The following is a 49,681-nucleotide window of genomic DNA, read 5'->3' on the forward strand; positions in this document are numbered from 1 at the left end:
GTCGACGATTTCGGCGGCCTCAGCGTGTTTCAGGTCTACCAACCGATTCTGGTGCTGTTCGTCGTGGCGATGCTCGCCGTCCAGGCGTTGCCGGACGTGCTCACCAGATACCGAGAGATGGGGATTCTCAAGCGGTTACGCACCACTCCGGCATCTCCGAGTCTCCTGCTGATCGCGCAGTTCGTGTTGACCTCCGCCGTCTCGATCATCTGTCTCGCACTGATCGTCGTCGTACCGGGGATCATCTCGGGGCAGTGGCCGCAGCACCCCGTCGGGTTCATCGTCAGTTACTTGCTGACGGGTTGGGCGTTTCTCGGCCTGGGCATGGTGATCGCATCGCTGTTCCGCAACGCGAAAGTCGCTGCGGGATTCGGCACGCTGGTGTTCTTCGTCCTGATGTTCTTCGCCGGATTGTGGGTACCCCGGTCGACGATGCCCGGCTGGTTGCACCTCGCGTCGAACCTCACTCCGTCGGGTGCGGGTACACAAGCGCTCGTAGATACCGCGACGACAGGCTGGCCAGCGATCGGGTACTTCGGCACACTACTGGTGTGGGGCGCAGTGACCACCGCGATCGCGGTCCGGACCTTCAAGTGGGAGTGAACAGCCCGTTCACCACCACTGCGCTGGCGCACGGCCTGTTCCGACGCAACCTCGAGCGTGAACCGCAGGGCCGCTGGAGCGACTGTCGGCACGAGCTGAGCTGGCCAGACACCATCGTGCCCCCGACGGCCGAGGTGTGGACTCTCCGGGTTCTCTATCTCGTCGCGCTTGTCGTCGCCCAACTCGTGCCTGCGTCGTCGACGCAGCATCTGGTGAGTGCGTCGGCGATGATCGCGCTGATGGTCTTCACGGAGATCTGGACTCGCGTCAACATCGGCCCCATGTGGCGGCGTGTGGGAATCTTCGCTGTCACCACCACGCTGATCGCCGTCGCCATCGCCGCGACACCAATCGCAGGCATCGCGTCGTGGGCGGGCTACATGCTCTACGCGTCGTTGTTCACCGGACTCCCGATGGTGTTGGCCATCAGCGTGTCCTGTGTGCTGATGACGGCGACGCAACGCTATGGCTGGGAGAACCTTGCTTACCCGTGGTGGGCGTCGGTGCTCGCGTGGATTCTGAACGTCGTGATCGGTGTTGCCGTCGTGGTCGTGATCGATGCGCGCGAGACGTCGGTTCTCCGTCGCAACCAGCTCACCGAAGACCTACTCGCAGAACGTTCCCGCACCGCACGACTGCAGTCCCAACTCATCGAACAGGCCCGACTCGCAGGCATCCGCGACGAGCGTTCCCGCCTCGCCCGCGAGTTGCACGACACCGTCGCACAGGGATTCGTCGCGGTGGTCACGCAGTTGGAATCCGTCGACGAGGCCGAACTGTCCGACGCCGCACGCGACCGAGTGGACAACGCGAAAATGCTTGCGCGCGAGGGACTCGGCGAAGCGCGACGCGCGGTGAACGCACTCCGACCGCTCACACTGGACGCACAACCACTCCCCACCGCTGTGCAGGATCAGCTCACCGCCTTCGCCAAGCGCAATCACATCACCGCGGTACTGCGGGTCGACGGCGACGCCCACGACCTCGGCGGCAGCGACGACACCATACTGCGCATCCTGCAAGAATCACTGGCGAACATCGCCAAACACGCGGGTGCGCAACACGTTGTGGTGACGCTGACCTACCTCGACGACGCGCTACTTCTCGACATCCGAGACGACGGAGACGGTTTCGACGTCGACGCGGTACGACGATCCACGCACAGCGGCTTCGGGCTGACAGGAATGTCCGAACGCGCACAATTACTCAGCGGGACCGTCGTCGTCGAATCCGATCCCGGTGCAGGTTGCGTTGTCTCCGTGTCGATTCCTACCGAGCGAAGCGACGCGTCGAAAGGAGTATCGCAATGAGCCAGCGTTCAGAACGGATCAGCATCCTCGTCGTCGACGATCATCCGGTGGTGCGCGACGGAATACGCGGGATGCTCGAGCGCGAAGCAGACCTCACCGTCGTCGGCGAGGCGACCAGCGGCGACGAGGCGGTGGCTCGGGTGGCCGCACTGACACCCGACGTCGTGCTGATGGACCTTCGCATGCCGGGCTCCGACGGCGTCGAGGCCATTCGCGCTCTGCGCGCAGCCGATCGTGCCCGGCCCCGCATCCTGGTGTTGACGACGTACGACACCGACACCGACATCCACGCGGCCGTCGACGCGGGAGCCGACGGCTACCTCCTCAAGGCAACCCCGCGCGACGACCTGATCTCAGCGGTGCGTCGTGCGGCAGCGGGCCACAGCGTCCTCGATCCGAGCGTCCCGGGAAGCCTGATGAGCCGCAATCGTGCCGACACCCTCACCGAACGAGAGCGAGAAGTGTTGCACGCCATCGCCGGTGGCGGCACCAACCGTCAGGTCGCTGCCGAACTGATGATCAGCGAGGCGACGGTGAAGACGCATCTGCTGCGGCTCTACCCGAAGCTCGGCGTCGCCGACCGTGCGGCGGCCGTGCGGGTTGCGTTCGAGCGCGGGCTCATCCGGTGACGAAGTAGTCGTCGAGGGTGACCATGGTCAGCTTGCGTTCTCTGATGATCTCCGTGAGTTGCGGATAGATGTGCGTCACCGCAGGGTGATTGGCGTGCCCGATCACCACGGCTTGCTGGCGAAAGTAGGTGCGCGCGTTGGCGGTGATGTCTTGCTCACGAAGTACCCGCTCGTCGCCCAACGTCCCATACCACATGGTCGACGCCGTGTAACCCTGGTCGGCGGCGACGCGGTCGACCGTCGCATTACGGTGCCCGTAGGGCGGACGATAGAACGGAGTGCCGTCGACTCCAAAGGTGTTCTGCAGGAAGCGCTTGTTGCGATTGAGCTGGTCGGCGATCGCGGTCTCCGACAACGAGGTCAGCGACGGATGCGTCCAGGTGTGATTCCCCAGCTGGATCTGACCCGATTCCACCAGCGGCGCAAGCGAACTCCGATGGTCGGTCCAACTCTTGTACACCGGTGACAAAGAACGTGAAGCGCGCACCGGTGTCCTGCGCGAACTTGATGTACGCGTCGACGACGTCCGACCGCACGCCGTCGTCGATGGTCAGCGCGAGATAGTTGCCACGCCCGGGTAGCGCGGTGATCGGGCCCTTGGGGAGCGGCGCCTTGCTGGGCACAACCTGCGCGGGCGCAACGAGGGGCGTGAGCAGCCGCTCGGGCAGGCCCGGCAACCGGAGGTTCGGTGGAAGACCTGGCGCCGCAGCAGCTTTCGAATCAGACAAACCGGATATCGCAGCGACGGTGCCAGCCGCCAGTGCTGCGAGGAAATGGCGGCGGTCCACGTCATCTACTTAACAACAGACCCAGCAGCCACACCAGTCACAAGAACGGCACAGATGGTTCATGGGTGGGTAAAGCCCTGAAGGATCTACCCGCCCATGACGGATGCGACGTTGCCACACTCTGGTGGCTCAGCGCTTACGCGCCTTCTTCGCGGCGCGCTTGTTGAGCTTGCTCCAGAACTTGATCTGCCCGTTGGCCATTCGCGTGTCACGCTTGGTGAACGGCGGCGCGATCATCTCGGCGACAGTGAACGGCATCGTCGAAAATGCCACTGCGCGTGCGTGACTGAACGTCTCGAAGCCCGTCTTGCCGTGGTAGGCGCCCATACCACTGCGGCCGATGCCACCGAAGGGCAGTTCCGCACCGAACATGTGCAGCGCGAAGTCGTTGCCGTTGATCGATCCACTTCGTGTGTTGTCGGCAAGCCGCTTGAAGTTGGCGTTGTCGTCGCCGCACCAGTACATGGTCAGCGGATGGGGATTCGCTGCTATGTGGGTGATCGCCTCGGTCAGGTCGCGGTACGGGTAGACGCTCAGGACCGGGCCGAACACCTCGTCGTCGGCGATCTTCATGCCCGCTTTGACCCCGGTGAGCAGCGTCGGCGGGATCTTGCGACGCTCAGCGGACGGAAGCTGCTCGCCGCCCGGGATCACCTGCCGCTTGGTAGCGCCGAGTTCGACGGCGTCGTCGATCAGTCCGACGATGCGGTCGTAGTTCTTCTGGTTGATCGTCGACGTGTAGTCGGCGTTGTCGTAGATCGTCGGGAAGCTCTTGGTCCAGTGGGCGATGACCTTGTCGGTGAACTCACCGAGCTTTGCCTCGGGAACGAACACGTAGTCGGGACACAGACAGACCTGGCCACCGTTGGCCATGCGGGCCTCTGCCAGCATCTTCGCGGCCTTGCCGATGTCGGCCGAGACGTCGACGACGGCCGGGTTCTTGCCACCCAACTCGAGTGTCACCGGCACGAGATTCTTGGCCGCCTCCTGCGCCACCGACGACCCGACCTCGGGCGAACCGGTGAAGAACAGATGGTCGACAGCGAGCTTCGCGAAGTCGGAGCCCGAGCCGTGCTTGGGCGTGATGACCGCGAGTTCTTCGATGGAGAAATAGTCAGGTGCGTGGCGAGCGATGACCTCGGTGGTGCGTGCGGTGATCGACGACGGCCGCATCAGCACCCGGTTGCCCGCCGCGAACGCCGAGGCCGCGGGCACGAACGTCAACTGCAGCGGGAAATTCCACGGCCCCATGATCCCCACCACGCCGAGCGGGTCATGCCGCACCCGTTGCTTGAACCCGATCAACCCCTGCACCCGCGCCGACGGGGTCTCCTTCATCCATTCCTTGACGCCGCGTCGCTGGTGGGTGATGTCGATGAGGCATCCGGCGACGTCGGCCGTGATGCTCAATTCGGCTGGGCGCGTGCCGAAGTCGGCGGTCAGCGCCGCGCAGATCTCGTCGGAGTTGTCGAGCAGGAGCGACCCGAGCCGCGTGATGCGGTCGATACGCGTGTTGGCGTCCGGAATGCCGTCACGCAGGAACGCGGCCTGCTGGATCTCGAGCAGTTCGGCCAACGAGTGAGCCTCCGACGAGACCCCCTTCTCGATGCGTCGAGCCGCTCCGGTCGTCATGTCCGCAGGCTTGGTCATGGTGGCTCCTTGAGGATCTACGAGTACTCGGGGGCATGGTCGAATGAGACGCCGCCCCGATTGTGTATCACATGCTATGCCGTAGATCACACAAACGCGAGCGTGGGGTGGCGGACATACTCTGAGTGCTTCAGACTGCCGACCGTGCGCTCGAAAGTGTCGACTGGGTCAGCCGAGGCGCTCGATGATCGTGACGTTGGCCGTGCCGCCGCCCTCGCACATGGTCTGTAGGCCGTAGCGGCCGCCGGTGCGCTCCAGTTCGGCCAGCATCGTCGCGAAGAGCTTCGCCCCCGTGGCTCCGAGGGGATGTCCCAACGCGATGGCCCCGCCGTTCGGGTTGACGCGCGCGGGGTCGGCCCCGGTTTCCTTCAGCCAGGCGAGCACAACCGAGGCGAACGCCTCGTTGATCTCGACGACGTCGATGTCGTCGATGCTCAGCCACGACTTGGCCAGCGCGTACTTCGTCGCGGGGATGGGCGCGGACAGCATCATCACGGGATCATCGCCGCGGACCGAGATGTGATGGATGCGAGCGCGCGGGGTCAGACCGTACTCGGCGAGTGCCTTCTCGCTGACCACCAGCGCGGCCGACGCGCCGTCGGAGATTTGCGACGCCACCGCTGCGGTCAGCCGTGAACCGTCGGCCAGCGGGGCCAACCCGGCCATCTTCTCCAACGACGTCTCACGCGGGCATTCGTCGATGACGCAGTCGGCCAGTGCGACAGTCTCGCCGTCGAACCGTCCCTGTGCGATAGCAGCTTTGGCTCGCTGATGCGACTGCAGCGCCCATGCCTCCATGTCCTCACGGCTGATGTCCCACTTCTGCGCCATCAGGTCGGCGCCGACGAACTGTGAGATCTCGGCGTCGCCGAATCGCTCACGCCAGCCGACGGATTCGGCTGTCGGCGTGGTGAATCCGAACTCCTGGCCGGCAATCATGGCCTGCGAGATGGGGATTGCGCTCATGTTCTGCACACCACCGACCACGACGACGTCCTGCGTCCCACTCATCACACCCTGCGCCGCAAAGTGAATGGCCTGCTGGCTCGAACCACACTGACGGTCGACGGTGGTGCCGGGTACCTCCAGCGGCATTCCGGCAGCGAGCCAGGCGGTTCGGGCGATATTGCCCGCCTGCGGACCTATCGCGTCGACACATCCGAAGACGACGTCGTCGACGACCGCCGGGTCGATCCCCGTCCGAGTGACGAGTGCGGAGATGACATGCGCACCCATGTCTGCCGGATGCGTCTTGGCCAGCGAACCGTTGCGCTTGCCGACGGGCGTGCGAATGGCGTCCACGATGTAGGCCTGTGGTGTGCTCATGAGAACTCCTGCTCGATAAAGGTATTCGCGCTCAGGCGCGCTGACTGGAGATGGACACCACTTCGCCTGTGAGATATGTGGTGTAGTCGCTGGCGAGCATCGCGATGGTGGCCGCGACCTCCCAGACCTCGGCCGCACGGCCGTAGGCCTCGCGCTGCGCGAGGTCGTCGAGCAGTTCGTCGCTGGTCACCTTCGCAAGGAAGGGATGCTTGGCAATCGACGGCGCAACTGCATTGATACGCACCCCGTACTCGGCAGCCTCGACGGCCGAACAGCGCGTCAGTGCCATCACTCCGGCCTTGGCCGCGGCGTAATGCGCCTGTCCGCGTTGAGCTCTCCAGCCGAGTACCGACGCATTGTTGACGATCACGCCACCGTGCTCGACGGCACGAAAGTAGCGCAGCGCGGCCCGCGTGGCGCGGAACGTCCCGGTGAGCGTGATGTCGACGACGCGGTCCCACTCCTCGTCCGACATGTCGGCGACGGGTGTCTCGCCACCGAGGCCGGCGTTGTTCACCAACACGTCGATACGTCCGAGCGCGTCTGCGGCACTGGAGATCAGCGAATCAACATTGGCAGTGGACTGCACGTTGCACACCACCTTGCCGACGGTTTGACCGTCGAACTCGGCAGCCAGCTGGTCGGCGGCCTCGCCAAGCCGTCGCTCATGCCAGTCACTGAGCACGACGTCGGCGCCCTCGAGGAGCGCCCGACGCGCCGTCGCGAATCCGATACCCGTGCCGGCCGCTGCGGTCACAACGACTTTGCGCCCCAACAACAATCCGTGTCCGGGCGTCTCCTCCGGAGGTGTGGCCAACGGTGATCTCACACCATCGACCTCACTCGACGTCGTTTGTGTCATCGTGTCCACACCTCTCGTAGTGATTCCACACTCGTGCCTCGTCGTGCTTCATTCATTCTCGTGTCTCGCTGTGCCCAATTCACGCTCGCGCCTCGCGGGGTAGGCCGAGTACGCGCTCGGCAATGATGTTGCGCTGCACCTCGTTCGAGCCGCCGTAGATGGTGTCGGCGCGAGTGAAGAGAAAGAGGCGTTGCCATTCGTCGAGTTCGACGTTCCCCGGATCGTGAATGTCATTGAGGTGGCCCTCTACTGTCTCGCTGGGCCCGATCAACGACGCAGGACCCGCCACCGCCATCGCGAGCTCGCCGAGATCACGATGCCAGTTGGCCCACAACAGCTTTGCCACCGAAGCCGTCCCTGCAGCGGCGGCCGCACCCCACGTGCCCCCGGTTACTGTTGCGTCGTCGTCGAGTGTCCGTTGCGCATTGGCACGCATCGCGCTCAGTCGGATGCGGGCACGAACGAGGCGTGCTGCAATCTCTGGATTCTCGAGAGATCGGTTGGCTCTTGCCATCTCGGTGATTGCGTCGAGTTCGCGCGCGAATCCCACCTGCTGTCCCAGCGTCGAGACGCCGCGCTCGAACTGCAGTAGCCCCATCGCGACCCGCCAACCGTCGCCGGACTCGCCGACGATGAGGGCGGCGTCGGTGGTCGCGTCGTCGAAGAAGACCTCGTTGAACTCCGACGTTCCGGTCAGCTGCTGGATCGGCCGTACCGTGACGCCGGGCTGGTCGACCGGGACCAACAGGAAGCCGAGTCCCTTATGGCGCGAGGAGCCCGCTTCCGTACGCGCCAACACGAACACCCATTGCGCGACGTGCGCCAGGGACGTCCAGATCTTCTGCCCGTTGACATGCCAGCGGGTGCCGTCGTCGGAAAGTCGAGCCGTCGTGGTGACGCCCGCGAGATCGGAGCCTGCCCCTGGCTCGGAATAGCCCTGGGCCCACAGCTCGGTGACGTCGACGATGCCGGGAAGAAAGCGCTGCTTCTGCTCTTCAGTGCCGAACTCGATCAACGTCGGGCCGAGTAGTTCCTCACCGAGGTGATTCACCCTCGCGGGAGCGTTCGCGCGCGCATACTCCTGATGAAAGATGATTCGCTGCTCGAGTGTCGCGCCACGGCCCCCATACCGCGTGGGCCAGCCGAGGCATGTCCACCCGGACGCCGCAAGGTGGCGATCCCACGCCAGACGCTCAGCGAAGAACTCATGCTCACTTCCCGGCCCACCCCGACCCTTGAGCGAGGCGAAGTCGTCGACGAGATTTTGTGCCAACCACCCGCGCACCGCTCGCGTGAACTCTTCGGTCGCGTCGGGCGTGCTTCGCGCCCATTCGCCCAGGTCGACGGCACGATCGGCAAGGTTGATCGACGTCATGACCGCTAGCATAACCTACCAAGCATTTGTTAGGTTATGCCCATGGAGTCGATAGCGACCAACGGCGACGCACAGGCGACGGGAGGAAGCGCCCAGTCGGCGGGAGGGAGCGCACGGTCGACGCCCGCGGCGCTGATCCGCGCGGCGCAGACCTGGCCGGCGCAGCAGGCGATCGTCGACCGTCAGTGGGATAAGGGAGGCGAAGGTGGTGAAAGCGTCGAGCTGACGTACGCGGAGCTGCTCGAGCGTGTCCGCGAGTTCGCCGCAGCGCTTGTCGCGTCGGGGTTCCAGGCCGGCGACAGGGTGGCCATCTGGTCGCCGAACAGCTATCACTGGCCGATCGCCGCACTGGGCGTGCAGTACGCGGGCGGGGTGCTGGTCCCGCTCAACACCCGCTACACGGCAACCGAGGCCATCGACGTGATCGGGAGATCGCAGGTGTCGGCGGTGGTCGCTTCGGGTGAGTTTCTCGGCGTCGACCATGCGGCCGAACTGCTCGGCGCTCATGGCAGCTCGCTGCCTGATCTCGTGGTGCGGGTACCGCTCGACGGGTCTGCACCACCACCAGAGGGCAGCGTCGACTGGTCGGACTTCGTCGCGCGTGCCACAGACGAGACGCGTGCCGAAGCGGACCGTCGAGCAGATGCTGTTGCGCCAGAGGATATCTCCGACATTCTGTTCACCTCGGGGACCACCGGGAAGTCGAAAGGCGTTCTGGCCGAGCACCAGCAGACCATCGCGGGCGCGCGGGCGTGGGGAGCCAACGGACTCCTGAGTCCGTCCGATCGCTACCTGATGGTGAACCCGTACTTCCACACGTTCGGATACAAGGCAGGCATTCTGCCGTCGATTCTCTTCGGGACGACGATGATTCCGCTCGCGATCTACTCCCCAACCGACGCCATGCGGGTCGTCGAATCAGAGGGTGCAACAGTCTTTCCGGGTGCGCCGACCATCTTCCAGACCATCCTCGACGACCCCACGCGCGCAGACCACGACCTGTCGTCGCTTCGCCTGGTGGTGACCGGTGCGGCCATCGTGCCGGTGGTGCTGATCGAGCGTATCCAGCGCGACCTCGGCGTCGACACGGTGATCACCGCCTACGGCCAAACCGAATCCAGCGGATTCATCACCACGTGCACCCCCGATGACGACGACGTCACGGTCGCGACAACGTGCGGCAGAGCCTTCGACGGCATGGAGATCGCGCTGTCGGACCAGGGCGAGGTGCTCACCCGTGGCGCGATGGTCATGCGCGGCTACCTCGACGATCCCGCGGCGACCGAAGCGACCATCGACGCCGACGGGTGGTTACACACCGGCGACGTCGGAGTCATCGACGAGCGCGGGAACCTCCGGATCACCGACCGACTCAAGGACATGTTCATCTGTGGGGGATTCAACGTCTACCCCGCTGAGATCGAGCAGACACTAGCCCGCCTCGACGGGGTCACCGAGACCGCTGTCGTCGGTGTTCCCGACGACCGGCTCGGGGAGGTCGGTCGCGCGTTCGTCACCCTGCACGACGATGCGCACCTCACCGAGGACGACGTACTCTCCTACGCCCGAACACATCTGGCGAACTTCAAGGTGCCGCGGTCCGTGGTGTTCGTCGACGCCTTCCCACGTAACGCGTCGGGCAAGATCCTCAAACGGGAGTTGCGCTGAGCACTCCCGCGGTCAGGCTCCCGGCTGCGTGGCGGCCCACTCGGCGACGCGGCGGGCGCTCTCCTCTTCGGATAGGTCCTCCACGCGGGTCATCACCGACCACCGCACCCCGAATGGGTCGAGGATCGACGCGAACCTGTCGCCCGAGACGAAGGTCGTGAGCGGTTCACGCACAGTCGCCCCTGCCGCCTCGGCCTTGGCCACCACGTCGTCGGCGTCGGCGCAGTAGAACCCGAGCGAATAGCACGCCGCGGGACCGTCGGGTGCAGCGACCAACCCGTACTGCTCGTTGGGTTCGCCGAGTTGAAGGTGGCCGACGCCGAAGTCGAGATCGGCGTGTGCGACCACACCGTCGAACTCGGTCACGTCGACGATCCGCGCACCGAATACGTTGGTGTAGAACTCGATTGCCTGCCCGGCGCACGGTACCGCGATGAACGGGGTGAGACTCGTCAGCCCATGGGGGATGCCGTTGGTGGTATGCGTACCGGTGACGCCGATAGCCGCAGCGGCGGTGGTGTTCTGCTGTGAGGTCATACTTCTCACGCTAAGGAGATCTCGGCGCGGAGGATTGTAGATTTGCGACGACTATCCTGGAACGCATGCCTGTCCGTGGAGCCGACGACACCGGCAGCCCCGACACCCGCGGGGTGCTCTACCCTGCACGCCTGCCCACATTCGAACGCGTCGTCGCCCCGGCCGATCTCACCTCGATCGTCGCCTGGTTCTGGATTCCGCAGTGGGACCTCGCGCCCGGGCGGACCTCGCGGCAGAATCTGCTCCCGTTCCCGGCATGCAACCTCGTCGTCGAACCCGAAGGTGTGACGATCGTGGGGCCGACGACGAAGCGCTCACACCGGGACCTGACCGGATATGGGTGGGCTGTCGGGGCGCTGCTAAGACCGGCCGGCGCTGCGGCGCTCGGCGTCTCGCCACGACCGCTGCGCGACGCAGAGCAGTCGTACCACGCACCCGATCTGTTCGAATCCGTCTCTGCAGCAATGACTGTCGAGCAACCTGATGTCCCCGACGCCGCATCACGCTTCGCGTCGTGGCTACGTGAACACGCGACACCACCCCGAGAGTCGGCGCTGGTCGCGAATGAGATGCAGGACCTGATCGCAGCGGATCGCAGCATCGTCCGCGTCGACGACCTCGCACGCGAGATGTCGATGTCTGTACGTACACTGCAGCGCATCGCCGACCGCCACATCGGCCTCTCCCCGTTGGCGGTCATCCGCCGATACCGATTGCAAGAGGCCGCGGAACGACTGCGCGACGACCTGACGATCACCCTCGCCGACGTCGCCGCCGACCTCGCATACACCGATCAGGCGCACTTCTCGGCCGACTTCCGACAGACCCTCGGCCTGCCGCCGGGCGAATACCGCCGCACCGTCGCCCAATCCGGAACTGACTCATGACAGACGCGACATTGGCCGAGGACATGCTGGCACAGGTCGGTGCCCTCGACCCGGGCTCCCCGACCAGAAGCATCGTCACGCACGGCGCGGTGATCGTGCTCAACGGTGATCGCGCGTGGAAGCTGAAACGGCCAGTCCGGTTGCGCTACTTCGACTTCAGCACGCCGCAGCGTCGTGGACAGGCGCTCGACGCCGAACTCCGCCTCAATCGTCGCTTTGCTCCCGGCATCTACCTCGCCGTGCACACGATCAGCCGGGCAGATGACGGCTTGCTCTCGTTCGACGGCACGGGCGAAATCGTCGACCACGTCTTGGAGATGACACGCTTCGACGACGACGCACTGATGGTCACTCACGCACATCCGGGCGGCCTCGACGACGATCTGCTGCAGCGACTCGCGCTGCGCGTCGTCGAACTACACCAGGGATCTGAGATCAGTGGGGATGCCCGTGGGGCGCAACGATTACAAGAGGTCGTCGACGGAAACCTCGCGAGCATGGCGGCGTTCCCGGAGATCATCGAACCCGTTGTGGCACAGGAACTCACCGACAGGATCACCACCCTCATCACCGAGTATCGCGAACTCCTCGACGATCGAGCACGCGGCGGACGCGTTCGCCACTGTCACGGCGATCTACATCTCGGGAACGTCGCTATCATCGACGGCGAGCCGATTCCGTTCGACTGCTTGGAGTTCGACGCGGAGCTTGCCACCACCGACGTCCTCTACGATCTCGCGTTCCTCGTGATGGACCTGTGGGCGCGCGGGCTACGTCACGAAGCCAACGTCGTCGTCAACACCTACTTCGATCACGCGACGTTCGATGGTGCTATCGACGACGAGCAGGCCTTCTGCCTGCTGCCGGTACTGCTCGCCGTACGCGCCACGGTGCGTGCACACGTCGCGGCAGCCGAGCACGACGTCGACCGTGCGCACGAATACCTCTCGCTTGCACTGGGTTTCACCGAGTCTGCGCGGCCGCGGCTCGTCGCGATCGGCGGCGGTTCCGGTACCGGGAAGTCGACGATAGCGCGGGCGGTCGGAGGCAGCCTCGACCCCGCGCCTGGCGCTCGCATCCTGCGCACGGACGTGTTGCGCAAACGCCTTGCGGGAGTGGGCATCGCGGACAAGCTACCGCGATCGGCCTACACCGACACGGCTCGCGCCGCGGTGTACACCGAGCTGTTCCGCCTTGCCGAAGCAGACATACGCGGCGGAATGAGCGTCATCGCCGACGCCGTGTTCGGTCGAAGCAGTCAGTCGACCGCAACAGCCGATGTCGCCGAGCGCGCGGGCGTCGACTTCACCGGCATCTGGTTGGAACTACCTGAGTCCGAGCGCATTTCGCGGATCGAGCACCGCGGACTCGACGCCTCCGACGCCGACGCCTCGGTCGCGCGCAGGCAAAGTGAGACGCTCGAACGGCCCGACGATCACTGGCGGCGCGTCAAGGCGTCGGGCGGCGTCGAATCCGTGGTCGCCGCGAGCGGGCTGGGGGCTGATCGCGGCTGAGGACCGCGCCTCGACCAAGCCTCAGTCGCGCAGCGGCTTGACCAGTGGGAACAGGATCGTTTCGCGAATGCCCAGGCCGGTGAGCGCCATCAGCAAACGGTCGATGCCCATGCCGGTGCCCGCAGTCGGGGGCATGCCGTACTCCATCGCGGCGAGGAACTCCTCGTCGAGTCGCATGGCCTCGTCGTCGCCGGCAGCAGCGAGACGTGCCTGGTCGACGAAGCGCTCGCGCTGGATGACCGGGTCGACGAGCTCGGAGTAGCCGGTGGCCAGCTCGAAGCCGCGGACGTAGAGGTCCCACTTCTCGACGACGCCCGGCACGCTGCGGTGTGCACGAACGAGCGGCGACGTCTCGACGGGGAAATCGCGCACGAAGACGGGCTGCGAGAGCTTCTCGCCGACCATGTGTTCCCACAGTTCTTCGACGAGCTTCCCGTGACCGTAGCCCTTGTCCTTGGGCACCTCGAGGCCGACGCGGGCAGCGATGGCGAGCAGCTCGTCGACGCTGGTTCCGGGATGCTCCGGCCCGCCGTCGGGAACGATCTGTTGGCCGAGCGCCTCCGAGAGCGACGGGTACATCTCCAATGAGGTCCACTCGCCGGAGAGGTCGTAGGTGGTGCCGTCGGGCATTTCCGGGGTGAGCGTCCCGATCGCGCCGAGTGCCACCTCCTGGACGATCTCGCGGGTCATCGTCGCGGCGTCGTCGTAGGTGCCGTAGGCCTGGTAGGTCTCGAGCATCGCGAATTCGGGCGAGTGGGTGGAGTCGGCGCCCTCGTTGCGGAAGTTGCGGTTGATCTCGAAGACACGCTCGATGCCTCCGACGACCGCGCGCTTGAGGAACAGTTCGGGGGCGATGCGGAGGTAGAGGTCGATGTCGAAAGCGTTGGAGTGTGTCACGAACGGCCGTGCCGCTGCGCCGCCGTGCAGCGTCTGCAGCATCGGGGTCTCGATCTCGAGGAATCCACGGGTGACGAGCGCCTTGCGCAGCTCCGCGATCACCGAGATACGCGTCCGCGCGGTCTGACGTGCCTCGGGACGCATGATGAGGTCGACGTAACGCTGGCGGACGCGCGTCTCCTCGTTCATCTCCTTGTGCGCAACCGGCAACGGCCGCAACGACTTCGACGCCATCGCCCAGTCGTCGGCCATCACCGACAGTTCGCCGGTGCGCGAACTGATGACCTCACCGTGGACGTAGACGATGTCGCCGAGGTCGACGTCGGACTTCCAGCGGGCAAGCGACTCCTCGCCGACCCCGTTGAAACTGATCATGGCCTGGAGCTGGGTACCGTCGCCCTCCTGCAGCGTGGCGAAGCAGAGCTTGCCCTTGTTGCGCAAGAAGATCACGCGCCCGGCGACGCCGACCTGTAGCCCGGTCTCGGTGCCTGCCTCGAGGTCCGGATAGGCGGCGCGGATCTCGGAAAGGCTGTGCGTCCGCCCGATCGACACCGGGTACGCTTGCCCACCCTCGGCGAGGATGCGCTCACGCTTCTCGCGCCGGATGCGAAGTTGCTCGGGCGTCTGGTCGTCGTTTTCCGTGGTCAAGGGGTGATCACTCACACCCGAACCCTATCGGATCTGATTTTCCGGCCGGTGCGGGACCGATGCCGCCGGGCGGCGATCACACCCCGGCGGGAGCCAACACGATGTCGAATCGAACGCGTGACCAGGTACCGGTCACCACCCTGCCGTCGGGTGTTGGTGACCCGGCGGGCTGTTCGACGAAATCGTGCACGAGGGAATCTTTCACTCCGAACACCGAATCGGAGCCCAGCAGGCGATCGCCGCGGACGAAGATGTGCGTCACGAGCGTGCGACATCCCTCGTGCGACACCATGAAGTGCAGGTGAGATGCCCGCATCGGGGAACGCCCAACCGCGGCGAGCATCTCACCGACTGGACCGTCTGCCGGGATCGGATACGGCGTTGGTGTCACGCCCCAGAACCGGTACGAACCATCGGCGCCGGTGAACAGATGCGCGCGACCGGCAACCCGATCGTCGCCGTACTGCACGTCGTAGAAGCCGTCCTCGTCGGCCTCCCACACCTCCACCCGCGCGCCGCTGAGCGGGTTCCCGAGGTGATCGCGCACGGTCCCCTCAACCCAGCACGGTTGACCCGACGCACCGCCCGCGATGTCGCCGCCATCGGGTATCTGGGGTGAGTCATCGACGAAGAACGGCCCGAATACCGTTGCCTCGGTCGCATCGCCGTACGCGGTGTTGTTCACGGCGATTGTCTGCATCGACGCGCCCAACACGTCGGAGAGCAGGATGAACTCCTGGCGACGATCATCGGTGATGTGTCCGGCGCGGGTGAGGAAGTCGATCGCTGTATTCCATTCGGCCTCGGTGAGGCGGGTCTCTCGGATGAATGCGTGTACGTGTTCGACGATGCCGGTCATCAGCTCCCGCAGCCGCGGATTGGCGCAGTCATCGAAGGAAGCCACGACGTCGGCGACGAGTTGCGCTTCGCGGCGCTGCTGCTCGTCGACTGAGTCGACGGCAGGCTCCACGGTGGAGTCGGTGGTACTCATGTGATCGGTGTTCCTTTCCATGCACGGCGAAGCAGCGCCGCGAGGTTGTCGTGGGTCAACTCGACCGGGTTGCCGGCGGGCATGACGTCGAGGATGGCGTAGGTGGCGCGTTCGATTCCGGCTTCGGGCATACCCAGTTCGGCGAGGGAGCGCGGCGCAGCCGTCCGCTGATAGAGGTGGGCCAGTCCGTCGTTGGCTGTGGACGATCCCAGTGCTCTGGCGATGCGGGTGTCCGCGGCATCGTCGGCGGGTGCGTTGAGCGCCACGACGTGTGGCAGCACCACGGCATGGGTCTGCGCGTGGGGCAGGTTGAACATGCCACCCACGACGTGACAGACCTTGTGGTGCAGGCCCGAACCCGCCGATGCGAACGCGGCCGCGGCCAGATACGCGCCGTACAGGGTGTGCTCTCGTCCGGAGAGTGCGCCGGGGTCGTCGACGATATCCCTCAGTCCACCCGCAAGTGACCGGATCGCTTCTTCGGCCAACGCCCGATCGATCGGATCCGACCGCGGCGCCCACATGGAATCCACCCCGTGGGCCAGTGCATTCAGTCCGCTGGCCATCGCCATGTCCGACGGCATCGACGCGGTCAACGTTGCGTCGTAGATCACCGCGCGCGGCAGTACCCGAGGGTCGACGCCGGTGCTCTTCGTGGCGTCCTGCGTCATCCCCCACATATCGGTGGCCTCCGACCCGGCGAAGGTGGTGGGGACCGCGATGATCGGCAACCCGGTGGTCAACGCCACCGCTTTGGCCAGTCCCGTCGCCGAACCGCCGCCGACACTCACCACCGCATCGACGTCGGCCACCGTGGCGCGCTTTCGTGCGGTCTCGGCGAGTTCGACGGGTACGTGCATCGTGATCTCACTGTGGCGCAGAGCGACGGGCAGGCTCCGGGCAAGCCGGTCCCCCGGACCGCTGGGCGAAGCGATGAGCATCGCCCGCCGGATGCCAAGTTCGTCGATCTCGTCGGACAACGCACGGGCCGCATCTCCGGGCGCGAACACCACTCGCTGATAGTTGCTGACGTGCACGAACTTCATTGTCATGTGCGGCACAGCAATCGGGTCATGGCCGTACGCAGCTCGGCCTCCGGGTCGGTCGGGAGGTCGTGCGAACGCCACGCCACGTGTTTGTCCGGTCGGATCAGCAGCGCACCGGCCTCGCCGACTTCGCGCAACCTCGCCCAGTCGAAGTAGAGGTCGGTCACCTCGCGCCCGGGTCCGATCACGATGGCCTCCAAAGGGATTCCCATGGTCGCCGACACCTTCGCGGCGGCCTCCTCCCATTGCTCGCCTGCCACGCCGGTGATCAGGGTCCAGCGGCGGTAGGGCGCAAGATCCATCGTGGCGAGCTTGGTGTTCTGATCTCCGACCCAAGCGTGCGGCAGGTGGGCGCCAGGGCTGGTCGACATCACGTGATAGAGGTCCGGATCGCGGCTCGGTGGTGGCACCGTGCCATCGGAGATGACCGCGTCGGACTCATAGAACTGACCGAGTTCCACTCCGTGAGCGTTGAACTCGTAGTTCTTGGTCTCCATGGCGTCGACCAGTGCGGCACGCATCGCGGCACCTTCCGGAGTGTTCTCCTTGCGACGATCCATGGCCGCGGCCATCTCCGCCGGGTCGGTCAGTCCCTCGATATCGAGGGCGGTGAAGATGTCGGCGAACTCTCGTGCCGACCGATTCGCCCGTGTGACAATGCGTTTGGCGACCGGAGCACGTTCTACGGTGTAGGTGTCGAGCAGCGCCGGCCCGGCCTGACCAGAAAGCACGGCGGCTATCTTCCACACCAGGTTGTAGGAGTCCTGGATGCTGGTGTTGGACCCCAGTCCGTTGCTGGGCGGATGGCGGTGGACGGCGTCGCCCACGCAGAAAACCCGCCCCCGCTGCAGACTCGTCGCATACATTTCGCTGACGCCCCAGAGGCTGTAACCGGTGATCTCCGGTTCGAGATCCGGCATGCCGAGCAGATCGCGAACGATCGCGGTGGCGGCGGCATCGTCGAGAACTGGTGGCGGCTGGTTGATGTCGTATCCCCAGACGATCAGCCACTCGTTCCACGGCCGGACCATCCGGACCAATCCGGTGCCGATTCCGCCGACGTTGGAGCCGGGCTGGATGACCCAATAGAGGACGCTCGGGCGGTGATCGACGAGGGCGGCGATGTCGGCGGTGAAGGTGATGTTCATCGACCCGGCGATGTCCATCGCACCCTCGAACGGCAGGTCGATGTCGGCGGCGATCTGCGACCTGGCGCCGTCGGCCCCGATCAGATACTTGGCGCGGATGCGGTAGCGGTGGGCAGTGAGTCGGTCGAGGACATCGACGGTCACCCCGTCGTCGTCTTCGGTGTGCGAGAGGTACTCGGTGGAGAACCTGGCCTGCGTACCGCGAACCGTGGCATTGCGCACCAGAATCGGCTCGAGATAGGTCTGCGGGATGTCGACGGTCAGGCACGGCGACGCGAGCTGGTAGTCGGCCTCTCGATCGGGTCGGGTACCCCAGGTTCGGATTCTGCCGATCTCCTCGCCTGCGATCGACGTGCAGAACACCGTGTCGCCGACGAGATCGTGTGCGGTGGCGTCGGCCAACACCTGGTCCTCGATGCCCAGATCCCGGAAGACCTCCATCGCACGCTGGTTGGTGATGTGCGCACGTGGCGTGTTGGCCGTCCAGCGGTACTTGGTGATCATGATGTTGTCGATGCCGAGTTCGCTGAGCATCAGCGACGCAGCCGCGCCTGACGGTCCGGATCCGACGACCAGTACATCGGTTTCGACCACCTGGCCGGTGGGTATCTCGGTCTGGGCCATGCCGTCGTCGAATGCGGGCATTGGTGGCCACCTTTCCACGACCGGCGAGCCGGTCGTTCACATTGTTGGTCGCTCGTGTCCCCTCGGGTCACCCGGAAGACATGAGTTGTATTGAGCGCAGATGAGTCCGTCAGAACACGATGACCGGCTTGATGACCCGGCCACTCTTGGCCGCGGCGATCGCGTCGTTGATCGAGTCCATGTCGAAGACGGTGACCAGTCGTTGCACGGGTAGAGCACCGTTGCGCCAGTGGTCGACGAGTTCGGGGATCACCTGGTTGGCGTCGCAGTCTCCGATTGCCACACCGGAGATGGAGATGTTGCGGGCGATGAACGCGGTGACATCGGTGGTGAACGCGGTGCCCGGTGGTGGCGCGCCGATCACACCGCAGTGTCCGCCGGTGATCGTCGCCGCGACCGCGACGTCGAGAATCCCGGCTGCGCCGCTTGTTTCCAGTGTCTGGTCGGCACCACCACCGGTGATCTGCCGAATCTCTTCGACAGCATCCGACGTCGACGGGTCGACGACATCTGTGGCTCCGAGCTCACGCGCCAACTCCCGGCGCGAGGAGACCGGGTCGACGCCGATCACACGGTCGACGCCACGAATCCGGGCCGCCATCACGGCACCGAGGCCGACTGTGCCCAGACCGAATACCGCCAGGCTGTCCAGTGGGCGGGTGGTCTGCGGATAGAGAACCGGTCCGGCGCCGGTGATGATGCCGCATCCCAGCGGCGCCGCAACCTCGGCCGGCACGTCATCGGCCACGACGACCGCAGTCGATCGGGGCGCAAGAATCGTTGCAGCAAATGAGGATTGACCGAACCAGTGCGAATGGATCGGGTTGCCGTCCAGAGTGAACGCCGTTGTGCCGTCGGCTCGACCACCCGCGACGTTGATCCCGAAGGCGTTGGCGCACGCCCAGAACCGACCGCGGTCGCAGCTTCGACACTGTCCGCAGTGATCGATTGTCAGCACCACCCGATCACCGACTCGGACGTCGTCGACGCCCTCGCCCACCGCCGTGACGGTTCCGGTTCCCTCGTGGCCGAGGACGATCGGGAACTGTGCCGGGAACTGTCCGTCGCGCGCGCTGAGATCGGTGTGGCAGATACCGCTGGCGGTCAGCTCGATCCGAAGCTCGCCCGCGGCCGGAGCTCCGACCTCCACCTGCTCGACACTCAACGGCGCGCCGATGGAGGCGGCGACCGCGGCACGTACCGTGCGCGACTTGCCAGACGTCTCGACGGCGGCCGAGTCGGTGACGGAAACACTCATGACGACTCCTCATTCGATGTGGCGCTCTGCGATGTGGCGCGCTGTGATGTGGCGCTGTGTGATGTGGCGTTCTGAGATGTCGCGCTCCAGGCGCCGAAAGCACTGCGGAAGAACAACAAGGGCTCGGCATCGGGGTGGCCGTCGAGGGCCACTACCTGTCCGACGGACAGGTAGTGGTCACCGACGACGTGCTCGGCGTACAGCTCGCACTCGATGTGGGCGACTGCATCATCGAGCAGCGGCGCGCCCGTCACGCCGAGATGCCATGGCGCATCGGCGAATCGGTCGATACCACGGCGTGCGAAGCCCAGGGCGATCGCCGATTGTGTGCTGGACAGCACGTTCACCGCGAACGATCCGCTATCCCGGATCACTGGATAGGTCGACGATGTGGCAGCCGGCGCGAAGGCCACCAGCGGTGGGTCCAACGACATGCTCATGAACGACTGGCAGGTCATGCCGACGTTCTCACCTCTGCTGGACGCGGTGATCACCACGACGCCGGAACAGAATCGCCCGAGAACGTCGCGGAACAGGTCCGAATCGAACTGGTCGCGAGGTGGCCGGGCGGCGTCTGCCCGGACGTCGAGCGCGGTCATCGTCGCGGCTCCACAACAGCTGCGACGACCTCACAGGCGGCCACCTGATCGAGGACGCCGTCGATGGCGTCGAGACCGACGGTGGTCGACACCATCGAATCGAAGTCCAGTTCGCCGCGCTCGAGAAGCCTCGTCCACAGCGGGATGTCACGCAACAGGTTCGTCTGCCCCCACTGGCAGCCGTGAATCTGTTTGCCGTTCATGGCGGCGTCGAAAGCGCTGATCGGCAATGTCGCAGTGAGGAAGTCCTTGGTGACGCTGGCCAGGACGACGTGGCCCGTTGGGCGGGTGATGGCCATGGCGGTACCCATGGCGGAGGCGTCACCTGCGGCCTCGAACGCGAACTCGACGCCGCGCTTGTCACCGAAGAGGGCCGGATAGCTGCCTGCCACCTCTTTGACCTTCTCGACCAAATCGGGATCGTTGGCGTCGAAGGTGTGTGTGGCGCCGAACTTTTCGGCCAGCTCCCGACGATGCGTCAGCGGATCGATGGCGATGATCGTTTCTGCGCCGAGTACACGCGCACTCTGCAGGTACGCGAGCCCTGTCATGCCACACCCGACAACCGCGACGCTGGCTCCCGCGGTGACCGGTGCGACGTTGAACGCTCCACCCACGCCACCTGCGCCGCCGTCAGCGAGGACGGCCAGTGCCTGATGGGATATGCCGGTGGTCAGCGGGACCACCTGGATTTCCCGGGTCAGCATCTGTTCGGCGTACGACCCGAGGTAGGAGTGCGCGACCGTGGAACCGGTTGGGGCGAGCTCGATCTCGGGTCCGAGGAAGGTCAGCTCGCCGCACATGTCCGGCCGATCTCGTAGGCATGCGTAGCAGACACCACACCACGGGTTGGCTGATGCGAGCACGGTGTCGCCTACGCGAACCCGACTGACGTCGGAGCCCACGGCCGACACGATGCCCACGCCTCCGTGCCCGGGAATCTGCGGGATGTGGGCGCCGGGCGGGAAAGGAGGATTGTCGAAGGCGATGACGTCGGTGATGCAGGCGACCACCGCGGTGGTGTCGACAACCACTTCATGCGGGCCGGGTGCGGGCAGGTTCACATCGTCGACCTCGACGTGGCGGCCGTTTCCGTGCCAGAGTGCCGCGCGCATCAGGCATTCGCCTCGGCGAGCGCGGCAACGGCGTAGCCGCTCGCGGTGGCTTCACGAATGGTCTGCGCGACGTGACTGCGGTACATGGTGAAGTCGCGCCAATACCGTTGCGTGCGTGTGCCGTCTTTCACTGCGCTGGACCCGGTCACCCGAGCCATCAGATCCATCGCTTCGGTGAGCACCTTGCCCGCCTGGATGGCCAGCGAAACCAAGCGCTGATTCTCGGCGATGGTGATCGACCGGCCGGTCGCCGCTGACTCGTCGCACAGTTGGGCGTAGGCGGCGGTGACGCTGAGCAGGCAGGCTTCGGCCTGATCGATCAGCGTGGTGGCCTCGCCGTACCACTGCCGGTAGAACGAGTCCTCGGCGCGCACGGCCATCGGTGGCCACATCGTCTTCTTCACCGGCATCGTCGCCGCGAACTCGTCGAACATCGCCTTGGTCATACCCAATGCGACGGCGAGCAACTCGGCGAAGAAGAACGGCTGAATCGGCCCGATGTACATCGGATTGCCGTATAGCTCGAGCCCATAGGTCTGATCCGGACGGATGGCGTTGATGTCGATATCGAGGACGTATCCGTGGTCGACGACACAGTGGTCGACCTTGACGGAGTTGGAGCCACTACCTTTGAGGCCGATCAAAGTGCCCCAGTCGTCGAGGATCTCGTACTTGTCACGTGGTACCAGCGCGAGGCCCGGATGCGGGCGGCCACCGTCGGTCGGCATGATCATCACCGCATTGAAGACGTGGGTGGAGTAGGGAACGCCCGAGCAATAGTCCCAGAGTCCGTTGAGTTCCCAGCCACCGTCGACCGGTGTCGCTGTTACCGACGGGACCACCCGGGAGGGCGCGATGAAATGTCCGTCGGCCCCCATGACCGCAGCTTGAACGTCGGCGTCGAACAACCCCGCGAGGTTGACCACGTGGGCAGAACCCAGACACAGACACCATGCGGTCGACGGACACCCGCGACCGACTTCGACGATCACGCGCAGAAAGTCTTTGATGGACAGTTCGTAGCCACCGAGAGCGGCCGGCTGCAGCATCCGGTAGAAGCCGAGCCGCACGAACTCTTCGTGCATCTCCGGCGAGTAGCGGGTGCGTCGCTCGGTGTCGGCTTGCTCCTCCCGCAGCCTGTCCCTCAGCCCACGTGCGCGGGCCAGGAAATCGTCGACGGTCAGCCCCGGCTCAGGTGTCGGAATCTGCTTGTGCACAGACGTTTTGGTGGAATCAATTACGGTCATCGACACTCCTTTTGATTGAGACCTCCGGCCGACGCCGGTGACGGCGGCAGCTCGTTTCTGTTCTCGAGTGTGATGCGGGGCACATCAGATTTGAAAGGAGTTGGAGCGAGGTTGGCCGAAATCAGCCGTGATGTCTGATCACCGGAGGACTAGACCGGATGCCAAAGCCGTTCCACCACTTCCTCGTTCAGCGCTCGCCCCGAAGCGCACGACGACGTGCATTGTCGCGCAGTATGTCATCGGGTCTATGTCCGAACCTTGCGTGGTACGTCCGCGAGAAGTTGCCGACCGAGCCGAAACCGCAGCGAACCGCGATCTGGGCCACGGTCAACCCGTCATCGGCCTGGAGCAGCATCCCCCGGGAGCGTAGAAGACGTTGCTCACGAACATATTTGGGAACGCTGGTGTGCGCGTCGGCGAAGATTCGGGACAGATGCCGTTCACTGATGCCGACAGCACGCGCCACATGTGGTGCGGTCAGACCCGTATCTGACAGATTGGCGGCGATGAAGTCACGTGCTCGGTCGAAATGGTTGTGAACGGCCGGCTCCGCTCGCGGGGAGAGGACAGCGGAGATGAGCTCCACCAGATCGTCCTCGGCGAGCGACTCGGTCGCCGGATCGCGCGTCGCGGTGATCAATCGCGTTCTCAGTGCGGCACCGGCGAAGTTGTTGCCGATGTCGATGACCCGCGGGGTGACTCCGATCGGCACCCCCAGCGAGCGGTGCAGAAGTGGAGTCGGAACGACGACGGCCAGAGCTTCGGTGTCCTCCCCGAATCCGCTGACGAACGGGCGCTCGAGGCTCGTCACCAACAACCGATCGACCGTGGCGAAGTGGGTCTGTCCGTCGGTGAACAGAAAGGTATGGCCTTTGAGGGTGATCGTGATCAGTGTGGCGGGCACGCCATCGTCAGATACGAATTTGCCCGACATCTCGACGATGTGCGACCCCATTCGCAACGACATGACGCGCAGCGAACCGACCTCGGCCACCGTTCCCGTTGCGTCGAGTCGCTCGTCACCGAGGACTTTTGCGTGCAGCGGAAGAAAGGTACTGCTGGTGAACTCCTCCCACCGGGCCGCGGATTCGGCACCGAGGCCATCGGTGGTGAAGGCGACCGGATCACGAGCCACGGGCCGCCCCGACGCCCCACGTGCCATGTCTACTCCCACGTCCGCCAGTGCCCACGGCGAAAAACGCGATGAACCGCACCGCCACGCCGCATCTGCTCATGTTATCCAGGTCACATGATGGTTCGGCAAGAGGCATGAAAGCATGGCGTAAACGACGCCGGATGGCCGATTTCGACAGTCGACAGAGCTCAGTGCGCGGAGAACATCGCCAGCTCGGCGTCGCTGATACTGCCGTTGATACGGTCGCGGCGTAGCCGCGTGAAACCGCCGACCACGAACACGGCACCGGTGACTCCACGTGCCTGTAGGTGCCACGCCAACCACTCGGCCTCGTGTCCGTCGTCGCTGACCAGAATCCAGCGTCGATCATGTGTGGCCGTCCGCAGAGCTTTCGGTGATCCCGGCGTGAGCAGGTCGAGGACCTCGGTTGCCTCGACGGCGAGTGCCCCGATCAACGCACCGTCGAGTGTGCGTTTGCGGTGGCTGCGAATGTCGACCGGGACAGCACCCGCCGCCACGGCGGCACGATATGCGCTTGGTTGGACCGATAGCGGGGCGCTGGGTGCGTGAACCGAGATCGGCGCGTGCACGTGCTGGGTGAACTGGACCGATGCGGTCATGGGAGAGATACCTCGGAAGTGATCGAAAACGAGCGGGGGGCGTCGACGAAGGGCGGCCGCATGAAGCGGACTCAGCCCTGACAACACTCCTGACAGCTCTTGATCACGGCGACAAGTTTGCCACAGTGCACGGCTACGGGCCAGGTCTGCGGGAGTTTCGTGCTTGCGGCGCGCAAAAAGAAGTTCGACGCCGCAGTTGTCGCGTCAGCGGGCCCCGCGCCCTCGCCCCTGCTGTTTGGCCCGCTCGGACACCAGGCGTAACCCCTCGAGGGTCAGATACGAGTGGTGTGTGGTGAGCGTGCGGCTCTCCGGGTAGATCAGCGGCGCCAGTGACCCGGTGGCCACGACTGTCAGATCCCGGCCGTCGAAGCCGTCGACGGTGTCGCGCACCCTGTCGACGAGCCCGTCGACCTGCCCGGCAAATCCGTACAGGATTCCCGACTGCAACGCTTCGACAGTGTTCTTACCCAACACGCTGCGCGGGGGCATGAGTTCGACACGGCGCACGGTCACCGTGTGCTCGGCGAGCGCCTCGACGCCGAGGTTCACTCCCGGCGCGATGGCACCGCCGAGGAACTCGCCCTTCGCCGACACCGCGTCGACAACTGTCGCGGTGCCGAATGCGACGACGACGCACGGCCCGCCGTAGATATTGTGCGCGGCAAGACAATTGGCCACACGATCGGTGCCGACCTCTTTGGGATTGTCGACGAGTAGCGGGACCCCGGTTCGGACACCCGGTTCGAGGAGAACGTGATGGACGCCGCCGTCGTAGCGCGAGACCATGACGCGCAGTTCCCGCAGCAACGCCGGCACCGTCGACAACGCTGCTACGCCGGTGATCTGCTCGATGTCGTCGCCGAGTAGCCCGCGGATCGCCATCGCGAGTTCGTCGGCGGTCAGGTGCGGGTCGGTGTGAATCCGCCAGTCGCGCACCAGTTTGGCGTGTTCACCCGACCCCGCGAACACCCCGAGATGGATGTTCGTGTTCCCAACCTCGACGACGAGCAGCATCGACGACCTACACCGTTGAATCTGCGAAGTCGGTTCGCGCAGAGTGCGTTTCGGGGTGGCGCGGGTCGAGAAGTCCTGATCCTTCTGGCGCGTGCGCGGGATCCGTACCGTTCTCGGCGACGCGGTTCGCCTCGTCGACGAAAACCACGTGCGGACTGTAGGCACGCACCTCGGCTTCGTCGAGGATGCCGTAGGCGATGATGATCACCAGATCGCCGGGATGAACGAGATGTGCTGCTGCGCCGTTGATCCCGATGACGCCGGTACCGCGGTCGCCCGCGATCGCGTAGGTCTCGAGACGGGCGCCGTTGGTGATGTCGACGATGGTGACCTGTTCGCCTTCGAGAAGGTCCGCGGCGTCGAGCAGGTCGGCGTCGATGGTCACCGACCCGACGTAGTGCAGATCGGCCTGAGTGACGGTCGCCCGGTGGATCTTCGACGTCATCATGGTGCGAAACATGCTGTCATTCCTCTGTGTTGGCGTGCATGCGGGCGGGCTGCAGAGTCTGTGGGGGCGTGATCTCGACAAGCTCGATCAGCGGAGAGCGGTGCTCGATCAGCGCGGGGCGCTGCGGGTCAGTACGCATCGGGGTTCCCGATGTCCTCGGGCTCGATGCCGATCGACACGCCGACGTTGTCGATCAGCCGCGCCGCGCCGAGGCGGGCGGCGACCAGCAGTCGTCCGTCACCTTTGTCGGGCGCTTCGCCGAGGGCGCGGTCGCGCAGCGCGAGATAGTCGAGCTCGATCTCCGGCGATGTCGCCAGAACCGCTTGTGCAGCAGCGAGAATCGCATCCTTGCCGCCAGGAGCGGCGTGCGCGCCTGCCGTGAGCGCCGCGGACAGCGTGGTGGCGATTTCACGCTGCTCCGGTGTCAGGTAGCGGTTACGCGATGACAACGCCAGGCCGTCGGCCTCGCGCACCGTCGGCACCCCGACGATGTCGACGTCGAGGTTCAGGTCGGCCACCATCTGTGCGATCAAGACCAACTGCTGGTAGTCCTTCTCCCCGAAGAACGCGGCGTGCGGTGACGCGATGTTGAGGAGTTTGCACACCACGGTCAGCATTCCCCCGAAATGTCCCGGGCGCACGGCGCCGTCGAGGATTTCGCCTGCCAGCCCTGGCACGATCGTGGTGCGCGGCCCAAGGGGATACATGTCGTCGACGGTCGGCGCGAACACCAATTCCACACCGGCGGAACGCAACAGCTCGACGTCGTCGTCGAACGTCCGCGGGTAGGCGTCGAGATCTTCGTTCTCGCCGAACTGCAGCGGGTTCACGAAGATCGAGACGATGACCACCACGTTGCCGACGCTCTTGGCGGCGTCGATCAACTGCAGGTGACCGGCATGCAGCGCACCCATCGTCGGTACCAATGCCACGCGCTTACCCGCGCGACGCAGCGCCTGACTGACTCGGTGCAGTGTGGCGGGGTCGCGATGCACCGTCAGTTCACCTCGGGCGTAGGCGTCTGGACTCAGCGGCGCGGTCATCGTTCTCCTCCTACACAGCTCGAAAGGCCGTGCATCACAACATCTGTCAGCATCTGTTCGGTGTTCACTCACTGCTCCAACACGTCGAGGAGCGGTGCGGGTGCGTCGGTGTACGCGGCTGCCCGACGCGCAAGGATGCGATACGCCTCAGCGATCGCATCCGGTCGATGACCGCCGGCTAGCGCGCGGAGAGCATCGAGGTGGTCTGCGACGGCCTGCGCGTCGCCTCTGGCCACTGGCCCGGTCAACGCGGCGGGGCCGAGATCGAGCACATTGTGGAGGGCCGCGGTGAGAAGCGGCGCGAGAATGCGTTCGGCCAACCGTTCCGAGGATCCGTCGACTGTCGCCGCGTCCCGACCGGACTCCCCCGCGCCGCCCTCGATGGCCGCGTTCATCGCCACGACCGCATCGCTGACAAGTGCGACGAGATGATTGGCACCGTGCGCGAGTGCGGCGTGATAGAGCGTGCGGTCGGCCTCGGCGATCCGGACGGGCTCGCCGCCCATCTCGAGCACAAGGGCCGACGCTATCGCGAGACCCACCTCGTCGGCAGCGGTGACGCCAAAGCACGCCTGCGGCAGCCGGGCAGTGTCATTGTCGGTTCCGACGAACGTCATCGCGGGATGAATGGCCAACGGAAGCGCCCCGATCGCGGTGAGGGGCGCAAGAATGTCGACGCCGTGCGCGCCCGCTGTGTGTACGACGAGCGTCCGGGGACGCAGCCGACCGCTGTCCACGATCTCGGCGACGACGTCGGCGATGCGGTCGTCGGGCACCGAGATGATCAGGAGTTCCGAGCGCGCGACGACGTCGGGAAGGTCGAGGATCTGCGATTCGGGAAGTCGTTGGGCGGCGCGGCGTCGAGAGTGTGGCGACCGCGCCACAACCGCTCCGACCACGTGGCCTGCGCGTTCGAGTGCCTCGCCGAGTGCGGTTCCGACACGTCCCGCCGAAATGATGCCGATGGTCAGGCGCGCGGGTGTCGGCAGATTGCTCACGCCTGCGAATTCGGCGGAGAAAGATCCGGAATGGCCTGCTCGCCCCGCGTCGCGGGGTGGCTGATTCGACACGGCGGGATCGCCGTTCGGTGAGGTCACCGGTGTCCTCCCAGATCGTTCCAGTCCCAACTGCAGCGTGGGTACCGGACGTGCACCGCAATGCTAGGCGCTCGACGCATCGTCGGGCCAATGCCTGTGAGACGGGTCACCCGAGAGGACCGGTCAGAAGGGTGCCGGGCTGTGAGAAGTCAGTCTTCGCGACGGCGACGTCCGCCGCCGCTACCGCCGGAAGTCTGGCGAAGCTGATTGAGCAGCTCCGCGACCGGCAGCCCCGCTGTGTGCGCGGCGTCGTGGTCGTCGTCTTCCTCACGGCGTCGTCGGCCACCGCTGTAGCCGGCACGCGCACCGTCGTCGCCGGTCTCGTGACGCCCCGCCGTGGTGTCGGTGGCATCGGGGGTGTCGGTGTCTCCGGACTCCGGTGCGGGTGAGGTTGCCGCGTCGGCCGCCTGGGTGTCGTGCTCCGGCGCCTCGACGGTCTCGGCAGCAGGGGCCGTCTCCGCAGTGGGGACATAGAATCCGCCGGAGAACGGCGACGCCGAGGTCGGTTCTGCGGGCGGAGGCGTCTCGTCGAATCCCGACGTGTAGGGCGCGCGCGGCTGTTCGTCGACGACGTCGACGACCACCTCTTCAACCCCGAACTCTTGAACGGGTTGCGCCACAAGCGTCTCGTCGACGGCCCGTGCCTCGACTTCTTCGGCGCGGACGTCCTCGACGGCTACGTCCTCGACGGCTTCGACGGCGACTTCGTCGGCGCGGATGTCGTCGAGCGGAACCTCGGTGGCGATGCGGCCGGAGATGGGGGCGTCACCCGGAATGACCGGAAGCACTTCCGTCATCTCGTTGGGATCGACATCAGACCCGAAGCGTCGCGGAGCGTCGAACGGGCGGGAGTCGCGTCGTCGATGCTCGGCGCCCGGGGCGGTCTGCTCGAAATCGCGGGCGGCAACAGCGCCGTCGTCGTGAGCGGTGTAGTCGGTCTGGCCGTAGCCGCCCGGGTAGCCCGCCCCGCTGCCGTAGCCGCCGGCCTGGGGATCGGAGTGACCCGGCTGCGCTCCGAGACCGCCGAGACCCGAGGCCAGCTCGCGCAGCTTCTCGCTGGGAAGCGCCGCTCGCTGGTCGGGTAGCGACTCGCCCAGCAGCATCTCCAGGCTCGACCGCAGAGCGAGTACCTGCGCCTTGAGTTCTGCCAGCTCGACACCGGCCTCGTCGCTGATCTCCTTGCGGATCGTCGATTCGACGTCGAGCTCGTACTGCCTGCGCGCGGCGATCTCGCGCTCGAGTTGCAACTCGTACACCAGTCGCAGATCGCGGCTCTTGCTCTCGGCGCTTTCGGCCTGTCTGCGGTAGCGAGTGACAAGGATCGCCGCGATCACAGCGGCCCACAGCGCCGCGATCACCGCCAGCGATCCGAGCACCGAGATCTGATCGGCGAAGAGCATCAACACGCTGGCCACCACGGCCAGCACGATCAGGAGACCCACCAACCACTGCCCGACGCGACCGGAGCGGCGTGTGTCGGCGGCACGGCCAGTCGAGGTCGTCATGATCGTGAACTTACCCTCTGACGGCCCGCGCGACCGCCAGGCTGGTGCGGAGAGTCACGATTGGCCTCATAAAATCCCATCACAGAGGGGGTCACGCGGGCCCGGGATGACCGTCTGCCCGCGGCTGCGTCGGCTGGTCGGTCGGGTCGTCGGGTGCCCGGCAGCAGTACTCGAGCCACAGCGCCGCGACGACGAGCACGAGCCCGCCGAAGGCGCCGACGATCGCACCGGGTCTGTCATGCTCGGCAGCATTCACGCCGTGCTGACTCCACAGGAACACCAGCATCCCCACCCATACGCCGACGGCCACGGCACCCAGGATCGCCGACGCCTTGGCCAGTGCGAGGACACGCGCTGCGGTCAGCGGGTGCAGCTGCCCGCGTGCACGACCCACCTGACGGTCGGCGACACGTGCGCGCACCACGAATGCCATCGCCGTCTCGATCGCGGCGAGCACGTAGAGGACGATTCCCGCCAGCAGCGGCAGCGGGGGCAGTGCCGAGTAGTTGTAGCGCACCAGAATCCACGAGATCACCGCGACAAAGACCGCAATGATCAGCAGATCACGTGGCCGGGTCGGACCAAGGCCGGGTTCGTCGGACTCCGGTGGCGTCGACGGCTGCGGGGTTGTCACCGCGCCACCTCACTCCCGGGTCGGCCCGGCTGCGAACCTCCCGGGCGCACGTACAGTCGGTGCACGCCTGCGCGTTCACTCGCGGGTAGTGCCGCGACCAGGTCGACCACCGACCGGACACCGTCGGGCGTCCACAGCGTCGCGTCGGGTTCGATCTCCAGCCACGGCACGAGCACGAAGGCACGGTCGGCGGCTCGCGGATGCGGCAGCGTCAGCACGTCGTCGTCACTGATGATCGGCTGCCCGTCGGCGTCGGTCGCACAGATCACGTCGACGTCGAGAGTTCTTGGGCCCCAACGGATGTCTCGGGTCCGGTCAGCAGCGCGCTCGAGTTCGAAGCCACGCTCCAACCAGTCACGCGCAGAGATCGGGGCGTCGACGATGAGCGTGATGTTGTAGAAGTCGGGTTGTTCGACGCCGCCCCACGGGGCCGTCGAATAGATGCTCGACGCCGCGACGAGGTTGTCGGCGAATGCGTCGACAACCTCACCGAGCCGGGCCACTCGGTCGCCGAGATTGGTACCGGCGGACAACACGGCGCGCGTCATCTCGCACCACCCGCCGATTTGCGGGAGCGTCGGGTCACGACGGCGACGTCGGCGAAATCCAGCGGGATCGGCGCGGACGGCTTGTGCACCACCACTTCGCACGCGTGAATGCGGTCGTCGAGCATGACCTTCTCGGCGATCTCCCCGCCGACAGCCTCGATCAGATTGCGGGGGTCACCGGCGACGACGTCGTGGACCTGCTGTGCGAGCGACCCGTAGTCGATGGTGTCGGCCAGATCGTCCGACGCCGCGGCGGCCCGCAAGTCGGCCCACAGCGTGACGTCGATGATGAAGTCCTGCCCGTCGCGGCGTTCGTGGTCGAAGACGCCGTGGTTGCCGCGCACCCGCAGTCCGCGCAGTTCGATGCGGTCAGCCATCTCGATGCTCCCGCCGGACGGTATGCCGGTCACGCCCACCCGAACGCCACGCCGCGGCGACGGTCACCGCATCCCGGTTGGCCGCGACGTCGTGGACCCGAACTCCCCACGCGCCCTGCACCGCGGCGAGCGCGCTGATCGACGCCGTCGCGATCTCGCGTCCCTCCGGTTCACGATCGTGGCCGTCGGCGGCGAGCAGCGTGCCGAGGAAACGCTTGCGCGACGCCCCGACGAGCACCGGAAAACCGAGATCGACCAGCGTCGGCAACGCGTTGAGCAGCGCCCAATTGTGTTGTGCTGTCTTGGCGAATCCCAGCCCGGGATCGAGGATGATGTTGTCGGGATCGACCCCGACGTCGACAGCGGCGTCGACCTGGCCGAGGAGCTCACGACTGACCTCTGCGACCACGTCGCGGTACCCGCCCGTGTCGTCGACCCGGTGCGTGAATCGTCGACCGGCATCCGATTCGGCTGCCGCGGGACGCCAGTGCATCAGAATCCAGGGCAGTCCGGCGTCGGCGAGAAGCGCTGCCATGCCCGGATCGGCGCGACCCCCCGACACGTCGTTGACGATCGTCGCCCCGGCCTCGATGGCGGCCGACGCCACGCCTGCGCGCATCGTGTCGACCGAGACCTGTGCACCCTCGGCAGCGAGTGCGGCGATCACCGGAACCACCCGCTTGATCTCGACGGACTCGTCGACGCGTACCGCACCCGGGCGGGTCGATTCGCCCCCGACGTCGATGATGTCGGCGCCGCCGGCGAGCAGACGAAAACCGTGTTCGACGGCGCGCTCGGCGTCGAGGTAGCGACCACCGTCGGAGAATGAGTCGGCGGTGACGTTGACGACGCCCATCACCTTTGTGCGCGCGTCATCGGCCGTGTCGACGGCGACCGGGTGAGCGGTCACCGGGTGATGAGGTCGAGTGCCTCGCCGCGCGAAACGGCGCTGGTCTTGAAGATGCCGCGCACCGCGGACGTCGTCGTGCGAGCGCCCGGCTTGCGGATGCCGCGCATCGCCATGCACAGGTGTTCGGCTTCGATCACCACGATCACGCCACGTGGATTGAGCCGCTCCACCAGAGCATCGGCGATCTGGCTGGTCAATCGCTCCTGCACCTGCGGACGCTTGGCGTAGAGGTCGACGACGCGCGCCAACTTCGACAGTCCGGTCACCTGGCCCGATGGGCCGGGAATGTAGCCGACATGGGCGACACCGTGGAACGACACGAGGTGGTGCTCGCACGTCGAGTACATCGGGATGTCTTTGACCAGCACCAACTCGTCGTGGTCCTCGTCGAAGATGGTCGCGAGTACCTCCGACGGGTCGGTGTAGAGCCCGGCGAACATCTCGCGGTACGCGTTGGCCACGCGGGTCGGCGTGCGTCGCAGCCCCTCGCGGTCGGGGTCTTCGCCGACCGCGATCAGCAACTCCCGGACGGCAGCTTCGGCGCGCTCCTGGTCGAAGAAGCGCCCCTCTCCGGTCGATAGTTCGCGCGACGCGCCGTCGTGAGTCGCGATGTCGTGACCCTCGCTGATTGTCATCGATCCGACCCTCAGGCTCCGTCTCCGTGTGAACGATTGTCCCCGTGTGAACGATTGTCCCCGTGTGAACCGCTGTCGCCGGAGTCATCACGATGCTGCCCACCGTTGTGGCCCGCACCGTTCTGACCGCCGTACGAGCCGTTGCCATAGCCATACCCGTTGGGCTGATTTCCGTTGGCGCCGTTCGGGTTTCCGTTCTGCGGATATCCCTGCGTCTGCGGATACCCGTGCGACTGCGGATCTCCCTGCGACTGGGGCGGCCAACCCGGCGCCGACCAGTCACGCGGGGCGCCGTAGTCGGGTCGGGTTCCGCCGCCCTGCGGGCCCTGCGGGTAGGGCTGCTGCGGGTAGGGCTGCCCGTAGCTCTGACCTGGATAGGAACCCGGACCTTGAGGCGTTCCGTAGTAGGGCTGCTGCCCACCGGGGTAACCGGACGGCGAGCCCGGTGCACTGCCGGCACCGACGGGTTCGCGCACCGGCTCCGGCGGAGGCGGAGGCCACGGCTCGCCACGTTCGATGGCCCTCTCGCCGGGGGTCTTCACCGGGGGCTTGTCGCTCGGGGTGCGCTCGCCGAACTCGTTGAACGTCGTGATTCGCGGACGCTTCTCGACGTCGGAAAGGATGCTCTCGAGATCCTTGCGGGTCAGCGTCTCCTTCTCAAGGAGTTCGCTGGCGAGCACGTCGAGGGTGTCGCGGTACTCGGACAGAATCGCCCACGCCTCGGTGTGCGCGGCCTCGATCAGTCGGCGCACCTCGTCGTCGATTTCGCTCGCGACCTCGGCGGAGTAGTCACTCTGCGCGCCCATGCTGCGGCCGAGGAACGGATCGCCCTGCTCCTGCCCGTAGCGCACAGCGCCGAGCTTGGCGCTCATGCCGTATTCGGTGACCATCGCGCGTGCGATCTTGGTCGCCTGGTCGATGTCCGACGACGCGCCGGTCGTCGGCTCGTGGAAGACCAATTCCTCCGATGCGCGTCCGCCCATGGCCATCACCAGACGAGCGATCATCTCCGAGCGCGTCATCAGGTCTTTGTCCTGCTCGGGCACGGCGAGCGCGTGACCGCCCGTTCGTCCACGCGCGAGGATCGTCACCTTGTAGATCGGGTCGAGATCGGGCATCGCCCACGCGGCGAGCGTGTGACCACTTTCGTGGTACGCGACAACCTTCTTCTCGTGTTCGCTGATGATCCGGCTCTTGCGACGCGGTCCGCCGATGACACGGTCGACCGCCTCCTCGAGCATCTCCGCCGTGATGACCGTCTTGTTCTCGCGTGCGGCGAGCAGTGCGGCCTCGTTGACGACGTTGGCGAGGTCGGCGCCCGACATTCCTGGCGTGCGCTTGGCCAAACCGTCGAGGTCGGCGTCTTCTGCGATGGGCTTGCCCTTGGCATGCACCTTGAGGATTGCCCGACGACCGGCGATGTCGGGGTTGCCGACGGGGATCTGCCGGTCGAAACGTCCCGGACGCAGCAGCGCAGGGTCGAGGATGTCGGGACGGTTGGTCGCTGCGATCAGGATCACGCCCGAGCGGTCGCCGAAGCCGTCCATCTCCACGAGCAACTGGTTCAACGTCTGCTCGCGCTCGTCGTGACCACCGCCGAGACCGGCACCACGCTGACGGCCGACGGCGTCGATCTCGTCGACGAAGATGATGCACGGGCTGTTGTTCTTGGCCTGCTCGAACAGATCGCGCACACGCGACGCACCGACACCGACGAACATCTCGACGAAGTCAGAACCGGAAATGGTGAAGAACGGCACGCCCGCCTCGCCAGCGACTGCCCGCGCCAGCAGGGTCTTACCGGTACCGGGCGGACCGTAGAGCAGCACGCCGCGGGGAATCTTGGCGCCGAGCGCCTGGTAGCGCGCCGGGTTCTGCAGGAAGTCCTTGATCTCGTACAACTCTTCGACGGCCTCGTCGGCACCCGCGACGTCGGCGAAGGTGGTCTTGGGCATGTCCTTGGACAACTGCTTGGCCTTGGACTTGCCGAAGCCCATCACGCCGCCCTTGCCGCCACCCTGCATGCGGTTCATGACGAAGAAGAAGAGCCCGAACAAGAGCAGCATCGGCAGCAGGAAGATCATGATCTGCCAGAACACCGACTGCTGCGTCACGTTGGTCTGGTAGCCGGCCCCGGTCGACTTGACCGAGTCGAAGACCTGCTCACCCGCCGAAGCCGGGTACTTGGTCGAGATCTTCGTGACGTCCTTGCCGTCGACCTTGATTGCATCCTTGGTCTCGATCCGCAACTGCTGTTCGCGATCATCGATCTGGACGAACTTGGTGTTCTTGGTGTTGAGCTGTGTCAACGCGACAGAGGTGTCGACCCCGGTGTAGCCGCGATCGCCATCGCGCATCGCGCTCCAGCCCCACAGGGCGAGCACAAGCACCGCGAGTATCGCGAGGTTACGGAAGACTGTCTTTCGGTTCATGCGCATTGGTGGAGGTCCAGGCCACGTGTTGGGCCGCCCGGCGCCGTTACCACTGTCCTTCCCATCGGTTCGTGAACGATGTGAACGCCACCCAAGGGTTCGGTCGTACACATTGAGGCTACCGGTCAACGATCACGCAGGTGAAACCGTTCCCTGTTTGTCTGCGTGGCTTCGCCACGCGCTGTTTGCGCCCTCAGCGCCACTCTTCGTCGTCACCGGCAACGTCGCTACGCTCCTCGCCGGCCCTCCTGCATCGCGGCGCGCGCAAACAGGGTTTGTCTGCACGGGCTCCGCCCGCGCGCTGTTTGCGCCCTCAGCGCCACTCTTCTCGTCGTCACCGGCCCCGTCGCTGCGCTCCTCGCCGGCTCCTCCTGCATCGCAGCGCGCGCAAACAGGGTCCTGGGTGCTAGTTCTCGTAGACCGAGGCGCGCAGGCGACCGATGAAGGGGAGGTCGCGGTAGCGCTCGGCATAGTCGAGGCCATAGCCGACGACGAACTCGTTCGGGATGTCGAAGCCGACATCGGCGACGTCGACGGGCGAACGGACGGCCTCCGGCTTGCGCAGCAGCGTGCACACCGCCAGCGACCGCGGCTGGCGGGTGGCGAGGTTCTTCATCAGCCACGACAGCGTCAGACCCGAGTCGATGATGTCCTCGACGATGAGCACGTCACGGCCCGCGATATCGCGATCGAGATCCTTGAGGATGCGCACCACGCCCGACGACGACGTCGCCGACCCGTAGCTCGACACAGCCATGAACTCCATCTGCGACGGGATCGGCAGTGCGCGGGCGAAATCGGTCATGAACATGATCGCGCCCTTCAGGACGCCGATCAGGACCAGATCGTCCTGCAGGTCCGTGTAGCGCTGCACCACCGACTGGGCCAGCTCCGCGGTCCGCGCCTTGATCTGTTCCTCCGTAATGAGGACTGCTTCGATGTCGTCGCCGTAGTGGTGCTCGATCTCGATCTCGGAATGCACGGATACCAGCTTGACACGTCCGCCGAACCGGGCGAAGCCCGCGGTGCCATCTACTGCGCCTGCACGCGATTGCCACCTACAGAAAATGTCGTCCGATAACAGGACAAATCTATTACAAGAGAATAACGGATCGAAACATGCGTCACCCACGGTTCGCGTTCAGCCCGCGCTCCGAGAAAAGAAGTCACTATCTATTCTTGAGCCTCACCGTGATCGGCATCACACAACACGAAGCTCGGCATTTCTGAGAATCACACGACGGCGTAATCGCCGATGACAAGCAGACTCAACGTCGGATCAAGGACGAGGACGACAATGAACCAACAGCGGCGACACCACACCCAGCCACCCTCTCGACTAGCACCTTCGCTTAGCGAAATATACGCGCCGACAGAGTATTTGATACGTGCGATTGCAATCTTCGCCGCCGCAGCGCTCGCGATCCCCCTGCTGCACGCGACCGCCCACGCTGCGCCGTCGTCGGACTCGGTGCACTACCGACTCTCCGGCCGGCCAAGTTCGCTGAGCATCTCCGTGGCAGACGGAACGATAGCCCGCGAGGGCTCTGACCTGGTCATCAAGAATGGCGCGGGAAAGTCCCTTTTCCGCATGGCTTTGTGGTATCGGGACGAATATCTCGAATTCCCCATCGACGCGCAAGTGACTCCGACATCCGCGACATTGGTCCCGTCCAAAGACAAACTGCGTGCACATCTCGTCGATCCGGTACATGTGAACGCGATGCGCGCCGTCGCCGCCAAGGCAACACCACAGAAGCAGACGAAGCAGACAAAGCAACAACGCGACGACGAGGCGTTGACGCGATTCAACGGCCAGTTGTCGGCCGGAATGACCATTTCTTCTCTGGTCGGACTCACCGTCGGCGCAATTATCGGGGGCGCGATCGGGTGCGCGATCGGAGCCGTTGCCGCAGGAATCGGGTGCATCTTCCCGGGCATAGAGATCGGTGCGACGCTCGGCTCGATCGTCGGAATCATCCTCGGCGGGGGTGGGACGCTGATCCTCTCGGCAATCCAGTACTTCCAGACGATCAACTCACCCGTCTAGATCAACTGGTGCGATCCTTCCGCGATGACCCGGCCACGATTCGCTGGCCGGGTCATCGCGGAAGACGCGTCACCCTCATCCCATCGGCTGTCCGTTCGACCGCCAGCCGGTGATCTGGCGTTCCGCCGATCGCCACCTGGCCAGGCCGAACGCCCCGGAGTAGCTCATCGACGGCCTCGATCACCCGCGTCGTGGGTTCTGTCGCACCGACCTCCCGCAGCCAGCGCCGCACGACCCTGGTCCGCACCGCGTCGGGAAGGTCGGCGACCGACGCGACGTCGAGTTCGGCGTGCTCGCCGATCCGCGACGACGTCGAGTAGATCTCATCCGCAACGTCGTCGAGAGCATCGACGTCGGCCTGCAGCGCAGTGGCGGTGCGCGCCAGCGCCTCGACGACCCCGCCGTGCAGGACGTCGTCGAGCAACGGGATCACCTCGGCTCGCAACCGAACGCGTGTGAATCGCGGGTCGCGGTTGTGGGGGTCGGCGTGCGCGGGCAACGCCAGCTCGGTGCATGCGCCGACGGTCTGCGAACGACGAACACCCAGCAGCGGCCGACCCCACGGCTCACGCCACGCACGCATACCCGCGAGCGATCGCGCGCCCGACCCCCTCCCGAGGCCGAGCAATACCGTCTCGGCCTGGTCGTCCATGGTGTGGGCCAGCAGCACGGGCATTCCGTCGCGAGCGGCGTCGAGTGCCGCGTACCGGGCTTCACGCGCAGCGGCCTCCATGCCACCGGCTGTGCCGACGCTCACCCGCAGGATCTCCGCAGACGCACCAAGTCCCGTTGCAGTCCGCGCCGCATTGGCCGCAACCGCATCCGAGCCGGGCTGTAGTGCATGGTCGACGATGAGCGCGCGAACCGTCAGCCCCGCGCGGAGCGCTCCGGCGGTGAGCGCCAACGAGTCCGGCCCGCCGGACAACCCGACGCACACCTCAGTGCGCCCGGGCAGGTGAGCGGTCGCGAAATCTGCGACCGCGCGGGTCACAGCACGCGTGCAATCCATCGCGACGGCTCGTCGATCTCGTCCGGTCGGGGCAGCGTCTCCGCATTGGTCCAGATGGTGTTGAAACGCTCCATACCGACGGTCCCGACGACCTCGTCGACGAAGGCCTTACCCCGAATGTATTGCGCCAGTTTGGCATCCATACCGATCAACGCTCTGATGATGCGCTGCACGGGATTTCGCGGTGCTGTGCGTCGTTTGTCGAACGATGCGCGGATCTGCTCGACGGTCGGAACCTGCGCTGGGCCAACGGCATCCATCACGTGGTCGGCATGCCCCTCGAGGAGGGTGCCGAGCATCATCATGCGCGTGAACGCCTCGTATTGCTCGGGCGTCTGCAACATCTGCATCACACCGATGACGCCCTTTTCCCGCTTGGCACCACCTCGTACAGCCGAATTGATCCGTGCAACAACATCTGTCACCGATTCGCCCGCATCGGAGGTCAGTACTGCGATGTTGTCGAGCATGTACTGACGCAGCCAGGGGTTTGCGGAGAACTGCACGCGGTGGGTCACCTCGTGCAGACACACCCACAGACGGAAATCCGACGGCACGACGCGCAGACTGCGCTCCACCGCAATGATGTTCGGCGTCACCAGCATGAGCACGCCGGGATTCTGGGGCCCGCTCGAATCCGAGCCACTCGGCGTGAACGGGTCGTACTGCCCGAGGATGGCGCCGGCGAGAAACGCGAGGAGACCACCTGCCTGCAGGCCGCCGACCTTCCCCGACAGTCCGCCACCGGACTCGTCGCCGTCACCGTCGAGCATCGATCGCATCGATTGCGACGCGGCGTCGACCCAACCGCGCCGATCGACCACGAGCGCACTCGGAACGCGCAGCCCGTCGGCGAGTCCGGTGACCTCGCGCACCGGCCCCTCCGCGCGCACCGCGGCGTCGGCCAGTTCGGCCTGCGCGGCGTCGAGCGTGTACTCGGTGACCTTCGGTCCAGGGCGCACCAGCCGTTTTCCGACCGTCGCGGCAAGCGACCAATCGATGCGCGCGCCGATCGACTCGCCGCGCTCATCCCGCTGGTCGGCCTCCGCCCGCTGGTCGAGCTCACCCCGCTGGTCGAGCTCACCCCGCTGGTCGGCCTCCGCCCGCTGGTCGAGCTTGTCGAGACCACTTCCCACGTCGTCGGTCGGCTCGGTCATCGGCACCCGCACTCCCTCAACTTGCCCGCGACGTTGTCGAGGGCCGGCCGCGCGTCCGCGGGAGAGGTGCCTCCCGAGATCAACGCGAACGACAGCACCCGACCGTCGACCGTCTGAACTATGCCGGTCAACGAACTGACGCCGGTCAATGTTCCGGTCTTCGCACGCACCCAACCTGCGCCGGGGTTCTCGCCGACGGTGAATCGGTCGGCGAGTGTTCCGGTGCCGCCGGCAACCGGCAGTCCGTCGAGCATCGGGCGGATCTTGGAGTCGATCGTCTGGTCGCTGCCGGTGGGTCCGCTCGCCGCTGCCATCAGCTTGTCGAGGAGCGCGGCGGGTACCAGGTTGCGGTACGACAGCCCCGACGTATCGCGCAGCGTCACGTTCGAGACGTCGAACTTGTTGTCGGCGAGCGTCTGCTTGACCGCCGACGTACCGCCCGCGAGTGTCGCGGGCCCGCCGCGTGCGACGGACAGTTCGACGCCGAGCGCTTCGGCGAGCACATTGTCGGAGTAGCGGAGCATGTCGTTGACCCTGGTGACCAGTGGAGCCGAGCGGACAGTCGCGATGGTCCGCGCACCGGCGGGAGCGGTGACATTCGTAACCGGGGCGTCGACGTCGAGCGCCTCGGCAAGTTGCTCTCCCGCGGTGATCGCCGGGTTGTCGACGCGCGGCGAGTATTCGTTGAGTCGATCCGTGCGCGCGCCGTCGGTCATCAGCGCCTCGATCGGAGCGATGTCGCCGCCCTTGATGTCGTCGCGGCTCCAACTGCTGTCCATTGTCGGACCGGTGTACGCGCTGGTGTCGACGGCCACGGACGTGACCGAGACCCCCGACTTACGGACTTGCTCGGCAAGATCGCTGATCCGACCCGGATCGGTGTAGAACGTCTGCGACCGCTTCGACTGGGCCGACAGCGTCGGATCGCCCGCCCCCTTGATGATCACCTGACCGTCGGTACCCACCACGACGGTCGTCGTCAGGCGCGCATCGTGCGGCAGTCCGAGCAGCGCGGCAGCAGCGGTCAGGATCTTGGTGTTCGATGCCGGCACTCGTGGGGTGCTCGGAGTCTTGGACCACAGGATCGCGCCGGTCAGCGAGTCGCTGACCTGGCCGGTGAACTCGCCGAGCTGGGGCGCGCGGGCCGCTGCGGCGATCTGTTTTGTGACGCCGTCTGCCGTCGGCTGTGGGGCCGTGGCCGACACAGCGTTGATCGCAGGTGTCGCGGCGATCGGCGCCGGCCGTGGCGGCACACCCGCGGGCAGGTCGTCGGACTTGTTCATCCGCAACGCCACGAACAGCACACTCGAGGCGATCAACGCCAGCACGACCACCGACACCAGGGTCCACACAACCGCGCGACGTCGACCGCCCAACCGACCGTCCTGATTCCTCGCGCCCACTCGACCTCCGGTCTCGACCCATCTCTTCCGACGCCCCACAGTATCGTTGAGGCGATTCGCACAGCCGGACCGTGGCTGTCGACACCCGCCGACGGCGCACCGATCCCGCCCGAGGCGCCACGATCAAGGAGGAACCGTGGAATTCGATATGACCATCGAGATCCCCAAGGGAAGTCGCAACAAGTACGAGGTCGACCACGAGAGCGGAAAGGTCTTCCTCGACCGCTATCTCTACACCGCATTCGGCTACCCCGCCGACTACGGCTACATCGACAACACACTCGGCGAAGACGGCGACCCGCTCGACGCGCTGGTCCTGCTGCCCGAGTCGGTGTACCCGGGCGTCGTGGTCAAGGCACGCGTGGTCGCGATGTACACGATGACCGACGAGGCAGGTGGCGACGACAAGCTGCTGTGCGTACCCGCCAAGGACGTGCGCTGGGATCACATCCAGGACGTCGGCGACGTGTCGGAGTTCGAGCTGAACGCGATCTCGCACTTCTTCGAGCACTACAAGGATCTCGAGCCCGGCAAGTCGGTCACACCGGGCGGTTGGGTCGGCAAGGACGAGGCGGAGAAGGTGGCCCAGGCCGCCGTCGAGCGCTTCCCGGGGCACTGATTCGACGCTCTGCCGCCACACACTGAAAAGTCCACCTCATCTGTTGCACGTCACCTTCGGCACTGCCGAAGGTGAACCGACACGGATGAGGTGGACTTTTTTGGGTCTACCCTTCCGCCCTACTCGGCAGCGGCAGGTTCGGCGGTCGGCTGCCCGCGGCGAAGCGGGAGCTCCTTCCACGTCACCGTGCCGATGATCGCCAGTAGCGAGACGATCGACACCGTCAGGAACACCGTGTCCATCGAGTTCGCGAAGCCCTCCTTGATCGGATCGCCCAGTTCGGCGGGCAACTTCTCGATGATCGACGTATCGCTCATCACCGCGTCCGACGACCCCGACGCTCCCCCGGGATTCTGCGACGCCGCGATCAGACCCTTCGCGAACTCACTGACCTGCGGATCATCACTGCCCGCGGCCCGCACGACGGCGGCGCGGTACTCGGGAGTCTGCGCCGCAGCGACCATCTCGTCCTTGATGTTCGGTCCCATCATGCTGAACAGCAGCGAGAAGAACACGGCCACACCGAGAGTCGCGCCGATCTGGCGGAAGAAGGTTGCGGTGCCGGTCGAAAGACCCATGTCCTTGGGCGGCAAGATGTTCTGCATCGCGAGCGTGATCGGCTGCATCAGGTTGCCGAGTCCGAAGCCGAGCAGGAACGCCATGAGCATGACGGTCCACACCGGCGTCGACGTGCTCACCAGGTGCAGCAGGAACGTGGCAACGGTGATGAGCACCGCGCCCACGATCGTGAACACTTTGTATCTGCCTGTGCGCGAGATCATCTGACCCGACGCGATCGAGCCCATCATCAAACCGAGGACCATCGGCAGCATCTGCAGGCCCGCGACCATCGGGCTCGAGCCGCGCAGCACCTGGAAGTATTGGGGCAGCATCGAGATCCCGCCGAACATCACCGCACCGACGACCATCGAGATCACGATGCCCTGCGCGAACACCCGATTCTTGAAGACGCGCAACGGGATCAGCGCGTCGTCGCCCATCTTGTGTTCGATCCAGACGAACAGCGCGATGCCGAAGGCTCCGACGCCGTAACAGAGCCATGCCCAACCCGAGAACCAGCCCCATTCGCGGCCCTGCTCGGCCACGATCAGCAACGGCGCGATACCGACGGCGAGCGCGAAAGCACCCCAGTAGTCGGTACGGCCACCGCGACCCTTTTGTTGGTCGTAGTTCAGCACCTTCGCGACGACGATCAGCGCGATGATCCCGATCGGCACATTCACCAGAAAGACCCAGCGCCACCCCGACACCCAGAGGATCGTCGACTGACCGGCGAAGAAGCCACCGAGTACCGGACCGAGCACACTCGACGTGCCGAAGACCGCGAGGAAGTAGCCCTGGTATTTCGCGCGCTCACGCGGTGGGACGATGTCGCCGATCGTCGTCAGCGCCAGGGTGAACAGACCACCGGCACCGAGCCCCTGCAGAGCGCGGAACGCCGCGAGCTCGTACATCGACGTCGCGAGCGAGCACAGCAGCGATCCGACGACGAAGATCGAAATGGCAAGCAGGAAAAAGGGTTTGCGGCCGTAGAGGTCGGAGAGCTTGCCGTAGAGCGGCGTGACGATGGTCGACGTCACGAGGTAGGCGGTGGTCACCCAGGCCTGCATGTCGTAGCCGTGCAGGTCGTCGGCGATGGTGCGGATCGCCGTCGACACGATGGTCTGGTCGAGCGCAGCGAGGAACATTCCCAGCATCAGGCCTGCCAGGATCGTGAGGATCTGCCGGTGGGTCAGACCGGCGCCCGCAACGTCGTCCGACGCGGTGGACACCTGCGTCTTGTCTGTCATCTCGTTCCTTTCCCGGAATGTTCGCCCGCGGGCACGATGAGCTGCTCCGCGGCGTCGACGAAGCGGTCGAACAGCACCACCAGCGTCGACAGTTCGTCTTGGGTCCAGTCCGTCATTGCGGACTCGAATGCTTCACGACGCATCGCTCGCATGCCCTCGACACGTCGACGTCCTGCGTCGGTGATCACGAGGAGCGTCGCGCGTCCGTCGTCCGGGTCGGCTTCGCGACGCACGAGGTCGAGGTCGACGAGTTGCGCGACGTGTCGCGACACAGTGGACGGATCGGCGTTGAGCGCTGCGGCGAGTTCACTTGACCGCATGGGTGCACGGTCGAGGTGGAACAGCCCGCGAAACGCTGCGGTCTCGAACTCTCCGTCCTTCGTGCGGAACGTGGTGTGGACCGCGCGATCGCGAACACGCAGATATCGGCTGAGTGAATCGAAGAGCTGGTCGATCGACTCCGGTTTGAGCACGGTCACCGCCTTTTACTACCTAACGGACAAAGCCGACAGATGTTGCCTATTGCAAGTAGTTGCATGTTGCAAGCAAATGTCGAGCGCAAGTATGCGCTCGAGTTCTGCGGTACGCAAACAGCCCACTACCATGGACATTCGTGACTCCTCAGCCTCCACCACCGTCAGGTAGCCGCCCCCACTTCACCTCGATGCCCGACCTCGCATTGCGCGATCTCGGCGGCGCGGTCGTGTGGACCAACGACGATCTGTTCGCGGAGGTCCAGAACCTGATTAAGACCGGTCCGGCCGAGTACCGCCCCGCGACGTTCGGGCACAAGGGCCAGGTCTACGACGGCTGGGAGACGCGACGCCGACGCCGCGACGGAGTCGACCAGGCGATCATTCGCCTCGGCGCGCCCGGAGTGATCTACGGCGTCGTCGTCGACACGTCGTGGTTCAAGGGCAACTATCCGCCCGAGATCTCGGTCGAGGCGACCGCGGTCGAAGGCGTCGTATCGGCACAACAGCTCGTCGACGACGCCGAGTGGACGACGATCGTCGAGAAGACCCAGGTCGACGGCGACACACGCAATCCGTTCAAGGTCGACGCGAAGGACCGGTTCACGCACGTCCGGCTCACCATGCACCCCGATGGCGGTGTCGCACGTTTCCGCGTCCACGGCCGGGGCGTGCCGAACCCGCACTTCTTCCGCTACGGGCACTTCGACCTCGCCGCGCTCGAGAACGGCGGATTGATCACCGCATGCTCGAACATGTTCTACAGCTCGCCGAACAACCTCCTGATGCCCGGTCGCGCGCGGCACATGGGCGAGGGTTGGGAGACCAGCCGCCGTCGCGACTCGGGCAACGACTGGGTGCAGGTGCGCCTCGCCGGGCAGGGCAGGGTGAGTCTCGTCGAACTCGACACCAGCTACTTCATCGGCAATGCGCCGGGAGCAGCGACGGTTCGCGGCAGAGACGGCGAGAACGGCGAATGGTTCGACGTGTTGCCGCGCACCGAACTTCAGCCCGACACCCGCCACCGCTTCGTCATCGATCTCGACCGGCCGATGACCGAAGCGCGCATGGACATCTTCCCCGACGGCGGCATGGCACGGTTCAAGCTCTACGGGTTGCTCACCGAGGAATCGCAAGCGGGCCTGATCGAGCAGTGGGAGCGCGGCGAGGCCTGAGCGAGATCGCCCGCCGACCGAGCCCGCGCCACTGATCGAGTCCGCGCCGCTGATCGAGCCCCAACCGCTGATCGAGCGCAACCCGCTGATCGAGCTTGTCGAGATCACCCCACCCGCCGGTCGAGCCCGACCCGCTGATCGAGCTTGTCGAGATCACCCCACCCGCCGGTCGAGCCCCACGCCGCTGATCGAGCTTGTCGAGATCACCCCACCCGCCGAAACTCGAACTGCGGCAACATCTCTGCGCCTCGGCGTGGCCAAGCCGTGCGGGCCGTCGACGTACGCACCATCTCCAGCGACTCGTCGTCGAGGCAAGTACGGCACACCGAGGTCAGCGAGCGGCGGCACGGCCACGCGACCGTGTGGTCACAACCACATAGTCGCGCGCCCGTCCGGCAACTCGCTGCAGGACAAACTGAGTGGGCATTCACATACGCGTCTCACGAGGATCTATTAGCCTGCCGTTCGCCTGTTGGACACCGAGGAGGGCTTCGCTAACTCTTCGTGACCCACGAACCTCACAGTCTGCCCGATTCGGACACCTCGCCCGTCCCGCCGATGTCGCGCCGGCGATTCATGCAGACCGCCTCAGCCGCAGCCGGCACGGCAGCCGCGCTCGCAGCCGGTGTATCCGAAGCGGTTGCCGCACCGCGTCATCAGGCCTTCCTTCACTCGGTGGCCTCCGGCGATCCGCTGCCTGATCGGGTCATCCTGTGGACCCGGGTGACTCCTGAGCCGCGGGCAACACCCGGATCGGGATTCGGCCAACCGACCAACGTCCGGTGGCAGGTGTCCGTTGACCCCGGATTCACGCGCATCGTGTCGTCGGGCATCTTCTCCACCTCCGTTGATCGCGACCACACCGTCAAGGTCGACGCCGCGGGCCTGTCACCGTCGACGCGGTACTTCTATCGCTTCACCATCGCCGACGGCCCACTGGCGGGCACCGTGTCACCGACGGGGCGCACCAAGACCGCTCCGGCGCTGTCGGCCGATATCGACAAGCTGCGGTTCGCGGTGTGTTCGTGCGCGAATTACGAAGCAGGCCACTTCATCTCCTACCGTGCCATGGCGCAACGGGATGACCTCGACTTCGTGCTACACCTCGGCGACTACACCTACGAATACGAGACCGGCGGATATCCCGGCGCGTACAACGAGACAGTCCGCGCCACCGCGCCGGTCCACGCGACCGTCACCGTCGACGACTACCGCATCCGGCAGGGCAAGTACCGCCAGGATCCCGATCTCGCCCGCGCGCATGCCACTCACCCGTTCATCTGCATCTGGGATGACCACGAATCGGCCGACAACTCCTATCGGGACGGCGCAGAGAACCACAAGACTCTCACCCAGGGCAGCTGGAGCGCTCGCAAACGTGCGTCGGACAAGGCGTACTTCGAGTGGATGCCGGTGCGCCCCAATTCGATTGACAACGGCGAACACCTCTACCGTCGGTTCCGCTTCGGCCAGCTCGCCGAGCTGATCATCCCGGACCTACGCTCCTACCGCGACAAGCAGTCCTACCTCAAGGTCGACGATCCCAACCAGAGCCTCACCGGCAAGACGCAATACACGTGGCTCGAGACCTCGATCACCACGTCGTCAGCGAGCTGGCAGGTGATCGGCAACGAGGTGATGATGGTTCCGCTGGTGATTCCCGAGACCACCGACCCGCGAGTCGCCGACTGGCTCCACAAGCAGATCGGCCTGCCCGCCGACGGAATCACGATCAACAACGACCAGTGGGACGGATATCAGGCCGAACGCCGCGCACTGCTGCACGCGATCGACAAGGCGGGCAAGAAGAGCGTCGTGCTGGTCACCGGCGACATCCACAGCTCGTGGGCCAGCGAGATCCCCCTCAGCGCGCCCCACTACGGCAAGGATGCGAGCGGGCGCGTGGTCGCGTGCGAATTCACCCCGCCCAGCATCACCGCGGCCAGCGGCTACGACAGCATCGCCATCAACAGGGCACTCGCTGCTCCGGTTGCGACGGCCCTCGACGTCGCCCAGGAAGCCATCAAAACCGCGAACCCCTGGATCAAGGACGTCGAGCTCACCACACACGGTTTCGGAGTGATGGAGATCAACAAGTCACGCGCGCAAATGAACTGGTTCTACGTCAAAGACGTGATGAACCCGGCGTCGTCGGTGCACCCCGCCTTCAGCTGGTACACGCGCGCCGGACAGCCGAAACTATTGCGCGCCTGAGCTTTTTGACGTCCTTATTATCCGACGGCACCCACTGAACGGCCCCGATTTTCTCGCAATGATTGGACTCCCATGCATTCTGACCACTCCGCCGTGGCTCCACGACGCACACTCGCCCTCGCTGCGGGACTGACGGCGTGTGCCGTGGCGGCCACGGTTACCGTCGGTGCGACGTCCGCGCATGCGGCGCCCCTCGGGCAGCCGTCGGCGCCGTTCCCCACCGAATGCAGGTCGGGTAGCACACTAACGCTCGGTGAACTCGTACCGATCGTTGCCAAGTCGCTCGACGCCCGAGCACCCGGCGCCGCGCCGTCGATCGACAGCGCCGCCGGTCGATTCTCCACGCAACTGCACAACAGCACCGTCAGCACCCTGGTGGTCACTCAGCGCGGGTCGGAAGTGAGCCCCGGTCAAGGTGTGCAGGCCACCCACGGTGCCAATGCGCTGGTTCAACAGGTGTTGTCGATCAAGAACGGCACCTATCGCGACGGCTACCGGCTGTCCTCGATCACGCTCAACGACGCAGTCGAGACCGTTCTCGTGGGGATCGAGGCCAACGACGCGATCGTCCTCGACAACATCGCGACCATCCTCGGCGAGGTGGCGTCGAAGGCCGTCTCGGGTGCCGTCGGTGTGCCGATCGTCAGCAGCATCATCGGATCCATCGCGGGAAAGATCGTCAAATCGGTCGCCGCGCTGCCGGGGACCGCGGCCGAGAAGGGCGGAAAAGCCCTTGGAGACAAGGCAGACAGCACCTGTCTGGCGGCCGGAGACGGCACCACACCGGTCCGACGGGAAACGGTCAAGGACGCCTTCGCCGTGAACGTCAGTCCTGAGCTGACCACCTTCGCGAAGTCGTTGAGTCCGTCGAGTGGCGACTGTCGCCCGCTGGCAGGCCTGAGCCTGGACGAGGCCGTCGCCTACGTCGGCGCGACGCATGAGTCGACGCTACCGAAATCGCAACGGGCGTCGTTTGCGGCGAGCGTCAAGACCGTCCGCGCCAACCTACACAAGGTGTACCTCAGCAACGCCTTCGTCCCGAAGAACAAGGACGAGCTGATCGGCGTATTCGAAAAGGTGGCGGGTCTGCCCATCATCGGCGGTCCTGGCCTGACCTACGCGGCCGGAGTGCTGCAGAACCTCAGTGCCGGCGGCGAACTCAGTCACCACATCCCGTTGTCGGATGTCTCGGTCAACGCTGTGTTCAACGGGGGCCGTGCCGTCAACGATCTCCGAACTTTCAAAGCAACACCCGAATGGGCTCTTGCGAGCGCACAGGGTGCTACAAAAGCGTTGTGCCGCACCACCGATGAAGGCAAGCCCTACCCAGGCGCCGACAAGACCGTCTATCTGGGCAAGTGAGGAAACACTCGATGTCATCGATCCACATTCCCGTCAGATCGCTCAGGCGCGTCGTCGCGGCCACCGCTCTGACCGCCTGCGCACTCCTCGGCGCACAGGTACCCACGGCCGTCGCAGCGCCGACTCGACCCAACCCGACGCCGTTCCCCGCGGGTGCGATCGCGACGGTGTACCAGTCCGACGTCCACGGCTCTGACGTCATCTATTGGCCCGTGATCTCGAGCTTCACCGACATTCGCAAGAACCACCCCGACACGATCGCCGAGAACTCGGACAAGACCGCAGCGATCAATCAGTCGGCGAAGAACGATCCGGCACGTCAGAAGCGGGCACTTGACGACGGCTACGCGATTGACGGCTTGTCGCAGAACCAGCTCTACACAATGTCGGATGCGTTCGGCGCCAACCTCGGTAGAGATTTCCGTCAGGCCCTTGCGGACAAACGACTGCCCAAGGTCTCAGCTCTGCTCGACACATTGTTCGCCCGGGGTCAAGGCATCGCTGCGTCCACGGCGATCGAGAAGGCCCTCTCTGACAACGACCGTCCGTATGTGGCCGAACCCGACCGCATCACGGTGTATAACCGGCCCGGCAGGTCCAAGAGCGACGTGCAGTCCAGCGGCTCGTCGTACCCGTCCGGACACACCGCGTCGGCAATGATCCGCACCGGGCTCCTGGCACTGATGATTCCCGAACTCGCACCACAGTTTCTTGCGCGCGGTAGCGAGGCCGGCTACAACCGCGTGGTGCTGGGAGTGCACTATCCGCTCGACGTGATCGCGGGACGGATGGTTGCCGACGCCGCCGTCGCCGACAGGTACGCCGACCCCAGGTTCCGGCCGCTGATCGTCGCCGCCGGACAGGAGCTTCGCGCAGAACTCGAATGGCGTTGCCGTGCAGCACTTTCGACGTGCATTGCGCGCGATACTCCGTATCGCAGCACACCCGGCGCACTGGCCGACTACGACGCGCGCATGTCCTACGGACTCTCGCGCATCGGCTCGCCGAGTGCAGCATTTGTCGTACCGCCCACAGCCGTCGACCTGGTGCTGCGCGCACATCCCCGACTCACCCGCACCCAGGCCGCCGATCTACTTCGACGCACCGCATATCCCGCCGGATATCCGCTCGACGACCAAAAACCCGGCGCGCAGTCGTGGCAGCGACTCGACCTGGCCCGCGCCTACGCCGTACCCCGCTGATCGAGCCCAACCCGCTGCTCGGGGCTTTACCCGCTGATCGAGCTTGTCGAGATCACGCCGACCGA

The 49,681-nt window shown here is 65.6% G+C and carries 45 protein-coding genes and 1 pseudogene; 12 read left to right on the forward strand and 34 right to left on the reverse strand.

Annotated elements, in window-relative coordinates; genetic code table 11:
* The 3 genes from B3T59_RS01905 to B3T59_RS01915 all read left to right on the forward strand — a co-directional run.
* Positions 1-603, forward strand: a 603-nt coding sequence (locus B3T59_RS01905) for an ABC transporter permease (protein ID WP_287001363.1), incomplete at its 5' end; no start/stop codon positions are given.
* Positions 594-1,913 (forward strand): sensor histidine kinase, encoded by a 1,320-nt coding sequence (locus B3T59_RS01910; RefSeq protein WP_287001364.1) that lies wholly within the window; start codon positions 594-596, stop codon positions 1,911-1,913. The genes B3T59_RS01905 and B3T59_RS01910, both read left to right, overlap by 10 nt.
* A complete protein-coding gene (locus B3T59_RS01915; protein WP_287001365.1) occupies positions 1,910-2,542 on the forward strand; it encodes a response regulator in 633 nt (210 codons plus the stop codon). Before B3T59_RS01910 ends, B3T59_RS01915 begins: the two co-directional genes overlap by 4 nt.
* On the opposite strand, the pseudogene B3T59_RS01920 reads toward B3T59_RS01915, so the two are convergent.
* The 5 genes and pseudogenes from B3T59_RS01920 to B3T59_RS01940 form a co-directional block, all read right to left on the reverse strand.
* Positions 2,532-3,330: pseudogene (locus tag B3T59_RS01920) on the reverse strand (polysaccharide deacetylase family protein). The gene B3T59_RS01915 and the pseudogene B3T59_RS01920 overlap by 11 nt on opposite strands.
* A 129-nt stretch (positions 3,331-3,459) precedes the next feature.
* Positions 3,460-4,980 carry an aldehyde dehydrogenase family protein gene (locus B3T59_RS01925; protein ID WP_287001366.1) on the reverse strand — a complete coding sequence of 507 codons (1,521 nt, stop codon included), beginning with the start codon at positions 4,978-4,980 and terminating at the stop codon, positions 3,460-3,462.
* Between the two features lie 168 nt (positions 4,981-5,148).
* On the reverse strand, positions 5,149-6,306 hold the full coding sequence (locus B3T59_RS01930) for an acetyl-CoA C-acetyltransferase (protein WP_287001367.1): 1,158 nt from the start codon (positions 6,304-6,306) through the stop codon (positions 5,149-5,151).
* A gap of 31 nt (positions 6,307-6,337) precedes the next feature.
* The gene (locus tag B3T59_RS01935; protein ID WP_287001368.1) at positions 6,338-7,168 is read right to left on the reverse strand and encodes an SDR family oxidoreductase; all 831 of its coding nucleotides are present in this window, start codon (positions 7,166-7,168) and stop codon (positions 6,338-6,340) included.
* Positions 7,169-7,247: 79 nt separating this feature from the next.
* The gene (locus tag B3T59_RS01940) at positions 7,248-8,543 is read right to left on the reverse strand and encodes an acyl-CoA dehydrogenase family protein (RefSeq protein ID WP_287001369.1); all 1,296 of its coding nucleotides are present in this window, start codon (positions 8,541-8,543) and stop codon (positions 7,248-7,250) included.
* A 42-nt stretch (positions 8,544-8,585) separates the two neighbouring features.
* Here B3T59_RS01940 and B3T59_RS01945 point away from each other — a divergent pair, with 42 nt between their 5' ends.
* Complete coding sequence (locus B3T59_RS01945; protein ID WP_287001370.1) at positions 8,586-10,211, forward strand: FadD3 family acyl-CoA ligase; 1,626 nt, start codon at positions 8,586-8,588, stop codon at positions 10,209-10,211.
* A 12-nt stretch (positions 10,212-10,223) separates the two neighbouring features.
* Here B3T59_RS01945 and B3T59_RS01950 read toward each other — a convergent pair whose 3' ends face one another.
* The gene (locus B3T59_RS01950; RefSeq protein ID WP_064861303.1) at positions 10,224-10,748 is read right to left on the reverse strand and encodes a VOC family protein; all 525 of its coding nucleotides are present in this window, start codon (positions 10,746-10,748) and stop codon (positions 10,224-10,226) included.
* Positions 10,749-10,813: 65 nt separating this feature from the next.
* Here B3T59_RS01950 and B3T59_RS01955 point away from each other — a divergent pair, with 65 nt between their 5' ends.
* Together B3T59_RS01955 and B3T59_RS01960 are read left to right on the forward strand one after the other, a co-directional pair.
* Complete coding sequence (locus B3T59_RS01955; RefSeq protein ID WP_064861302.1) at positions 10,814-11,635, forward strand: helix-turn-helix domain-containing protein; 822 nt, start codon at positions 10,814-10,816, stop codon at positions 11,633-11,635.
* On the forward strand, positions 11,632-13,149 hold the full coding sequence (locus tag B3T59_RS01960; RefSeq protein ID WP_064861301.1) for an AAA family ATPase: 1,518 nt from the start codon (positions 11,632-11,634) through the stop codon (positions 13,147-13,149). The genes B3T59_RS01955 and B3T59_RS01960 overlap by 4 nt, the downstream gene beginning before the upstream one ends.
* 21 nt (positions 13,150-13,170) lie before the next feature.
* Here B3T59_RS01960 and lysS read toward each other — a convergent pair whose 3' ends face one another.
* From lysS to hpt, 23 genes are all read right to left on the reverse strand, one after another.
* A complete protein-coding gene (gene lysS / locus B3T59_RS01965) occupies positions 13,171-14,709 on the reverse strand; it encodes a lysine--tRNA ligase (protein WP_064861300.1) in 1,539 nt (512 codons plus the stop codon).
* 61 nt (positions 14,710-14,770) lie between these two features.
* Positions 14,771-15,685 carry a dioxygenase gene (locus tag B3T59_RS01970; protein WP_064861299.1) on the reverse strand — a complete coding sequence of 305 codons (915 nt, stop codon included), beginning with the start codon at positions 15,683-15,685 and terminating at the stop codon, positions 14,771-14,773.
* A complete protein-coding gene (locus tag B3T59_RS01975) occupies positions 15,682-16,737 on the reverse strand; it encodes a maleylacetate reductase (protein ID WP_287001371.1) in 1,056 nt (351 codons plus the stop codon). The genes B3T59_RS01970 and B3T59_RS01975 overlap by 4 nt, the downstream gene beginning before the upstream one ends.
* The gene (locus B3T59_RS01980) at positions 16,734-18,524 is read right to left on the reverse strand and encodes an FAD-dependent oxidoreductase (RefSeq protein ID WP_287001372.1); all 1,791 of its coding nucleotides are present in this window, start codon (positions 18,522-18,524) and stop codon (positions 16,734-16,736) included. Before B3T59_RS01980 ends, B3T59_RS01975 begins: the two co-directional genes overlap by 4 nt.
* Positions 18,525-18,633: 109 nt before the next feature.
* Positions 18,634-19,782, reverse strand: a complete 1,149-nt coding sequence (locus tag B3T59_RS01985) for an NAD(P)-dependent alcohol dehydrogenase (RefSeq protein ID WP_287001373.1) — start codon at positions 19,780-19,782, stop codon at positions 18,634-18,636.
* Positions 19,779-20,381: a flavin reductase family protein gene (locus tag B3T59_RS01990; RefSeq protein WP_287001374.1), complete on the reverse strand. Its 603-nt coding sequence runs from the start codon at positions 20,379-20,381 to the stop codon at positions 19,779-19,781. Before B3T59_RS01990 ends, B3T59_RS01985 begins: the two co-directional genes overlap by 4 nt.
* Positions 20,378-21,496, reverse strand: a complete 1,119-nt coding sequence (locus B3T59_RS01995) for a zinc-binding dehydrogenase (RefSeq protein WP_064861383.1) — start codon at positions 21,494-21,496, stop codon at positions 20,378-20,380. The genes B3T59_RS01990 and B3T59_RS01995 overlap by 4 nt, the downstream gene beginning before the upstream one ends.
* Complete coding sequence (locus B3T59_RS02000; protein WP_287001375.1) at positions 21,496-22,743, reverse strand: acyl-CoA dehydrogenase family protein; 1,248 nt, start codon at positions 22,741-22,743, stop codon at positions 21,496-21,498. Before B3T59_RS02000 ends, B3T59_RS01995 begins: the two co-directional genes overlap by 1 nt.
* 187 nt (positions 22,744-22,930) lie before the next feature.
* Positions 22,931-23,905 (reverse strand): helix-turn-helix domain-containing protein, encoded by a 975-nt coding sequence (locus B3T59_RS02005; protein ID WP_287001376.1) that lies wholly within the window; start codon positions 23,903-23,905, stop codon positions 22,931-22,933.
* A 161-nt stretch (positions 23,906-24,066) separates the two neighbouring features.
* The gene (locus B3T59_RS02010; RefSeq protein WP_064863525.1) at positions 24,067-24,498 is read right to left on the reverse strand and encodes a hypothetical protein; all 432 of its coding nucleotides are present in this window, start codon (positions 24,496-24,498) and stop codon (positions 24,067-24,069) included.
* A gap of 204 nt (positions 24,499-24,702) precedes the next feature.
* Positions 24,703-25,512: a type III pantothenate kinase gene (locus B3T59_RS02015; protein ID WP_287001377.1), complete on the reverse strand. Its 810-nt coding sequence runs from the start codon at positions 25,510-25,512 to the stop codon at positions 24,703-24,705.
* Positions 25,513-25,519: 7 nt separating this feature from the next.
* Positions 25,520-25,972, reverse strand: a complete 453-nt coding sequence (gene panD / locus B3T59_RS02020; protein ID WP_064863527.1) for an aspartate 1-decarboxylase — start codon at positions 25,970-25,972, stop codon at positions 25,520-25,522.
* Positions 25,973-25,976: 4 nt separating this feature from the next.
* On the reverse strand, positions 25,977-26,099 hold the full coding sequence (locus B3T59_RS02025) for a hypothetical protein (protein WP_287001378.1): 123 nt from the start codon (positions 26,097-26,099) through the stop codon (positions 25,977-25,979).
* Positions 26,089-27,003, reverse strand: coding sequence for a pantoate--beta-alanine ligase (panC, locus tag B3T59_RS02030; RefSeq protein WP_287001379.1), 915 nt, complete (start codon positions 27,001-27,003; stop codon positions 26,089-26,091). The genes B3T59_RS02025 and panC overlap by 11 nt, the downstream gene beginning before the upstream one ends.
* A 68-nt stretch (positions 27,004-27,071) precedes the next feature.
* Positions 27,072-28,100: a Rossmann-like and DUF2520 domain-containing protein gene (locus B3T59_RS02035; RefSeq protein WP_287001380.1), complete on the reverse strand. Its 1,029-nt coding sequence runs from the start codon at positions 28,098-28,100 to the stop codon at positions 27,072-27,074.
* A gap of 149 nt (positions 28,101-28,249) precedes the next feature.
* On the reverse strand, positions 28,250-29,605 hold the full coding sequence (locus tag B3T59_RS02040; RefSeq protein WP_005207544.1) for a DUF6779 domain-containing protein: 1,356 nt from the start codon (positions 29,603-29,605) through the stop codon (positions 28,250-28,252).
* A 91-nt stretch (positions 29,606-29,696) separates the two neighbouring features.
* Positions 29,697-30,239: a DUF3180 domain-containing protein gene (locus B3T59_RS02045; RefSeq protein WP_005207545.1), complete on the reverse strand. Its 543-nt coding sequence runs from the start codon at positions 30,237-30,239 to the stop codon at positions 29,697-29,699.
* A complete protein-coding gene (gene folK / locus B3T59_RS02050) occupies positions 30,236-30,787 on the reverse strand; it encodes a 2-amino-4-hydroxy-6-hydroxymethyldihydropteridine diphosphokinase (RefSeq protein WP_005207546.1) in 552 nt (183 codons plus the stop codon). The genes B3T59_RS02045 and folK overlap by 4 nt, the downstream gene beginning before the upstream one ends.
* A complete protein-coding gene (gene folB, locus B3T59_RS02055) occupies positions 30,784-31,164 on the reverse strand; it encodes a dihydroneopterin aldolase (RefSeq protein WP_039856327.1) in 381 nt (126 codons plus the stop codon). The genes folK and folB overlap by 4 nt, the downstream gene beginning before the upstream one ends.
* On the reverse strand, positions 31,157-32,020 hold the full coding sequence (gene folP / locus B3T59_RS02060; RefSeq protein WP_039856378.1) for a dihydropteroate synthase: 864 nt from the start codon (positions 32,018-32,020) through the stop codon (positions 31,157-31,159). Before folP ends, folB begins: the two co-directional genes overlap by 8 nt.
* 50 nt (positions 32,021-32,070) lie before the next feature.
* Positions 32,071-32,709 carry a GTP cyclohydrolase I FolE gene (gene folE, locus B3T59_RS02065; RefSeq protein WP_005207549.1) on the reverse strand — a complete coding sequence of 213 codons (639 nt, stop codon included), beginning with the start codon at positions 32,707-32,709 and terminating at the stop codon, positions 32,071-32,073.
* 11 nt (positions 32,710-32,720) lie between these two features.
* Positions 32,721-35,141, reverse strand: a complete 2,421-nt coding sequence (gene ftsH, locus B3T59_RS02070; protein ID WP_267626283.1) for an ATP-dependent zinc metalloprotease FtsH — start codon at positions 35,139-35,141, stop codon at positions 32,721-32,723.
* A 406-nt stretch (positions 35,142-35,547) separates the two neighbouring features.
* The gene (gene hpt / locus B3T59_RS02075) at positions 35,548-36,123 is read right to left on the reverse strand and encodes a hypoxanthine phosphoribosyltransferase (protein WP_005207551.1); all 576 of its coding nucleotides are present in this window, start codon (positions 36,121-36,123) and stop codon (positions 35,548-35,550) included.
* 399 nt (positions 36,124-36,522) lie between these two features.
* Here hpt and B3T59_RS02080 point away from each other — a divergent pair, with 399 nt between their 5' ends.
* Entirely contained in the window at positions 36,523-37,191 is a 669-nt protein-coding gene (locus tag B3T59_RS02080) for a hypothetical protein (RefSeq protein ID WP_005207552.1), read from the forward strand.
* A 52-nt stretch (positions 37,192-37,243) separates the two neighbouring features.
* Here the strand turns inward: B3T59_RS02080 and tilS are convergent, their stop codons facing one another.
* From tilS to dacB, 3 genes are read right to left on the reverse strand one after another with little or no spacing between them, the layout of a single operon-like run.
* Positions 37,244-38,200 carry a tRNA lysidine(34) synthetase TilS gene (tilS, locus tag B3T59_RS02085; protein ID WP_005207553.1) on the reverse strand — a complete coding sequence of 319 codons (957 nt, stop codon included), beginning with the start codon at positions 38,198-38,200 and terminating at the stop codon, positions 37,244-37,246.
* Positions 38,179-39,357: a zinc-dependent metalloprotease gene (locus B3T59_RS02090; RefSeq protein WP_005207554.1), complete on the reverse strand. Its 1,179-nt coding sequence runs from the start codon at positions 39,355-39,357 to the stop codon at positions 38,179-38,181. The genes tilS and B3T59_RS02090 overlap by 22 nt, the downstream gene beginning before the upstream one ends.
* Positions 39,354-40,760 (reverse strand): D-alanyl-D-alanine carboxypeptidase/D-alanyl-D-alanine endopeptidase, encoded by a 1,407-nt coding sequence (gene dacB / locus B3T59_RS02095; RefSeq protein ID WP_287001381.1) that lies wholly within the window; start codon positions 40,758-40,760, stop codon positions 39,354-39,356. Before dacB ends, B3T59_RS02090 begins: the two co-directional genes overlap by 4 nt.
* A 136-nt stretch (positions 40,761-40,896) precedes the next feature.
* Between dacB and B3T59_RS02100 the strand changes: the two genes are divergently transcribed.
* Positions 40,897-41,379, forward strand: coding sequence for an inorganic diphosphatase (locus B3T59_RS02100; RefSeq protein ID WP_287001382.1), 483 nt, complete (start codon positions 40,897-40,899; stop codon positions 41,377-41,379).
* A gap of 119 nt (positions 41,380-41,498) precedes the next feature.
* Here the strand turns inward: B3T59_RS02100 and B3T59_RS02105 are convergent, their stop codons facing one another.
* Together B3T59_RS02105 and B3T59_RS02110 are read right to left on the reverse strand one after the other, a co-directional pair.
* Positions 41,499-43,190: an MDR family MFS transporter gene (locus B3T59_RS02105; protein WP_005207557.1), complete on the reverse strand. Its 1,692-nt coding sequence runs from the start codon at positions 43,188-43,190 to the stop codon at positions 41,499-41,501.
* Positions 43,187-43,669 (reverse strand): MarR family winged helix-turn-helix transcriptional regulator, encoded by a 483-nt coding sequence (locus B3T59_RS02110; protein WP_005207558.1) that lies wholly within the window; start codon positions 43,667-43,669, stop codon positions 43,187-43,189. The genes B3T59_RS02105 and B3T59_RS02110 overlap by 4 nt, the downstream gene beginning before the upstream one ends.
* A 185-nt stretch (positions 43,670-43,854) precedes the next feature.
* Between B3T59_RS02110 and alc the strand changes: the two genes are divergently transcribed.
* The 4 genes from alc to B3T59_RS02130 all read left to right on the forward strand — a co-directional run bounded on the left by alc (position 43,855) and on the right by B3T59_RS02130 (position 49,616).
* Complete coding sequence (gene alc, locus B3T59_RS02115) at positions 43,855-44,838, forward strand: allantoicase (protein WP_005207559.1); 984 nt, start codon at positions 43,855-43,857, stop codon at positions 44,836-44,838.
* Between the two features lie 576 nt (positions 44,839-45,414).
* Positions 45,415-47,052, forward strand: a complete 1,638-nt coding sequence (locus B3T59_RS02120; RefSeq protein ID WP_005207560.1) for an alkaline phosphatase D family protein — start codon at positions 45,415-45,417, stop codon at positions 47,050-47,052.
* Positions 47,053-47,124: 72 nt separating this feature from the next.
* Positions 47,125-48,414 (forward strand): hypothetical protein, encoded by a 1,290-nt coding sequence (locus B3T59_RS02125; protein ID WP_064906678.1) that lies wholly within the window; start codon positions 47,125-47,127, stop codon positions 48,412-48,414.
* A gap of 11 nt (positions 48,415-48,425) precedes the next feature.
* On the forward strand, positions 48,426-49,616 hold the full coding sequence (locus B3T59_RS02130; protein ID WP_082965628.1) for a phosphatase PAP2 family protein: 1,191 nt from the start codon (positions 48,426-48,428) through the stop codon (positions 49,614-49,616).
* The last annotated feature ends 65 nt before the right edge of the window (positions 49,617-49,681 follow it).

The organism is Gordonia sp. UBA7860, assembly GCF_002500165.1.
Classification (GTDB): Bacteria; Actinomycetota; Actinomycetes; order Mycobacteriales; family Mycobacteriaceae; genus Gordonia; species Gordonia sputi.

What these genes read in the sequence shown, in the direction of transcription:
- B3T59_RS01915 (WP_287001365.1), top strand. Translation starts at nt 1,910, where the DNA reads ATGAGCCAGCGTTCAGAACGGATCAGCATCCTCGTCGTCGACGATCAT.
- B3T59_RS01925 (WP_287001366.1), bottom strand. Translation starts at nt 4,980, where the DNA reads ATGACCAAGCCTGCGGACATGACGACCGGAGCGGCTCGACGCATCGAG.
- B3T59_RS01930 (WP_287001367.1), bottom strand. Translation starts at nt 6,306, where the DNA reads ATGAGCACACCACAGGCCTACATCGTGGACGCCATTCGCACGCCCGTC.
- B3T59_RS01935 (WP_287001368.1), bottom strand. Translation starts at nt 7,168, where the DNA reads ATGACACAAACGACGTCGAGTGAGGTCGATGGTGTGAGATCACCGTTG.
- B3T59_RS01940 (WP_287001369.1), bottom strand. Translation starts at nt 8,543, where the DNA reads ATGACGTCGATCAACCTTGCCGATCGTGCCGTCGACCTGGGCGAATGG.
- B3T59_RS01945 (WP_287001370.1), top strand. Translation starts at nt 8,586, where the DNA reads ATGGAGTCGATAGCGACCAACGGCGACGCACAGGCGACGGGAGGAAGC.
- B3T59_RS01950 (WP_064861303.1), bottom strand. Translation starts at nt 10,748, where the DNA reads ATGACCTCACAGCAGAACACCACCGCCGCTGCGGCTATCGGCGTCACC.
- B3T59_RS01955 (WP_064861302.1), top strand. Translation starts at nt 10,814, where the DNA reads ATGCCTGTCCGTGGAGCCGACGACACCGGCAGCCCCGACACCCGCGGG.
- B3T59_RS01960 (WP_064861301.1), top strand. Translation starts at nt 11,632, where the DNA reads ATGACAGACGCGACATTGGCCGAGGACATGCTGGCACAGGTCGGTGCC.
- B3T59_RS01970 (WP_064861299.1), bottom strand. Translation starts at nt 15,685, where the DNA reads ATGAGTACCACCGACTCCACCGTGGAGCCTGCCGTCGACTCAGTCGAC.
- B3T59_RS01975 (WP_287001371.1), bottom strand. Translation starts at nt 16,737, where the DNA reads ATGACAATGAAGTTCGTGCACGTCAGCAACTATCAGCGAGTGGTGTTC.
- B3T59_RS01980 (WP_287001372.1), bottom strand. Translation starts at nt 18,524, where the DNA reads ATGCCCGCATTCGACGACGGCATGGCCCAGACCGAGATACCCACCGGC.
- B3T59_RS01985 (WP_287001373.1), bottom strand. Translation starts at nt 19,782, where the DNA reads ATGAGTGTTTCCGTCACCGACTCGGCCGCCGTCGAGACGTCTGGCAAG.
- B3T59_RS01990 (WP_287001374.1), bottom strand. Translation starts at nt 20,381, where the DNA reads ATGACCGCGCTCGACGTCCGGGCAGACGCCGCCCGGCCACCTCGCGAC.
- B3T59_RS01995 (WP_064861383.1), bottom strand. Translation starts at nt 21,496, where the DNA reads ATGCGCGCGGCACTCTGGCACGGAAACGGCCGCCACGTCGAGGTCGAC.
- B3T59_RS02000 (WP_287001375.1), bottom strand. Translation starts at nt 22,743, where the DNA reads ATGACCGTAATTGATTCCACCAAAACGTCTGTGCACAAGCAGATTCCG.
- B3T59_RS02005 (WP_287001376.1), bottom strand. Translation starts at nt 23,905, where the DNA reads ATGGCACGTGGGGCGTCGGGGCGGCCCGTGGCTCGTGATCCGGTCGCC.
- B3T59_RS02010 (WP_064863525.1), bottom strand. Translation starts at nt 24,498, where the DNA reads ATGACCGCATCGGTCCAGTTCACCCAGCACGTGCACGCGCCGATCTCG.
- B3T59_RS02015 (WP_287001377.1), bottom strand. Translation starts at nt 25,512, where the DNA reads ATGCTGCTCGTCGTCGAGGTTGGGAACACGAACATCCATCTCGGGGTG.
- panD (WP_064863527.1), bottom strand. Translation starts at nt 25,972, where the DNA reads ATGTTTCGCACCATGATGACGTCGAAGATCCACCGGGCGACCGTCACT.
- B3T59_RS02025 (WP_287001378.1), bottom strand. Translation starts at nt 26,099, where the DNA reads ATGCGTACTGACCCGCAGCGCCCCGCGCTGATCGAGCACCGCTCTCCG.
- panC (WP_287001379.1), bottom strand. Translation starts at nt 27,003, where the DNA reads ATGACCGCGCCGCTGAGTCCAGACGCCTACGCCCGAGGTGAACTGACG.
- B3T59_RS02040 (WP_005207544.1), bottom strand. Translation starts at nt 29,605, where the DNA reads ATGACGACCTCGACTGGCCGTGCCGCCGACACACGCCGCTCCGGTCGC.
- folK (WP_005207546.1), bottom strand. Translation starts at nt 30,787, where the DNA reads ATGACGCGCGCCGTGTTGTCCGCCGGTACCAATCTCGGCGACCGAGTG.
- folB (WP_039856327.1), bottom strand. Translation starts at nt 31,164, where the DNA reads ATGGCTGACCGCATCGAACTGCGCGGACTGCGGGTGCGCGGCAACCAC.
- folP (WP_039856378.1), bottom strand. Translation starts at nt 32,020, where the DNA reads ATGGGCGTCGTCAACGTCACCGCCGACTCATTCTCCGACGGTGGTCGC.
- folE (WP_005207549.1), bottom strand. Translation starts at nt 32,709, where the DNA reads ATGACAATCAGCGAGGGTCACGACATCGCGACTCACGACGGCGCGTCG.
- ftsH (WP_267626283.1), bottom strand. Translation starts at nt 35,141, where the DNA reads ATGAACCGAAAGACAGTCTTCCGTAACCTCGCGATACTCGCGGTGCTT.
- tilS (WP_005207553.1), bottom strand. Translation starts at nt 38,200, where the DNA reads ATGGATTGCACGCGTGCTGTGACCCGCGCGGTCGCAGATTTCGCGACC.
- B3T59_RS02090 (WP_005207554.1), bottom strand. Translation starts at nt 39,357, where the DNA reads ATGACCGAGCCGACCGACGACGTGGGAAGTGGTCTCGACAAGCTCGAC.
- B3T59_RS02105 (WP_005207557.1), bottom strand. Translation starts at nt 43,190, where the DNA reads ATGACAGACAAGACGCAGGTGTCCACCGCGTCGGACGACGTTGCGGGC.
- alc (WP_005207559.1), top strand. Translation starts at nt 43,855, where the DNA reads ATGCCCGACCTCGCATTGCGCGATCTCGGCGGCGCGGTCGTGTGGACC.
- B3T59_RS02120 (WP_005207560.1), top strand. Translation starts at nt 45,415, where the DNA reads ATGCAGACCGCCTCAGCCGCAGCCGGCACGGCAGCCGCGCTCGCAGCC.
- B3T59_RS02125 (WP_064906678.1), top strand. Translation starts at nt 47,125, where the DNA reads ATGCATTCTGACCACTCCGCCGTGGCTCCACGACGCACACTCGCCCTC.
- B3T59_RS02130 (WP_082965628.1), top strand. Translation starts at nt 48,426, where the DNA reads ATGTCATCGATCCACATTCCCGTCAGATCGCTCAGGCGCGTCGTCGCG.